Source organism: Pseudomonas yamanorum (assembly GCF_013386765.1).
GTDB classification, from domain to species: Bacteria; Pseudomonadota; Gammaproteobacteria; order Pseudomonadales; family Pseudomonadaceae; genus Aquipseudomonas; species Aquipseudomonas yamanorum_A.
The window spans coordinates 55077-112747 of record NZ_JACARE010000027.1 but is presented as its reverse complement, the minus strand read 5'-3'; the positions used below and the strand labels follow the sequence as shown (position 1 = coordinate 112747).

The 57671-nt window shown below is 57.6% G+C and carries 47 protein-coding genes (2 of these 47 cut by a window edge); 34 read left to right on the top strand and 13 right to left on the bottom strand.

The window, feature by feature from the left end:
• Together ppnN and HX875_RS21855 are read right to left on the bottom strand one after the other, a co-directional pair.
• Positions 1–475, bottom strand: partial view of a nucleotide 5'-monophosphate nucleosidase PpnN gene (ppnN, locus tag HX875_RS21860; RefSeq protein WP_017477293.1) — the 5' portion only. The gene continues 899 nt to the left of window position 1, outside the view; only the first 475 of its 1374 coding nucleotides appear in the window; the start codon lies at positions 473–475; the stop codon falls past the left edge of the window.
• Positions 476–622: 147 nt separating this feature from the next.
• Positions 623–1447: an aspartyl/asparaginyl beta-hydroxylase domain-containing protein gene (locus HX875_RS21855; RefSeq protein WP_177045606.1), complete on the bottom strand. Its 825-nt coding sequence runs from the start codon at positions 1445–1447 to the stop codon at positions 623–625.
• Between the two features lie 385 nt (positions 1448–1832).
• On the opposite strand from HX875_RS21855, the gene fabV reads away from it, so the two are divergent.
• Positions 1833–3026 carry an enoyl-ACP reductase FabV gene (gene fabV, locus HX875_RS21850; RefSeq protein ID WP_177045604.1) on the top strand — a complete coding sequence of 398 codons (1194 nt, stop codon included), beginning with the start codon at positions 1833–1835 and terminating at the stop codon, positions 3024–3026.
• 65 nt (positions 3027–3091) lie between these two features.
• Here fabV and HX875_RS21845 read toward each other — a convergent pair whose 3' ends face one another.
• On the bottom strand, positions 3092–4324 hold the full coding sequence (locus tag HX875_RS21845) for a CyaA/EF/ExoY family adenylyl cyclase toxin (protein ID WP_256348151.1): 1233 nt from the start codon (positions 4322–4324) through the stop codon (positions 3092–3094).
• 196 nt (positions 4325–4520) lie between these two features.
• Between HX875_RS21845 and HX875_RS21840 the strand changes: the two genes are divergently transcribed.
• Positions 4521–5144 carry an HAD family hydrolase gene (locus HX875_RS21840; RefSeq protein WP_177045602.1) on the top strand — a complete coding sequence of 208 codons (624 nt, stop codon included), beginning with the start codon at positions 4521–4523 and terminating at the stop codon, positions 5142–5144.
• Here the strand turns inward: HX875_RS21840 and HX875_RS21835 are convergent.
• Positions 5141–6046, bottom strand: coding sequence for a LysR family transcriptional regulator (locus tag HX875_RS21835; RefSeq protein WP_177045600.1), 906 nt, complete (start codon positions 6044–6046; stop codon positions 5141–5143). The two genes, HX875_RS21840 and HX875_RS21835, sit on opposite strands and share 4 nt — an antisense overlap.
• A gap of 103 nt (positions 6047–6149) precedes the next feature.
• Here HX875_RS21835 and HX875_RS21830 point away from each other — a divergent pair, with 103 nt between their 5' ends.
• Positions 6150–7319: an aspartate aminotransferase family protein gene (locus HX875_RS21830; RefSeq protein ID WP_177045598.1), complete on the top strand. Its 1170-nt coding sequence runs from the start codon at positions 6150–6152 to the stop codon at positions 7317–7319.
• Positions 7320–7484: 165 nt separating this feature from the next.
• Here the strand turns inward: HX875_RS21830 and punR are convergent, their stop codons facing one another.
• A complete protein-coding gene (punR, locus tag HX875_RS21825; protein ID WP_177045596.1) occupies positions 7485–8396 on the bottom strand; it encodes a DNA-binding transcriptional activator PunR in 912 nt (303 codons plus the stop codon).
• 122 nt (positions 8397–8518) lie between these two features.
• On the opposite strand from punR, the gene punC reads away from it, so the two are divergent.
• Positions 8519–9703 (top strand): purine nucleoside transporter PunC, encoded by a 1185-nt coding sequence (gene punC, locus HX875_RS21820; protein ID WP_177045594.1) that lies wholly within the window; start codon positions 8519–8521, stop codon positions 9701–9703.
• A gap of 142 nt (positions 9704–9845) precedes the next feature.
• On the opposite strand, the gene HX875_RS21815 is transcribed toward punC, so the two are convergent.
• Together HX875_RS21815 and HX875_RS21810 are read right to left on the bottom strand one after the other, a co-directional pair.
• Entirely contained in the window at positions 9846–10679 is an 834-nt protein-coding gene (locus HX875_RS21815) for a nucleoside-binding protein (protein WP_177045592.1), read from the bottom strand.
• Between the two features lie 144 nt (positions 10680–10823).
• Positions 10824–11774, bottom strand: a complete 951-nt coding sequence (locus tag HX875_RS21810; RefSeq protein ID WP_177045590.1) for a LysR family transcriptional regulator — start codon at positions 11772–11774, stop codon at positions 10824–10826.
• 172 nt (positions 11775–11946) lie between these two features.
• Here HX875_RS21810 and HX875_RS21805 point away from each other — a divergent pair, with 172 nt between their 5' ends.
• A complete protein-coding gene (locus HX875_RS21805) occupies positions 11947–13458 on the top strand; it encodes a nucleobase:cation symporter-2 family protein (protein ID WP_177045588.1) in 1512 nt (503 codons plus the stop codon).
• 114 nt (positions 13459–13572) lie between these two features.
• Here the strand turns inward: HX875_RS21805 and HX875_RS21800 are convergent, their stop codons facing one another.
• Positions 13573–14505, bottom strand: a complete 933-nt coding sequence (locus HX875_RS21800; RefSeq protein ID WP_177045586.1) for a proline iminopeptidase-family hydrolase — start codon at positions 14503–14505, stop codon at positions 13573–13575.
• A 94-nt stretch (positions 14506–14599) separates the two neighbouring features.
• Entirely contained in the window at positions 14600–15364 is a 765-nt protein-coding gene (locus HX875_RS21795) for a LuxR family transcriptional regulator (RefSeq protein ID WP_177045584.1), read from the bottom strand.
• Between the two features lie 182 nt (positions 15365–15546).
• Here HX875_RS21795 and HX875_RS21790 point away from each other — a divergent pair, with 182 nt between their 5' ends.
• The 6 genes from HX875_RS21790 to HX875_RS21765 are packed head-to-tail and all read left to right on the top strand — an operon-like array spanning position 15547 to position 21720.
• The gene (locus tag HX875_RS21790) at positions 15547–16434 is read left to right on the top strand and encodes a proline iminopeptidase-family hydrolase (protein ID WP_008437674.1); all 888 of its coding nucleotides are present in this window, start codon (positions 15547–15549) and stop codon (positions 16432–16434) included.
• A 3-nt stretch (positions 16435–16437) separates the two neighbouring features.
• Positions 16438–17385 carry an ABC transporter permease gene (locus tag HX875_RS21785; RefSeq protein WP_076017283.1) on the top strand — a complete coding sequence of 316 codons (948 nt, stop codon included), beginning with the start codon at positions 16438–16440 and terminating at the stop codon, positions 17383–17385.
• Positions 17382–18239, top strand: a complete 858-nt coding sequence (locus tag HX875_RS21780) for an ABC transporter permease (protein ID WP_003218837.1) — start codon at positions 17382–17384, stop codon at positions 18237–18239. The genes HX875_RS21785 and HX875_RS21780 overlap by 4 nt, the downstream gene beginning before the upstream one ends.
• Positions 18236–19192 (top strand): ABC transporter ATP-binding protein, encoded by a 957-nt coding sequence (locus HX875_RS21775; protein ID WP_177045582.1) that lies wholly within the window; start codon positions 18236–18238, stop codon positions 19190–19192. The genes HX875_RS21780 and HX875_RS21775 overlap by 4 nt, the downstream gene beginning before the upstream one ends.
• Positions 19189–20190, top strand: a complete 1002-nt coding sequence (locus tag HX875_RS21770; protein WP_177045580.1) for an ABC transporter ATP-binding protein — start codon at positions 19189–19191, stop codon at positions 20188–20190. The genes HX875_RS21775 and HX875_RS21770 overlap by 4 nt, the downstream gene beginning before the upstream one ends.
• A gap of 15 nt (positions 20191–20205) precedes the next feature.
• Entirely contained in the window at positions 20206–21720 is a 1515-nt protein-coding gene (locus HX875_RS21765) for an ABC transporter substrate-binding protein (RefSeq protein ID WP_177045578.1), read from the top strand.
• 127 nt (positions 21721–21847) lie between these two features.
• Here the strand turns inward: HX875_RS21765 and HX875_RS21760 are convergent, their stop codons facing one another.
• The 4 genes from HX875_RS21760 to HX875_RS21745 all read right to left on the bottom strand — a co-directional run bounded on the left by HX875_RS21760 (position 21848) and on the right by HX875_RS21745 (position 25537).
• Positions 21848–22588 (bottom strand): YciK family oxidoreductase, encoded by a 741-nt coding sequence (locus HX875_RS21760; RefSeq protein WP_177045576.1) that lies wholly within the window; start codon positions 22586–22588, stop codon positions 21848–21850.
• 179 nt (positions 22589–22767) lie between these two features.
• Complete coding sequence (gene mupP / locus HX875_RS21755; RefSeq protein ID WP_177045568.1) at positions 22768–23439, bottom strand: N-acetylmuramic acid 6-phosphate phosphatase MupP; 672 nt, start codon at positions 23437–23439, stop codon at positions 22768–22770.
• A 4-nt stretch (positions 23440–23443) separates the two neighbouring features.
• Positions 23444–24142, bottom strand: coding sequence for a bifunctional 2-polyprenyl-6-hydroxyphenol methylase/3-demethylubiquinol 3-O-methyltransferase UbiG (ubiG, locus tag HX875_RS21750; RefSeq protein WP_177045567.1), 699 nt, complete (start codon positions 24140–24142; stop codon positions 23444–23446).
• A gap of 63 nt (positions 24143–24205) precedes the next feature.
• A complete protein-coding gene (locus tag HX875_RS21745) occupies positions 24206–25537 on the bottom strand; it encodes a TRZ/ATZ family hydrolase (protein ID WP_177045566.1) in 1332 nt (443 codons plus the stop codon).
• A gap of 108 nt (positions 25538–25645) precedes the next feature.
• Here HX875_RS21745 and mtnA point away from each other — a divergent pair, with 108 nt between their 5' ends.
• From mtnA to HX875_RS21630, 23 genes are all read left to right on the top strand, one after another.
• On the top strand, positions 25646–26722 hold the full coding sequence (gene mtnA, locus HX875_RS21740) for an S-methyl-5-thioribose-1-phosphate isomerase (protein WP_177045565.1): 1077 nt from the start codon (positions 25646–25648) through the stop codon (positions 26720–26722).
• A 302-nt stretch (positions 26723–27024) separates the two neighbouring features.
• Positions 27025–29679 (top strand): DNA gyrase subunit A, encoded by a 2655-nt coding sequence (gene gyrA, locus HX875_RS21735; RefSeq protein ID WP_177045564.1) that lies wholly within the window; start codon positions 27025–27027, stop codon positions 29677–29679.
• 218 nt (positions 29680–29897) lie between these two features.
• The gene (serC, locus tag HX875_RS21730; RefSeq protein ID WP_177045562.1) at positions 29898–30983 is read left to right on the top strand and encodes a 3-phosphoserine/phosphohydroxythreonine transaminase; all 1086 of its coding nucleotides are present in this window, start codon (positions 29898–29900) and stop codon (positions 30981–30983) included.
• The gene (pheA, locus tag HX875_RS21725; RefSeq protein WP_003218812.1) at positions 30983–32077 is read left to right on the top strand and encodes a prephenate dehydratase; all 1095 of its coding nucleotides are present in this window, start codon (positions 30983–30985) and stop codon (positions 32075–32077) included. The genes serC and pheA overlap by 1 nt, the downstream gene beginning before the upstream one ends.
• Positions 32078–32086: 9 nt before the next feature.
• Complete coding sequence (gene hisC, locus HX875_RS21720) at positions 32087–33199, top strand: histidinol-phosphate transaminase (protein WP_177045560.1); 1113 nt, start codon at positions 32087–32089, stop codon at positions 33197–33199.
• Between the two features lie 28 nt (positions 33200–33227).
• Positions 33228–35438, top strand: coding sequence for a bifunctional prephenate dehydrogenase/3-phosphoshikimate 1-carboxyvinyltransferase (locus HX875_RS21715; RefSeq protein WP_256348154.1), 2211 nt, complete (start codon positions 33228–33230; stop codon positions 35436–35438).
• On the top strand, positions 35435–36124 hold the full coding sequence (gene cmk / locus HX875_RS21710; protein WP_016971485.1) for a (d)CMP kinase: 690 nt from the start codon (positions 35435–35437) through the stop codon (positions 36122–36124). The genes HX875_RS21715 and cmk overlap by 4 nt, the downstream gene beginning before the upstream one ends.
• Before the next feature lie 119 nt (positions 36125–36243).
• A complete protein-coding gene (gene rpsA / locus HX875_RS21705) occupies positions 36244–37938 on the top strand; it encodes a 30S ribosomal protein S1 (RefSeq protein WP_003218806.1) in 1695 nt (564 codons plus the stop codon).
• Positions 37939–38275: 337 nt separating this feature from the next.
• Entirely contained in the window at positions 38276–38572 is a 297-nt protein-coding gene (gene ihfB / locus HX875_RS21700) for an integration host factor subunit beta (RefSeq protein ID WP_003218804.1), read from the top strand.
• Between the two features lie 25 nt (positions 38573–38597).
• The gene (locus HX875_RS21695; protein WP_177045556.1) at positions 38598–38843 is read left to right on the top strand and encodes a LapA family protein; all 246 of its coding nucleotides are present in this window, start codon (positions 38598–38600) and stop codon (positions 38841–38843) included.
• A gap of 389 nt (positions 38844–39232) precedes the next feature.
• Complete coding sequence (locus HX875_RS21690; protein WP_177045554.1) at positions 39233–40615, top strand: Wzz/FepE/Etk N-terminal domain-containing protein; 1383 nt, start codon at positions 39233–39235, stop codon at positions 40613–40615.
• Between the two features lie 783 nt (positions 40616–41398).
• A complete protein-coding gene (wecB, locus tag HX875_RS21685) occupies positions 41399–42529 on the top strand; it encodes a non-hydrolyzing UDP-N-acetylglucosamine 2-epimerase (protein WP_177045553.1) in 1131 nt (376 codons plus the stop codon).
• A 9-nt stretch (positions 42530–42538) separates the two neighbouring features.
• Entirely contained in the window at positions 42539–43804 is a 1266-nt protein-coding gene (wecC, locus tag HX875_RS21680; protein WP_177045551.1) for a UDP-N-acetyl-D-mannosamine dehydrogenase, read from the top strand.
• Entirely contained in the window at positions 43801–45249 is a 1449-nt protein-coding gene (locus tag HX875_RS21675) for a mannose-1-phosphate guanylyltransferase/mannose-6-phosphate isomerase (protein ID WP_177045549.1), read from the top strand. Before wecC ends, HX875_RS21675 begins: the two co-directional genes overlap by 4 nt.
• A 26-nt stretch (positions 45250–45275) precedes the next feature.
• Positions 45276–46313: a GDP-mannose 4,6-dehydratase gene (gene gmd, locus HX875_RS21670; protein ID WP_177045547.1), complete on the top strand. Its 1038-nt coding sequence runs from the start codon at positions 45276–45278 to the stop codon at positions 46311–46313.
• Positions 46297–47211, top strand: a complete 915-nt coding sequence (locus HX875_RS21665) for a GDP-mannose 4,6-dehydratase (protein WP_177045545.1) — start codon at positions 46297–46299, stop codon at positions 47209–47211. The genes gmd and HX875_RS21665 overlap by 17 nt, the downstream gene beginning before the upstream one ends.
• A gap of 81 nt (positions 47212–47292) precedes the next feature.
• Positions 47293–48273, top strand: coding sequence for a glycosyltransferase (locus HX875_RS32860; protein ID WP_256348150.1), 981 nt, complete (start codon positions 47293–47295; stop codon positions 48271–48273).
• A gap of 47 nt (positions 48274–48320) precedes the next feature.
• Entirely contained in the window at positions 48321–49568 is a 1248-nt protein-coding gene (locus HX875_RS21655) for a lipopolysaccharide biosynthesis protein (RefSeq protein ID WP_177045544.1), read from the top strand.
• Positions 49565–50896 (top strand): O-antigen polymerase, encoded by a 1332-nt coding sequence (locus tag HX875_RS21650; RefSeq protein WP_177045542.1) that lies wholly within the window; start codon positions 49565–49567, stop codon positions 50894–50896. Before HX875_RS21655 ends, HX875_RS21650 begins: the two co-directional genes overlap by 4 nt.
• A gap of 10 nt (positions 50897–50906) precedes the next feature.
• Positions 50907–52835: an asparagine synthase (glutamine-hydrolyzing) gene (asnB, locus tag HX875_RS21645; RefSeq protein ID WP_177045540.1), complete on the top strand. Its 1929-nt coding sequence runs from the start codon at positions 50907–50909 to the stop codon at positions 52833–52835.
• 99 nt (positions 52836–52934) lie between these two features.
• Positions 52935–55079, top strand: a complete 2145-nt coding sequence (locus tag HX875_RS21640) for a bi-domain-containing oxidoreductase (RefSeq protein ID WP_177045533.1) — start codon at positions 52935–52937, stop codon at positions 55077–55079.
• A 281-nt stretch (positions 55080–55360) separates the two neighbouring features.
• Positions 55361–56905, top strand: a complete 1545-nt coding sequence (locus tag HX875_RS21635; RefSeq protein ID WP_256390326.1) for a heparinase II/III family protein — start codon at positions 55361–55363, stop codon at positions 56903–56905.
• Positions 56906–56907: 2 nt separating this feature from the next.
• On the top strand, positions 56908–57671 hold the 5' portion of the coding sequence (locus tag HX875_RS21630; protein ID WP_177045529.1) for a glycosyltransferase family 4 protein. It continues 454 nt past the right edge of the window; the window shows 764 of its 1218 coding nt (coding positions 1–764); it begins with the start codon at positions 56908–56910; the stop codon falls past the right edge of the window.

Here is a 57671-nt window from a genome sequence, read left to right as displayed (position 1 = left end):
GCCCGCCCCAGCACACCACGATCTTCGGCTCCACGCCCGGGCGCAGGGTGCGGGCGTTGCGCAACAGGTGGAACACGTAGTCGGTGATGCCTTGGGAGCTGCTCAGGTCGATGCGCTGGCTGTCCAGTTCGTTTTCGGTGTAGACGATGTCGCGCAGGGCGCTGAACAGCATTTCCCGGGTGCTGGCGATCATTTCGCCATCGACGAAGGCGTCAGCCGGGGCGTTCAACAGTTCGAGGCGCACGCCACGGTCCTGCTGGTGGATGCGTACTTCGAAGTCTTTATAGGCGTCGAGGATGGTCTTGGCGTTGTCGATATGCGCGCCGGTGTTGAGGATGGCCAGGGCGCATTGACGGAAGAGGGTGTAGATGCTGCCGGTACCGGCTTCGCTCAGTTGCTGGACTTCACGTTGCGACAGCGTTTCAAGGCTGCCTTTAGGGCTTACGGAGGCATTGATGACTTGTCTTTGGGGCATTCTGATTCCCTGAAAGCACAGCCACCGGACCATGGAAGGCCAGTGGCTTGAGGATAGTGCGCGCCGTTAACGGTCGCATTGGACTGGCATTTTCCCCGGCACTGGAGCCGAGCGCAAACACCGTCGCGCACCATCATGCCGCAGAAGTTACTGAATCAGCTTCCAGTTTTTGTAGAAAAACCGCCGCAAGGTAAAGACCGCTCCGGCAAAGCCGGCGATCAGGCCGTTGAGAAGGGACGGCACCCGGGTAGGCCGCACGATATCGATGAACAGGCAGTAGCGCTTGGCGTCGTTCTTGTTGAAGGAGGCGTGCATCAGCGTGTCATCGAAGATAAACAGCGGGTCATCGTGCCAGTAGTGCTTGTGCTTGCCGACCTGGATGTAAACGCCGTCGTGATGCGGCGCCGGTGCCATGTTGTAGAGCACGCGGAACATCATGCGCAGCGGGCCGAAGTGAAACGAGGTGGAGCGGTTTTCATTGAACACCGACACGCCGATGGTTTTCACATAGGGCAGTTTTTCCCGCAGTTGCGGAATATCCAGGGTGGTCTCGATCGGACGGCCGTACCACTGGAAGAACAACATGCCGCGCTTTTTCTCGGCCATGCGCTCATCCAGGTACTGGATGATTTCGTCTTTGTTGGCCATGGCGTCGTCGATCACCTTTTGCAGGTCTTCGCGCCAGGCCGCAGGCAAGTCGTTCATTTTATAAACGTGGCGATTGCGCTGACTCAACAGGTCAAACAGTGTGTTGAACGGCGCCAGCAGCCAGGTATTGCGACCATTGCCGATGAAATACTTCTTGATGGTCGTACCGTCGTACAGGCCATTGCGCAGGAAGTCGTACAGCCCGCAGAACACCACCAGCAGCAGAAACACCAGGGTGGTTTTCGGGAAGCAATAGATGAACAGCAATACACCAAGGACCCAGGCGGCGGACGCCAGGCGTTTGCGGATGACACTCTTACTCATGAAACTTGGCTCCATCGGGCGGTTTTCGATTGCTTCAAAACCGTCCGCGATCGACTGGCAGGCCAGGCAAAGGAGTCAGTCAACCCGTAGGGCATCATGCCCGAGCTGAAACATATCGAAATAATATAGTCATGATAGGGTGTTATCGCGCTGAGGTGGCGTTTTAAATGCTGGAAATTTGTGAAGTCACTGCACAGTTTTTTACCGTTGTCCCTTTAAAGCACCTCGGCTGATAGCCGCATCCGCCGTGTTGCGGATAGCATTTTGTGAACAGAAGATTTGCGACTATCGTGACGCTTCGGTTTTCCGGGCGTCATAGACCGGTACGATTGACGCTGTAATGGCCACCATTGGCCTTCGGCACCTTGGAAGAGGCAGAAATTTTATGATCATCAAACCGCGGGTTCGTGGCTTTATCTGTGTGACCGCTCACCCGGTTGGCTGTGAAGCGAACGTCAAAGAGCAGATCGACTACGTGACCCAACACGGTGCCATTGAAGGCGGCCCGAAAAAGGTGCTGGTCCTCGGGGCTTCCACCGGCTACGGCCTGGCCGCGCGCATCAGCGCTGCCTTTGGCTGCGGCGCCGACACCCTGGGCGTGTTTTTTGAGAAAGAAGGCGAAGAAGGCAAGCTCAGCTCTGCCGGCTGGTACAACAGCGCCGCCTTCGAGAAGTTTGCTCTGGAAAAAGGCCTGTACGCCAAGAGCATCAACGGCGACGCGTTCTCTGACGAGATCAAGCGCCTGACCATCGAAACCATCAAGAAAGACCTCGGCAAGATCGACCTGGTGGTCTACAGCCTGGCCGCGCCACGCCGTACCGACCCACAAGGCGTGGTGCACACCTCCACCCTGAAACCGATCGGCAAGGCCGTGACCCTGCGCGGTATCAACACCGACAAGGGCGTCGTGGTCGACACCACCCTTGAGCCGGCCACCCAGGAAGAAATCGACGGCACCGTGAAAGTCATGGGCGGCGAAGACTGGCAGCTGTGGATCGACGCCCTGCGTGACGCCGACGTGTTGGCCGAAGGCGCCAAGACCACCGCGTTCACCTACCTCGGCGAGAAGCTGACCCAGGACATCTACTGGAACGGTTCCATCGGCGAAGCCAAGAAGGACCTGGACAAGAAAGTCCTGACCCTGCGCGAAAACCTCGCTGCACTGAAGGGCGACGCCCGTGTGTCGGTGCTCAAGGCCGTGGTCACCCAGGCCAGTTCGGCGATCCCGATCATGCCGCTGTACCTGTCGCTGCTGTTTAAAGTGATGAAAGAACAGGGCACCCACGAAGGTTGCATCGAGCAGGTCTACGGCCTGTTCAAGGACAGCCTGTACGGCAAAGAGCCCAAGCTCGACGCCGACGGCCGCCTGCGTGCCGACCTCGCGGAACTTGAGCCGAAGGTTCAGGACGCGGTCGCGGCACTGTGGAATCAGGTCTCCGACGACAATGTCAACGAGATCAGCGATTTTGCCGGATACAAGGCGGAGTTCCTCCGCCTGTTCGGTTTCGAGATCGACGGCGTGGACTACGACGCTGACGTCAATCCAACCGTGAAGATCCAGGGCCTGGTTCAGGCCTGAGCGATGTGAGCAGGCCGCGACCTTGAAGAGGTGTTATCAAGGCCGCGGCGGGTTACTTCACAACTTCAGGCGGTGCGGGATGAAGAGAGGCGCGCCTGTGCCTCGCTGAACGCGGGCCGCCTGACGTTTACCACTTCTTTTTCCCACAGTGGGTTCAAGGGCATGTGGTAACCACTGTCTTTGGCTGTCCGGATCAGTTCTGCCATTTCCTTGCTGTCATTGATGATGGCGATTTCGTCGAACCGTCCGAGTTTGGCCGGCAGGAAAAAGGTTACCGGGTAGTTGGCAGCAACATCAGCCGCCGGGTTCCCTGAATCCGTACTGTGGTGAACCACCCGCTCTCCCTTCCCCACCAGCGCCTCATTGATCGCCGGGATCATGTTCGCTATTCGCGACGTGGCATTGCCGATGTTGCTGTCTTCCTTTTGATAAAAACGATCAGCGCTTTCATAGTCTTCGCGCAGTTCATTTGGCGCTTTGTATTGATTGGGATCTGCGCTGCGTTGTTTATAGCCATCAACCCGCTCCTTAAATACGCTGTGGGCGACATCCGGCACGGGTAGCTTGTCTTGCGGGCCGAGGTCACTCATGTGAGGGCCGATCAAGTGCAAATCATAGTCAGCCGTCAGGGCTTTGCCGCCTTCGGTTTTTGCCAGCACTTCGACAGGCTTGCCTTGGTGGGTGATTTGAAAGTCGTTATCTAAAGGTGATTGGCGCTTGCCTTCGAATGCGTAGATTTTATGGCTGGGTCCCTGTGCATTGAAGCGTATGACGCCGTCAGGAGTCTCGGGTTGGAGTTGATCGATTTTGCCGAGCTTCAGCAGGTCGTTAAGGCGGTTGCTCGACACCGTCAGCGGAACTGAAACCGCATAGCCATCCTGGATGCAACTGGTGGTTTGCTCGCTGGCCTTGGCGATTTTCTGCGGATTGGTTTCAGAAAACTTCTCCAGTTTACTGAGCCCCTGATCCACGCAGATCAGGCCGGCCTGCGGCCCCCAGTCGGCACTTTTGCCTTTGATATGAAAGTCTTTGGTGGGATGCCCTGCCTCGATCAGCCCGGTTGCCACTGGCTCGACGGCACGTACCCCAATGAGGGTGTTGTGCTCAGCGGCCAGGCGTTGGAAAGGTGCAAGATGGCCTGATGCAATTCCGGTCTGGCCCTTGACCCGTTCGATCGCCGACTCCAGGGACCGTTTCTCCAGAGGGCCGGATCCGGCCCCCTGTTCCATTTGACGATTTTCCAGCATTGCTCTGCTGGCGCTTGATGGGGAAATGACAGAAGTATTAATAGTGTTCATGGGTTACCTCCAACTTCTTCGCGATGTGTCGTAAGTTTTATGGAGTTCCCTTCCAGACAAATGTGTGACCGATTGCACCTTCGACACTAAGCAACCCGTCTAGTCCGTGCTGTCGGAAATATCTGAAGTGTTTCGATGCATATTTATGTAATCCATTTATCCTGCATCTGCAGGTGTTTTAAACGGAGATGTCCTTATGACGATTCGCGCAGTTGTTTTTGATTTCGGCGGTGTCCTGTTCGACTGGAACCCGCACCATCTCTACCGCCAACTGATTGCCGACGACCACGAGCGCCAGCAGTTCCTGGACACGGTCTGCACCCAGGCCTGGAACACCGAGCAGGATGCCGGCCGCAGCCTGGCCGAGGCGACCCGCACGCTGATCGCCGAACACCCCCAACACGAACGCTTGATCCAGGCGTACTACGACCGCTGGCACGAGATGCTGCGCGGCGCATTGCCTGAAGGCGTGGCCATTCTGGAAGCGTTGCATGAGGCGAAGATGCCACTGTTCGGCCTGACCAACTGGTCCGCCGAGACCTTTCCCTACGCCCGTGCCAACTATCCGTTCCTGCAGTATTTTCGCGACATCGTGGTGTCTGGCGAAATCAAGTTGATCAAGCCCGATGCTGCGATCTACCACGCCAGCCTGGCGCAGGTGCGTGCCCATCTGCCGGATATCCAGCCGGCTGAAGTGGTATTTATTGATGACGTGGCCGGTAATACCGAGGCGGCCATTGCCTTGGGCTGGCAGGGGATTCATCACGTGTCTGCCGGGCAGACACGCGAACGCTTAGGTGAGCTCGGAGTGAGCCTTTAGCGCGCCCACTTTTCCATGACGAAATCCACAAAGGCCCGCAGCTTGGGCAGGCGATAGCGGTCCTGGGCGTACAGTAAATGCATCGGCCGGCTGGGCAGTTGGTAGGACGTCAATAACGCCACCAGCTTCCCGGCCCGCAGGTCGGGCTCTACCAGTGCGTCCGGCAGCATCACGATGCCCATGCCTTCCAGTGCCGCCTGGCGCAAGGCCTGGGAACTGTTGATGGTCAACGAGCCGGAAACGGGAATTTCCACTTCGCCCTCTACACCGCGCATGCGCCACAGTTTGTCGGCGTTGCGCCAGTCGTCGGTCGCCGGGTAGGCGAATGCCAGGCAGTCGTGCTCCTGCAGATCATCGGGGAGTTGGGGCGTGCCACGGCGCGCCAGGTAACCCGGGGACGCGCAGAGGGTGATGGTGTAATCCAGCATTGGCCGGGCAATCAGGCTTGGAGCGTCCAGCTCCCCCAGGCGGATGGCCACGTCGAAGCCGCTGTCGACCATGTCCATCCGCTGATTACTCAGCACTACATACAGCTTGATCTGGGGATAGCGCTGGGAGAATTCACTGAGTGCCGGTGCCAGGCGTTCGGTGCCAAAGGCCGGTGGCGCAGTGATCCGCAGCAGGCCCTTGGGTACGTCGCTGTTGGCTTGTTCGGCCATCTGTTCGGAGTCGGACACCAGCCCGAGCACTTCCAGGCAACGCTGGTAATAAATCCCGCCAAACTCGGTCAGGCTTTGCTTGCGGGTGGTGCGCTTGAGCAGGCTGACGCCCAGGCGTTGTTCCAGGGCGCGCAGGTGATTGCCGACCATGGTGGTGGACATGCCGCACGCCTGCGCCGCCGCCGTCATGCTGCCGGCTTCCACCACTTTCACGTACACCGTCATCGCCTGGAACAGATCCATTATCAAGCCTTGATTTAAAGTGATTGCAGGAATGCGCAGTTTATCCAGCTCGGGTGGCTAACGATACTGGCGCCATCACTACGATGCACTGGAGCCTCACGCCATGACCGCCGCCTGCCTGATGACCACTTATCAACCGTCGCCCCTGAGCTTTACCCGTGGCCTTGGCACGCGCCTGTGGGACCAGCAGGGTCGTGAATACCTGGATGCCGTGGCGGGTGTGGCGGTGACGAATGTCGGCCACTCCCACCCACGGTTGGTGACGGCCATCAGTGAGCAGGCCGGTTTGCTGCTGCACACCTCCAACCTCTACAGCATCGACTGGCAGCAGCGGCTGGCCCAGCGCCTCACCCAACTTTCCGGGCTGGACCAGGCCTTCTTCAACAATTCCGGGGCCGAGGCAAACGAAACGGCGCTGAAGCTGGCGCGGTTGCATGGCTGGAAAAAGGGTATCGAACAGCCTCTGGTGGTGGTGATGGAGAATGCTTTCCACGGGCGCACCCTGGGCACTATGTCTGCCAGCGACGGGCCTTCCGTGCGGCTGGGGTTTCAAAAGCTGCCGGGGGACTTCATCAAGGTCGGCTTCGGTGACTTGAAGGGGTTGGAGGCGGTGACCGAGGAGTTCGGCGCGCGGATTGTCGCGGTGCTGCTGGAGCCGATCCAGGGCGAAAGCGGTGTGCAAGTCGCGCCGCCGGGTTACCTGAAAGCCTTGCGCGAGCACTGCACTCGCCAAGGTTGGTTATTGATGCTCGATGAGATCCAGACCGGGATCGGCCGCACCGGTCGCTGGTTTGCCTTCCAGCATGAAGGCATCGTGCCCGATGTGATGACCCTGGCCAAAGGCCTGGGCAACGGCGTGCCGATTGGTGCGTGCCTGGCCCGGGCCGCCGTGGCGCAATTGTTTACGCCTGGCAGCCATGGCAGCACCTTCGGCGGCAATCCGCTGGCCTGTCGGGTGGGGTGTACGGTGCTGGAGATCATCGAAGAACAAGGCCTGCTCGACAACGCGGCACAACAGGGCGAGCGGTTGCTGGCGCGCTTGCGGGTGGAGTTGAGCGAACATCCCCAGGTGCTGGCGATTCGCGGGCAGGGGCTGATGATCGGCATTGAGCTGGCGACGCCTCACCGCGACCTGGCCCAGCGCGCGGCGCACGAGCATGGGCTGCTGATCAACGTGACGCGGGGCAAGATCATCCGCCTGCTGCCGCCGTTGACCATTGACGGCAAGGAAGTGGAGATGATCGTGCGGGCGCTTTCCCGGCTGCTGGACTAGATCTACCCATCTTCCGTAGCAGCTGTCGAGCGCCAGCGAGGCTGCGTAGGACGCACCTCGGTCACGGGTCAAACTCGATGGCGGTGGGGCTGCCGACGCAGGGTCCCTGGCCAAACTCGATGGCGGTGGTGCTGCCGACGCAGCCTCGCTAAAGCTCGACAGCTGCTACGCGGGGCCGTTCAACCACTCCTGATTCAGGGTTTCGGTATCCCCCAGATAGTCGAGCAACCAGGCCATGGCCGGCGACAGTTTGTTCTGCGCCCACGCCACGCACGACGGGCTGGCTGGGAAGGGCCGGGACAGTTGCAGGGCGCTCAGCTCGCCGCGTTCGATCCACGGTTGCACCAGGTGCGCCGGCGCCATGCCGACGCACAGGCCATCTCGCAGGCAATCAATCGCCGAGGCCCAATGGGGCACCACTAAACGACGCTGGTTATCCAGGGTCCAGGTGTCGCGCTTGGGCAGGTTGCGCGAGGTATCGGTCATGCACAGGGAGGCGAAAGGTCGCAGTTGGTCATCGCTGAGCAAGCCTTTTTCCGTCGCCAGCGGGTGCCGGCTGCTGACCACACACAGCCAGTTCAACAAACCCATGTCGCGAAACGTGAACTGGCTGGCCACCGGCACCGCGCTGGTGGCACCGATCACAATGTCGGTGCGGTCGTCGGCCAGGGCATCCCACACCCCGTTGTACACCTCGTAATCCAGCAGCAATTCCACCTCCGGGAACTGGCGATAGAAATCCAGCACCAGTTGCCGGCAGCGCTGCTGTTTGACGATGGAGTCCACCGCGACTTTCAGTTGGCCACTCCAGCCATTGGCCACTTGCTGGCACAGCCGGCGGGTGCCGAGCATTTTTTTCATGACGCCGCGGGCTTCGTCGATAAACAATCTACCGGCGGGCGTCAGTTCCACATCCCGATGACGTCGGACAAACAGCGGCACCGCCAGCCATTCTTCGATTTGCCGCACGGTGTAGCTGATGGCCGACGGCACGCGGTGCAGTTCCTGGGCGGCGGCGCTGAAACTGCCGTGGCGGGCCACTGCATCCACTACATCCAGGGAATATTCAGACCACATGGGTGTTGCCTTCAAAAATATTGATAGGAAAGTCCAATTATTCTCGCTTCACAGGGAAGTATGCAGCTTCATAATAGGCGCCAGTCAGCAAATAGTTTGATGGCAGGTTATACAAGGCTTCAATGAAAAATTCTTTTGGATTCACCTGGTACCTGGCGGGGCTGAGCATGCTCGGCTATCTGGCCATGGATATGTACTTGCCGGCGTTTGGCGCCATGGGCGAGCAACTGCAGATTTCACCCGGCGCAGTGGGCGCGAGCCTGAGCATTTTCCTCGCCGGCTTTGCCGTCGGGCAGTTGCTGTGGGGGCCGCTGTCCGACCGGCTGGGGCGCAAACCGGTGCTGCTCACCGGGCTTTCGCTGTTTGTGCTCGGTTGCCTGGGCATGTTCTGGGTCGAGACCGCACCGCAGTTGTTGGCCTTGCGCTTTGTGCAGGCGATTGGCGTGTGTTCCGCCGCCGTCAGCTGGCAGGCGCTGGTGATCGACCGTTACCCGGCGGATAAGGCCCATCGGGTGTTCGCTGGCATCATGCCGCTGATGTCCCTGTCACCCGCCCTGGCACCACTGCTGGGGGCATTGATGTTGAATCATTGGGGCTGGCAGGCGATCTTCGGTGTGTTGCTGGTGGTTTCGTTGCTGTTGCTGTTGCCGACGTTGTTTCTCAAGCCTTTGCCGAAACGCCTGACAACCGACGGCGAACCTTCCCGACTCGGTTATGGGCAACTGCTCAAGTCGCGGGTGTTCACCGGCAACGTGATGATTTTTGCCGCGTGCTCGGCCAGTTTCTTCGCCTGGCTCACCGCCTCGCCGTTCATCCTCGGCGGCATGGGCTACAGCCCCAACGACATTGGCTTGAGCTATGTACTGCCAACGCTGTCATTCCTGATCGGCGGCTACAGTTGCCGCAGCGCGTTGCAGCGCTTCCAGGGCAAGACCTTGTTGCCGTGGTTACTGTTGGCGTACTGCGTCAGCATGGTGGCGCTGTACCTGGTGGCCACCTTGACCGTGCCCACGCTCGCCACCTTGCTGATCCCGTTCTGCCTGATGGCTTTGGTCAACGGCGCCAGCTACCCGATCGTGGTGGCGAATGCGCTGATGCCGTTTGCAGAAAATTCCGGCAAGGCAGCGGCATTGCAGAACACCTTGCAGTTGGGCCTGTGCTTTCTTGCAAGCCTGATCGTGTCGTCGATGATTGACCAGCCGCTGTTGATTACCGCGATTGTGATGCTGGCGACGGCGCCATTGGCGGTGTTGGGCTACTGGCTGGCGCGGCCGAAGGGTAGTGACTCGGAGCTTGCACCTGCTTGACCTGATAATGCCGTCAAACTGTGGGAGCTGGCTTGCCTGCGATGAGGGCGGCATATCCGACATCATTATTGGCTGACCCACCGCTATCGCAGGCAAGCCAGCTCCCACAGTTGATCGGGTTCCTTGAGCAAGCATGGGGGGATTAGAAAGTCACTTCCATGTTCACCGTCGGCGTTGAAGTGCGGCTGCCCCGGCCGCCGTCCACACCGAACTTGTTATGCCAGTACTCGTAGCCCACGCCCAGGTACAGGTTGGGCTTGACGCTTTTGCCCGGGCGCACCGCCACCATCAGCGCGGTGCGCATCAGGGTTTCCGGCGCGGTGTCGCGGCCGTGGAAGTCCTCGCCCTTTTCCCCGACATGATTGATAAACCCCTGAAACTTCGCCCCGTGGTTGCCGATCTCGAAAGGGCGCATCCAGGTCAGGTTGAGCATGTAGGTATCGTCGAAGGTGTGGTCGGGTTCTTTCGCGCCGGGGATGCCGGAATGGTTCCTTTCCTTGTAGTACATCAGGCTCAGGTCCAGCACGCCGATGGTGTTGAACTTCAAGGTCGGGCCAATCACCAGCGCGCGCTTTTTCGCCGACGCCAGGTTGTTGTTGCGGTTGGCGTCAAAGCCGAAGGTCAGTGCGTAATCCTTGATCACCCCGGTGCCCAGCGGCACATCGAAGACCCTTGAAGCGTACAACTGGTGCCGGTACACGGCGTACACCTCGCTGCCGCCGTGGTCGGTACCCTTGCGCGGGTCGCGGCTGTCGGACAGGAACACATCGAGGTTCAGGTAATTGCTGCCGTACTGGTAACCGCTGGCGTGGGTGAAACTGTAAATGCGCTTGCTGAATTCATCCGGGTTGTTCGGATTGGTGAACTGTTGGCCGTAGCGAAATCCTACGCTGTTGTTCATCCACTCCAGCGCGACAGCCTCCCCGCCGCCGAACAGTGTGAGTAATACGGTTGCGCCGTGCAGTGCCTTTTTCATTGTTTTAATTCCTTTGGCGTTTTGGCTCATGGCAACCGTGCAAGGGTCGCCGGGCGCAGTATCCGCACATCCGTTGTGGGTTCCAAAGAACAGAATCTCGCCTGGGCCGATGCCGAAACGGCAGCACTGAAGCTGGCCTGGAAGTCAGGAAATACGCGGTGCCCGGGGTGTTTCCTGATGTTCACGCAAGCTGATTTCTTCACTGAGCAGATGGGCCATGGCTTGCACCGCAATCGGCAAGTCCCGGTCTTTGCGGGCGTACAGACCGAGGTCGCTGAAGATCCCGCCCTGGTCGCTCAGCGGAATGTGCAGGAGTTCACCGCGGGCCAAATCCACTTCCACGCCGATGCGTGTCTGGAACGCGATGCCCAGTTGCTGGCGCGCCAGTTGCCGGGCCAGTTCCATGGAGTTGCTGTGCAGCAGCGGTTTGTTCGTCGCCGCCGAGCGCTTGTGCAGAGGCGCGATCAGGTGATGAACCGACAGCTCGCTCTTGGCCTGGATCACCCCATGTTCACAGCAGCGCGCGTAACTCACGCTGGCCTCGCCCGCCAGGGGATGCCCCGGCGCCATCAACGCGCCCAGGCGGAAATGGCCGACACACACCTGGATGGTTTCGCTGCTGCGCGGTAAGGCAAAGGCCAGCCCCAGATCAGCCTGGCCATTGACCACCGCGCCTGGAATTGACTGCGAACCCTGCACCGTGACGCCAATGGTGACCTTCGGGTAGCGCTCACGCATGCGCTTGAGGGCGGCGGGCAACAGCTCCACGGTGGCACCTTCCACCGTGGCAATTTCCACATGACCGGTCTGCACACCGTTCAAACCGTCCAGCTCACCGCGTACACGTTCCACATCCTGCAACAGGATGCTCACGTGACGGGTCAGGATCTCGCCGGCGGCGGTCAGGCGCAGCCCGCCGGGCAGCCGCTCAAACAGCGACGCGCCCACTTCATCCTCCAGCTTGAGGATCTGCCGGTTCACCGCCGAAGAGGCGACGTTCAGGCGGCGCGCGGCTTCGCGGATCGAGTGGCAGCGGCGAACCATGTCGAAGTAGTAAATCGCCGGGGCGTGAATGCGCAGCTTGCGGTTGAGCATTTTTTTCAAGTCCTTGTGCGCAGCGCTTCAAGCCACGGGGCAGGGCGGCTGAATGGATTTTTGTAACATCGTTTATGATGGTTTTGTGAAATTGATTGTATACAACTCTATGGACATCCAATCTTTCTATTGCATACAGTGAGTGCACAACAAAAACAGAGAACCCCTCACCATGACTATCCCGAAGGCGTCACCGCAGCGGCCAGAAGATGAGAATCTCGGCGTCGCAGCCAACATGGCTTACGGCCTGCAGCATGTGCTCACCATGTACGGCGGCATCGTGGCCGTACCGTTGATCGTCGGCCAGGCGGCCGGGTTGTCGCCGGCGGATATTGGCTTGCTGATTGCCGCCTCGCTGTTTGCCGGTGGCTTGGCCACGCTTTTGCAAACCCTTGGGCTGCCGTTCTTCGGCTGCCAGTTGCCGCTGGTGCAAGGGGTGTCCTTTGCCGGGGTGGCAACGATGGTGGCGATTGTCGGCAGCGATGGCGCGGGCGGCATCCCGGCGATTCTCGGCGCGGTGATGGCCGCGTCGTTGATCGGGTTGTTGATCACCCCGGTGTTCTCACGAATCACCAAATTCTTCCCGCCGCTGGTCACGGGCATTGTGATCACCACCATCGGCCTGACCCTGATGCCCGTCGCCGCCCGGTGGGCCATGGGCGGTAACAGCCGCGCCGCGGATTTCGGCAGCATGCCGAACATCGGCCTGGCGGCACTGACCCTGGTGCTGGTGTTACTGCTGAGCAAGATCGGCAGCGCGACCATCTCGCGGCTGTCGATCCTGCTGGCGATGGTGATCGGCACGATCATCGCGGTGTTCCTTGGTATGGCTGACTTCTCCAGCGTGACCCAGGGCCCGATGTTCGGCTTTCCCGCACCATTCCATTTCGGCATGCCCACCTTCCACCTGGCGGCGATCATTTCCATGTGCATCGTGGTGATGGTGACGCTGGTTGAAACCTCGGCGGACATCCTCGCGGTGGGCGAAATCATCGACACCAAGGTCGACTCCAAACGCCTCGGCAATGGCCTGCGTGCCGACATGCTGTCGAGCATGTTTGCGCCGATCTTCGGTTCGTTCACCCAAAGCGCGTTCGCCCAGAACGTCGGGCTGGTGGCGGTTACCGGGGTCAAGAGTCGCTACGTGGTCGCCACCGGCGGGATATTCCTGGTGATCCTCGGCCTGCTGCCGTTCATGGGGCGGGTGATTGCGGCGGTGCCGACTTCGGTGCTGGGCGGGGCCGGGATCGTGCTGTTCGGTACGGTGGCGGCCAGTGGGATTCGTACCTTGTCCAAGGTCGATTACCGCAACAACATGAACCTGATCATCGTCGCCACTTCCATCGGTTTTGGCATGATCCCGATTGCGGCTCCGAGTTTCTATGATCATTTCCCGAGCTGGTTTGCGACTATTTTCCATTCGGGGATCAGTTCGTCGGCGATCATGGCGATCCTGTTGAACCTGGCGTTCAACCACTTCACTACCGGCAACTCGGACCAGCAGTCGGTGTTTGTTGCCGGCACTGAACGCAGCTTGTGCTTCCAGGATGTGGCGGCGTTGCGGGATGGGGATTACTTCAGCGGCGGCAAACTGTTTGATGCCGAGGGCAAAGAGATTCCATTGCTGGCGGAAGTGCCGAAGAAAGCGGCGGTGCAGGGCAGGGCACAGACCAGCGAGGTTTGACGAAGCAGAAGAGCTTTGCGTAGCAGCTGTCGAGCCTTGGCGAGGCTGCGTCAGCGGTGTATCTGACACACCGCTGACGCAGCCTCGCCAAGGCTCGACAGCTGCTACGGCTGGTTAGCCAGTCTTGAGTGCTTTGTGGGGCAAGGAACAAGCTTCATCCAAAAACTGCACCACCGTCCCCATGCACGCCTGCCGCTCTTCAACATGCGGCATGTGGCTGGAGTCTTCGAACAGCGCCCAGCGCACGTCGGAAATCTCATCCAGGAACGGCTTGACCACCAGTGGCGTGGCCTCATCATGCCGGCCGGAAATCACCAGGGTCGGCACATTGACCTTCGACAGCCGGCCAATCACGTTCCAGTCTTTCAAACTGCCAATCACATGGAATTCCGTCGGGCCGCTCATGGCGTGATACACCGTCGGGTCCGAATCCACCTGGGCGAATGTGCGAGCTACTTCTTCCGGCCACGGATTGACCCGGCACACGTGCTGGTCATAGAAAATCCGCGAAGCGGTCAGGTATTCAGGGTCTTGGTAGCTGCCGGCCTGTTCGTGCTTGAGCAGGGTCTCGTGCACGCCTTCAGGCAACAGCTTGCGCAGGCGGTTGGCTTCGCTGACCCAGGTACGCATGCAGGTCGGCGAGTTGGCCGGGATAAACGCACGCAGGCCCTTGGGTTGCAGGATGGCGTGTTCGCTGCCCAGCATGCCGCCCCAGGATTGCCCCAGGATTGCGTAGTTGTTGCTGATTTGCAGGTGGTCCAGCAGGTTGTCCAGTTCTTCCAGGAACAAGCCGACGGTCCAGAACGAGGGGTCTTTGTCAGGCAGGTGCGTGGAGCGGCCGTTGCCCAGTTGGTCGTAGTGAATGACGGCGTGGCCACTGGCAGCAACGTCCTTGTAGGCTTCGACATAATCATGGGTACAACCCGGGCCGCCGTGGAGGATGACCAGCGGCGTAAGGCCGCTGTCCAGGTTGCCGGTGACCCGATACCAGGTTTGGTAGTCGCGAAAGGCCGCATAACCTTCGCGGATTGTTTCGATGAATTCCATTTCGTGCCCTGCCTTGAGAAAAAATGATCAGGCACACGATAGTCGGCACAGAAAGTTTAAGTAACTAGCAAAACAGCTAGGTTTTTCCTTCGGATCAGTCTTCCAGCAACCGGTAGTGGGTGGCTCGTACCACCGCCTGCACCCGGTTCTTGGCCCCCAGTTTGTGCATGGCCGAAGCCAGGTGCAGGGTGACTACGGCCAGGGACCGGCTCAATTGCGTGGCAATCTCGGCGGCGGTCAGCCCGTCGGCGGCCCATTTCAGGCATTCACGCTCACGCTTGGTCAGGCGGATATGCGGGTAGGAACGCAGCTCCTTGCTGAATAGCGGGTAGGCCGCTTCCTGCAAGGCGTGGGTAATCAGGCTGAAGTCTGACAACGTGCGGCGGGCGTCCTGCAACACCGTACTGGCCTTGCCGGTGCGCAGGCCGGTCAGCGAGGCGAAGCCGCCCCGGGGCAAATGGATCGGCACGCTGACGCCGCAGGTCATCTGCCGGTCGTGCAGGTAGCTGGAAACCGGGGCGTGGCAGGGGTCGATGATCTTTTGCAGTGCCGTATCGGCCTTGGCCTCGTAAGACCAGACAAATGGTGAAACCGTAGACAGCGCCAGGTGCTGCACCGGATCGATCTGATAGAAGCCAGCGCTGCACCACAAGCTGTACCAGTCGGGTGGCGTATTGCGCAGTTGCAGCACAGAAGGGGTGATCAGTGCACCATTATGGTCAATGGGCACGGGGGTGTAGTCGTAGACCAACGCATCGAAACCCAGGTCCTGGGCCAATACGAGGGTGTTGTCCATCTGTTCATCCAGGCTCCTGCCGGGGATGAGACGGTCATTAAACGCCGTTAGCCTGGCCAGCATCCGTTCTGCTCCCGAATTCGTTTGAATCTCGTCTTGCTGCAAGTAGAATGCCACGCCCCGGCGAAGGACTGCCAGACCAAACCTATAAGAATTACCAGGTTATGGACGCGCGGCATCCTCGGTAGTGTTGGCCTTTAAACGGCCACTATTCCCAGGGCCGACACACAACAAGGAATGTATGCATGTGGCGTGAAATTGCCCCCGACCAGCGGTACAACGTGCAAGTCGATGGTCACAACCTCGTGGCCTATAGCTTTGGCGAAGGCGATGAGGTGTTGCTGTGTCTCAATGGCGGCCCGGGCCTGCCTTGCGACTACTTGCGCGACGCTCATGGCTGGCTCAAGGACAACGGCCTGCGAGTGGTTGCATTCGACCAGCTTGGCACGGGCGCTTCAGCCAGACCGACTGATGTTTCGCTGTGGGAAATCAGCCGTTATGTCGAAGAAGTCGAAACCGTGCGCCAGGCCCTCGGCCTTGGTCGCGTGCATTTGCTAGGGCATTCCTGGGGCGGATGGCTGGGCATCGAATACGCCATTCACTACCCCGACGCGCTGAAAAGCCTGATCCTGGAAAACACCGTAGGCGATATTCCGCACCTGTCCCTGGAGCTGGAGCGCCTGCGCGGCGCCCTGGGCAGCGAAACCGTGGCGATGATGCAACGGCATGAAGCGATGGGCACCCTCGATCACCCGCAGTACCAGGCGGCCATCACCTTGCTCAACTACCGCCACGTCTGCCGCCTGGACGAGTGGCCGGCGCCGGTCCAGCGTTCCCTCGGCGACTGGAACATGGGCCCCTACGAAACCATGCAGGGCCCCAACGAATTCCTCTACATCGGCAACCTCAAGGATTGGAACCGCATCCCCGAGATGGCCGAATTCAAAATGCCGATACTGATCACCACCGGCCAGCACGATGAACTGACCCCGGCCTGCGCCATGCGCATGAAAAGCGCCGCTCGCCACGCTGAATTGCACGTGTTTCCCAACAGCAGCCATATGCCGTTCTACGAAGAGCCCCAGGCTTACTTCCCGGTGCTGCTGGACTTCCTTGCTCGTCACCGAGGCTGACGGATGAACCTGGCGCGTTACCGTTTTGTGCTGTCCCGGCCGCTGCAGTTGCTGCCGGTGCTGTTTGGCATCAGCCTGATCACCTTTGTGCTGGTGCGCTCGATTCCCGGCGACCCGGCGCGTGCCCTGCTGGGGTCGCGCAGCACGCCGGATGCGTTGCTGAAGATCCGCGCGCAGTACGGCCTCGATCAGCCCTTGTGGCTGCAATATTTCTACTTCCTGAAAAACCTGCTCAAGGGCGACTTGGGCCAGTCGCTGCTGTACAAGGTCGACGCGCTGAAACTGATCGTCACCCGCATCGAGCCGACCTTGTTCCTGGTGCTCGGCAGCGTGCTGCTGGCGCTGTTGATCGCGGTGCCGATGGCCACCGTGGCCGCACGTAACAAGGGCGGCTGGGCGGATAACCTGATCCGGCTGTTCACCACGGTCGGCCTGGGCATGCCGGCGTTCTGGCTGGGCTTGATGCTGATCCTGTTGCTCAGCGTGCAGTGGGGGCTGTTCCCGGTCTCCGGCTATGGGCGTACCTGGCTGGACAAGGCACACCACATGGTCCTGCCATGCTTGACCATCGCCCTGGCGCTGTCGGCGGTGTTGGTGCGTAACCTGCGGGCGAGCATGTTGATGGAGTTGCAGGCCGATCACGTCACCGCCGCCCGGGCGCGAGGTTTGTCGGAGGCGGCGGTGTTTCGTCGCCACGTATTGCCCAACTCCCTGGTGCCGGCGGTCAACCTGCTGGCGGTGAACATCGGCTGGTTGATCAGCGGTACGGTGGTGATCGAAAGCCTGTTCGCGATTCCCGGCATCGGCCAGTTGCTGGTGCGCGGGATCTTCACCCGCGACTACATGGTGGTGCAGGGCGTGGCGATGGTGCTGGCTTGTGCGACGGTGCTGGTCAACTTTGTCGCCGATGTGGTGACGGTCGCGCTGGACCCTCGAGTGAAAATGCAATGAGCAGCCGCCCCTTGATTGCCCCGTGGCGCTTGCGCCTGCGCTTCGGTTTTCGCAATGGCCGGCTGACGGCGGCCTGGGGCCTGTTGATTCTGCTGACATGGCTGGCACTGGCCGTTTTTGCACCGTGGATCGCACCCTTTGACCCGATTGCGCAAAACACCGACATCAGTTTGCTGGGTCCCAGCCAGGCCCATCCATTTGGCACGGATAACTACGGGCGAGACATCCTTTCGAGGGTGATATGGGGTGCACGTATCGACCTGCAACTGGCAGTGGTAGGGGTGATCTTTCCGTTCCTGATCGGCACCTTTGTCGGTGCGGTTTCCGGTTACATCGGCGGGCGTTTCGACAGCTTCTGCATGCGGGTGATCGACGTGATTCTCGCGTTCCCCTTCCTGGTATTGATGCTGGCGATCATGGCCATTCTCGGCCCGGGCTTGAAGAGCTTTTATATCGCCATGGCGCTGGTGGGCTGGGTGTCCTACGCGCGGCTGATTCGTTCGCAAATCCTGGTGCTCAAGGAAAGCGACTTCGCCCTGGCCGCCAAAAGCCTGGGTTTTGGCCATGGGCGCATTCTGTTCCGGCATCTGTTGCCCAACGCGATGTTCGGCTCGATTGTGTTCTCGATGTCTGACGCGGTGCTGGTGCTGCTCAACGGTGCGGCGGTCAGCTACCTCGGTTTGGGCGTGCAACCACCGACAGCCGAGTGGGGCACCATGGTTGCCGAAGGCCAAGCGTTCATCACCACCGCCTGGTGGATCTGCACCTTCCCGGGCCTGGCCATCGTGACATTGGCCATGGGCTTCAGCCTGCTGGCCGATGGTGTGGCGCAAGTGTTGGGGGACCGCTCATGAGCCTTCTGCAAGTGCGCGACCTGAGCGTGATCGCCAATAACACCGGGCGTGATGTGACGCTGGTGGACCGGGTGTCTTTCGACTTGGCCGAAGGTGAAATCCTAGGCCTGGTGGGTGAAAGCGGCTCGGGCAAGACCATGGCCTGTCGGGGGCTGATGCGCTTGCTGCCGTCCCCGAGCCTGCGGGTGCAAGGCGGCTCGGTACGTCTGGCCGGCCAGGAGTTGCTCACGCTGGATGATGCCGGGATGCGCGCGGTGCGCGGCGGGCAACTGGGGATGATTTTCCAGAACCCCAGCAGCCACCTCGACCCACTGATGCGCATCGGCGAGCAGATCGCCGAGGGCATCCGCCTGCACCAGGGGGCGTCGAAAAAGGACGCGCGCTTGCAGGCCATCGAAGTGCTGCGCCAGGTTGGCATTCCCGATCCTCAAGCGCGTATCGACAATTACCCTCACGAGTTTTCCGGCGGCATGCGCCAGCGGGCGATGATTGCCGTGGCCCTGGGTTGCAATCCCAAGGTGCTGATCGCCGACGAACCCACGACAGCCCTCGACGTCACCGTACAGGCGCAGATCCTGCGCCTGCTGCTGGACCTGCGGGACCAGCGTGGCCTGTCGATCATCATGATCACCCACGACCTGGGCGTGGTGGCGCAAACCTGTGATTCCATCGCCGTGATGTACGCCGGCCGCCTGTGTGAGCACGGCAGCAAATACGAGCTGCTGGCGCACCCGCAACACCCTTACACCGCCGGCCTGATCGAGTGCCAGCCTGCCACGAGCAGCGGCCACGCCTTGTTGCGCACCATCGCCGGGCAGCCGCCATTGCTCGACGCATTGCCCAAGGGCTGCCGGTTCAACCCGCGCTGCCCGCAAGTCGGCACCTTGTGCACCGAGCTGCTGCCGGAAGGCGCGCGGGTGGCCTGTCACTATCCCTTGGGAGTTCGCCCATGACGCTGTTACAGGTGAATGACCTTGAGGTGCGTTTTGCTGCCGCCGGCGGCGGCCTGTTGGGTCTGAATAAACAGTGGGTGAGGGCGGTCAACGGCGTGTCCTTGACCCTGGCCGCCGGTGAAACCCTCGGTTTGGTGGGCGAGTCCGGCAGCGGCAAAAGTACGTTGGGGCGGGCGATCCTGCACCTCAACCCGATCAGCGCCGGGCAGGTGGTGTTTGATGGCATCGATATGGCCCACGCCGGGCCGGTCGATATCGCGCGTTTGCGGCACGAGACGGCGATGATCTTCCAGGATCCCTACGCGGCCCTGAACCCGCGTCTGACGGTCGGCGAAACCATTGCCGAAGTGCTGCGGGTGCAACGCAAGGTGTCGTCAGAAAATATCCCGCGCCGGGTCGACGAATTACTCGACCTGGTAGGCCTGCGCCCCGAGCTTGCCAGCCGCAAGCCTGGCTCCCTCAGCGGCGGCCAGTGCCAGCGCGTCGGCATTGCCCGGGCGCTGGCGGTAGAACCGCGGCTGATCATTGCCGACGAATGTGTGGCGGCCCTGGATGTGTCGATCCAGGGCCAGATCATCAACCTGCTGCTGGAACTGCAACAGCGCATGAACCTGGCGATCCTGTTTATCGCCCACGACCTGGCCATCGTCCGCCGTCTGTGCGACCGGGTGGCGGTGATGTACCTGGGGAAAATCGTCGAGGAAGGCCCGGTGGAAGCGGTGTTCACCACGCCGCGTCATCCGTACACGGCGGCCCTGATCCAGGCGATTCCGGAGATTGATCCGTACCGCCTGCTGCCCAGCGAACCGTTGCCAGGCGAGCCACCGAGCCCGCTGAAACTGCCCAATGGCTGCGCCTTTCACCCGCGTTGCCGGCATGCGCGCGCAGTTTGTGCCGAGGTATTGCCGCCGACTCATTTTGTGCAAACGCATCGGTACAGTTGCGTGCTTGAAGAGCCTTTGACCCTATCTGCCACTCGTGAACAACCGCCGTTATAGACAAGGAGTTATGACATGCAATCCCGTCACTTGAAGTTGCTCGCCGCCGCCACGCTCACCGCCTGGTCGCTGACCGCCGGTATCGCCCACGCGGCGGGTGTGCTCACCATCGGCTGCCGCGAAGACAGCACCACGTTTGACCCGATCAAAAGCGCGCAGAACCGCGATACCTGGGTGTTCGCCAACGTCTACGACACCTTGGTGCGCGTGGATAACCTGGGTACCAAGATGGAACCGGGGCTGGCAGAAAGCTGGGACATTTCCAAAGACGGCCTGGCGTATACCTTCAAGCTGCGTGCCGCGAAGTTCTCGGACGGCTCGCCGATCACCGCTGACGACGCCGCGTTCAGCCTGTTGCGCATCCGCGACAACAAGGCCTCGCTGTGGAGCGACCCGTTCAGCCTGATCAACACGGCCAAGGCCAGCGACCCGCAAACCCTGGTAGTGACCTTGAAAACCCCGGCGGTCGCCTTCCTCTCGCAACTGGCTTCGCCGACGGTATCGATCCTGTCGGAAAAGGCCATGACCAAGATGGGCGAAGACGCCTACTCGGAGAACCCGGTGACCTCCGGCGCGTTTACCGTGGGCGAGTGGCGCAAGGGCGATCGGGTGATCCTGAAGAAGAACCCGAACTTCTGGCAGGCCGGCAAGGTGAGCCTGGATGGCGTGGAGTGGGTGTCGGTCACCGACGACAATACGCGCATGCGCATGGTGCAGAACAACGAGCTGGACACGGCGATCTTCGTCCCGTTCTCCCGGGTTGAAGAGCTGAAAAAAGACAAGAACGTGGTGGTCCACTCCGACCCGTCGACCCGTGAAGATCACCTGTTGATCAACCATGCCCACGGCCTGCTGGCCAAGCCGGAAGTGCGCCAGGCGCTGGACATGGCCATCGATAAACAGTCGTTGGTAAAAACCGCCACCTTCGGCCAGGGCACTGTGGCCTATTCCTACATTCCCAAAGGCTCGCTGTACCACTACGCCAACAACCTGCAACGCCCGTATGACCCGACTGAAGCCAAGAAACTGCTGGCTGCTGCCGGCGCTCAGGACTTGAAACTCAACTACGTGGTCAACGCCGGCAACGAAGCCGACGAGCAGATCGCGGTGATGATCAAGGATCAGTTGGCCAAGGTCGGCGTGACGGCCAACCTGCAAAAGGTCGACCCGACCCAAAGCTGGCAGATGCTGGTGGACGGCGAATACGATATTTCGGTGATGTACTGGACCAACGACATCCTCGACCCGGACCAGAAGACCACCTTCGTGCTGGGTCACGACACCAACCAGAACTACATGACCCGCTACAAGAACGACAAGGTCAAGGACCTGGTGGCGGCCGCACGGATCGAGGCCGACCCGGCCAATCGTGAGCAGATGTATGTCGACCTGCAGAAAATGGCGAAACAGGATGTGAACTGGATCGACCTGTACTACAGCCCGTACATCAACATCTCACGCAAGAACGTGAGCAACTTCCTGCAAAACCCGTTGGGGCGCTTCACGCTTGAGGAAGTGGTGAAGAACTGAGTTTTTAATCACACCACCAACCAATGTGGGAGCTGGCTTGCCTGCGATGCGGGCACCTCGGTGTTTAAGTCACACCGCGGTGATGCTATCGCAGGCAAGCCAGCTCCCACACAGACCGTGTCAGTTGTTATTGCGCGTCAAACGCCTGGCCATTGATGCCGGTACTGTCCGGCCCCATCAGGTACAGGTACACCGGCATGATTTCTTCCGGTGTCGGGTTATCGGTCGGGTTCTCCCCTGGGTACGCCTGGGCCCGCATTCTGGTGCGGGTAGCGCCCGGGTTGATGCTGTTGGCACGCACCGGTGCGACGTTATCCAGCTCATCGGCCAGGGTCTGCATCAGGCCTTCAGTGGCAAACTTCGACACCCCATACGCGCCCCAATAAGCGCGGCCCTTGCGGCCCACGCTGCTGGAGGTGAACACCACCGACGCATCCTGGGACAGCTTGAGCAGCGGCAACAGCGTGCTGGTCAGCATGAACATCGCGTTGACGTTCACGTGCATCACCCGCATGAAATTCTCACCCGACAACTGTTCGATCGGCGTGCGCGGGCCGATGATCGAGGCGTTGTGCAGCAGGCCGTCGAGGTGGCCGAATTCCTTTTCGATCATCGCTGCCAGCTCATCGTATTGATGGGGCAGGGCGGTCTCCAGGTTGAACGGGATCACCACGGGCTGTGGCTGGCCGGCGGCTTCGATTTCGTCATAGACCTGCGCCAGGTTGGCTTCGGTCTTGCCCAGCAACAGCACGGTGGCGCCATGGGCGGCATAGGTTTTTGCCGCCGCTGCGCCGATCCCGCGACCGGCGCCGGTGACCAGGATGACCCGGCCCTTGAGCAGTTCTGGACGTGCGGAGTAATCAAACATAAACAACCTCGACAAAGTTCACAGAAAATCCATGTGATTGAGTGCGGCTAAGGCTCTTGTGGCGAGGGAGCTTGCTCCCGCTGGGGTGCGCAGCAGCCCCGGCTTTTCGCGACGGCTGCGCAGTCGAACGGGAGCAAGCTCCCTCGCCACAAAGGCGCATCAACCTCAAGCATTCCCGATCAGCAGCTGCACAGCGCGCTATCCAGCACTTTGCGCAATTCCAGCGGGTGATCCACCACCACGTCGGCACCCCAGTTGCGCGGGTTGTCGTCCGGGTGGATATAGCCATAGGTGACCGCCGCAGTGCGGGTGCCGGCGTCGCGGCCCGACTCGATGTCCCGCAGGTCATCCCCCACGAACAACACGCTGGCCGGGTCCAGGTCGAGCATCTTGCACGCGAGGATCAGCGGCTCCGGGTCCGGCTTGCTGTTCTTCACGTGGTCCGGGCAGATCAGTAGCGCCGAGCGCTCCGCCAGGCCCAGTTGCTGCATGATCGGTTCGGCAAAGCGCAGCGGCTTGTTGGTGACCACGCCCCAGATCAGCCTGGATTTCTCGATATCCGCCAGCAGCTCTTCCATGCCCTCGAACAGCTTGCTGTGGATGGCGCAGCCCTTGAGGTAGCGCTCCAGGAATTCCTGGCGCAGCTCTTCAAAGCCTGGGGATTCGGGGTCCATGGAAAAGGTCACGGCGACCATCGCCCGGGCGCCGCCGGAGATTTCATCGCGGATGTGCTGGTCGTTCATCGGCGCCAGGCCGCGGTCAGCCCGCATGGCCTGGCAGATGGCGATAAAGTCCGGCGCGGTATCCAGCAGGGTACCGTCCATGTCGAAAAGAACCGCTTGCAACTTCACAGGCTTACTCCTCGCGCAGGGTCTGGATCATGTAGTTGACGTCAACGTCGCTGGCCAGCTTGTAGTGCTTGGTCAGCGGGTTGTAGGTCAAGCCGATGATGTCCTTGACGGTCAGCCCGGCCTGGCGGCTCCAGGCACCCAGCTCGGAAGGGCGGATGAATTTCTTGAAGTCATGGGTGCCGCGGGGCAGCAGCTTCATGATGTATTCGGCACCGATGATCGCGAACAGGTACGCCTTCGGGTTGCGGTTGATGGTGGAGAAGAACACCTGGCCGCCGGGCTTGACCATGCGGAAGCAGGCGCGGATCACCGAGGACGGGTCTGGCACGTGTTCGAGCATTTCCAGGCAAGTGACCACGTCGAACTGCTCGGGCATCTCTTCGGCCAGCTCTTCGGCGGTGATCTGCCGGTATTCGACGTTCACGCCCGACTCCAGCTGATGCAGTTGGGCCACGGCCAAGGGCGCTTCGCCCATGTCGATGCCCATCACGGTGGCGCCGCGCTGGGCCATGGATTCGCTGAGAATGCCGCCGCCGCAACCCACATCCAGCACCTTCTTGCCGGCCAGGTTGACGCGCTCGTCAATCCAGTTGACCCGCAGCGGGTTGATGTCGTGCAGGGGTTTGAACTCGCTTTCGCGGTCCCACCAGCGGTGGGCCAGGGCTTCGAATTTGGCGATTTCAGCGTGGTCGACGTTGCTCATGGGGAATCCTCTAAATCTGATAAAGCGTTTTGCCGGTCCTGGCATGCACTGCCAGGGCGGGCGTTATTCGGTGTGTCCGCTGATGCGTTGGCCCCAGGCGATGGCCGTGGCGCACAACTGTTGCTCATCCAGGCGGGTCAGTTGCCGGTCGTCGAGCAATTGCTTGCCGCCGACCCAAAGGTGTTTCACACAATCGCGTCCGGTGGCATATATAAGCTGTGAGACCGGGTCGTAGATCGGTTGTTGCGCCAGGCCCGACAAGTCGAAGGCCACGATATCGGCGGCCTTGCCCACTTCCAGCGAGCCGATTTCACTTTCCAGGCCCATGGCCCGGGCGCCGTTGAGGGTGGCCATGCGCAGGGCGCGGTGGGCATCCAGGGCGGTGGCCGAGCCGGCGACGGCCTTGGCCAGCAGCGCGGCGGTGCGGGTTTCGCCCAGCAGGTCGAGGTCATTGTTACTGGCGGCGCCGTCTGTGCCTACTGCCACATTGACGCCGGCTTGCCACAGGCGTTCCACCGGGCAGAAGCCACTGGCCAGTTTCAGGTTGGATTCCGGGCAGTGGATCACGCTGGTGTTACTTTCTACCAGCAAAGCCAGGTCGTCCTCGCTGATTTGGGTCATGTGAACGGCCTGGAAGCGCGGCCCCAGCAAACCCAGGCGACCCAGCCGTGCCAGCGGGCGTTCACCGCGTTGTTCAACGGACTGCTGCACTTCGAAGGCGGTTTCATGCACGTGCATGTGGATCGAGGCGTCCAGCTCCTCGGCGATCACCCGGATTTTTTCCAGGTTTTCATCGCAGACGGTGTACGGCGCGTGTGGGCCGAAGGTGATTTTGATTCGCGGGTGATGCTTGAGGTCGCCGAACAGCTCGACGCCCTGGCGAATCGCCTCGTCGGCGTCAGCAGCGCCGGGAATCGGGAAATCGAGGATCGGGATGGCGATTTGTGCGCGAATGCCCGCGTTGTGCACGCGTTCGCTGGCGACTTTCGGGAAGAAGTACATGTCCGAGAAGCACGTGATGCCGCCCTTGATCTGTTCGGCGATCGCGAGGTCGGTGCCGTCGCGCACGAAGGCTTCGTCGACCCACTTGGCCTCGGCGGGCCAGATGTGGTTTTCCAGCCAGGTCATCAGCGGCAGGTCATCGGCCAGGCCGCGAAACAGCGTCATCGCCGCGTGGCCGTGGGCGTTGATCAGGCCGGGGCTGAGCAGCATGCCCGGCAGTTCACGCACCTCGCTGGCCTTGAGCTTCAAGGCCGCCGCGCGTGGGCCGATAAACGCAATACGCCCGTCGCGAATGCCCAGGCCGTGCTCCTTGAGCACGACACCGGCAGGCTCGACAGGTACCAGCCAGGTGGGCAGCAGCAATAAGTCGAGCGGGGCGGCAGTCGGTGTCATCGAGGGCGGTTTCCCAGGCATCTATAAAGAACGGCGAAGTATACCCGAGCGTCCTGGCTGGCGGATCGCTATAATCGGCGGCTTTTGTTCATGAGTGCGGGGTGAAGGATGCGCGATCGACTGTTGGCAGCGGAGACGGTGAAGGCCATTGATTGGCGTGATGGCGCACTGTACCTGCTCGATCAGCGTATTTTGCCGTCCTCGCAAACCTGGGTCGCCTGCACCAGTGCGGCCGAGGTGGCCGAGGCCATTCGCTCGATGGTGGTGCGCGGAGCACCGGCCATTGGCATCAGTGCGGCGTATGGCCTGGTGCTGGCCGCGCGTGCGCGCATCAAAGAGGGCGATGACTGGCAGGCCGCCTGGGAAGAGGACTACGCGCTGCTAGCGGACACCCGCCCGACGGCGTCGAATCTTTTTTGGGCCATGAAGCGCATGCGCGATTGCCTCGATCGCCTCAAGAAACACGCCGACCCGTTGAAGGTGCTGGAGGCCGAGGCGGTGGCGATTCACCAAAGCGACCGTGAGGCCAACCTGACCATGGCGCAGCTGGGTGTGGAGCTGATCCGCAAGCACCAGGGCAATGTCCAGGCGATCCTCACCCATGGCAATGCCGGTGCGCTGGCCACGGGCGGCGTGGGTACGGCCCTCGGTGTGATCCGCGGGGCGTTCCTGGAAGGCATGGTGGAGCGGGTCTACGCCAACGAAACCCGGCCTTGGCTGCAAGGCTCGCGGTTGACGGCCTGGGAGTTGTCCAACGACGGCATTCCGGTCACCGTGAATGCCGATTCGGCCGGCGCGCATATTCTCAAGACCAAGGGTGTGACCTGGGTGATCGTCGGTGCCGACAGCATTGCCGCCAATGGTGACGTGGTCAGCAAGATTGGCACCTATCAGTTGGCAGTGTGCGCGATGCATCACGGCGTACGTTTCATGGTGGTGGCGCCCAGCTCCACCATCGACCTGATGGCGGCCAGTGGCGATGACGTGCCGCTTGAAGAGCGCGACGCCCGTGAGCTGCTGGAAGTCGGCGGCACCCGTGTGGCGGCCGATGTAGACGCCTTCAACCCGGTGTTTGACGTAACGCCGGCGGACCTGATCGACGTCATCGTCACTGAAAAAGGCATTGTCGAGCGGCCCGACACGGCGAAGATGGCGCAACTGATGTGTCGTAAACGCCTGCATTGAGGCAATTCGCCCGCAAAAATCCCCTTGGATCCGGCTCTAAGCCCCTCTCGTCGCCGTCAAGCCTGTCATCCGTCAACTTACTATGCTCCATGCGCATCAGGGGGATAGGTGCGTGGCGGCGATTGTGATAACATCCGGCGGTTTCCAGGGTCACCCCAAGGGGTAACCTTTAATGCGCAGATCCGTGTCATAACTCGTTGATTTGTCGTAAGTCGTTGCCAGGCATCATGCCAGCAGCGGCGAGCTTCGTTCGTCCCATAGGATGTGACGAGGTTTCACCCGAAAAAGGAATCAGGCTTCTCATGGGCGAACTGGCCAAAGAAATCCTCCCGGTCAATATCGAAGACGAGCTGAAACAGTCCTACCTCGACTACGCGATGAGCGTAATTGTCGGTCGGGCACTGCCTGATGCGCGCGATGGCTTGAAGCCCGTGCACAGGCGTGTGCTGTTCGCGATGAGCGAGCTGGGTAACGACTGGAACAAGCCGTACAAGAAATCTGCCCGTGTTGTCGGTGACGTGATCGGTAAGTATCACCCTCACGGCGACACTGCGGTGTACGACACCATCGTTCGGATGGCCCAGCCGTTTTCCCTGCGCTACCTGCTGGTAGACGGCCAGGGCAACTTCGGTTCGGTCGACGGCGACAACGCTGCGGCCATGCGATACACCGAAGTGCGCATGACCAAGCTGGCGCACGAGCTGCTGGCCGACCTGCACAAAGAAACCGTGGACTGGGTGCCGAACTACGACGGCACCGAAATGATCCCGGCGGTCATGCCGACCCGTATTCCCAACCTGCTGGTCAACGGCTCCAGCGGTATCGCCGTGGGCATGGCCACCAACATCCCGCCACACAACCTCGGTGAAGTCATCGACGGTTGCCTGGCCCTCATCGACAACCCCGAGCTGACCGTCGATGAGCTGATGCAATACATTCCGGGTCCGGACTTCCCGACCGCCGCGATCATCAACGGTCGCGCCGGCATCATCGAAGCCTACCGCACCGGTCGCGGGCGCATTTACATGCGCGCCCGCTCGATGATCGAAGACATCGACAAGGTCGGTGGCCGTCAGCAGATCGTTATCACCGAACTCCCGTACCAGCTGAACAAGGCCCGTCTGATCGAGAAGATCGCCGAGCTGGTTAAAGAGAAGAAGCTGGAAGGCATCACCGAACTGCGCGACGAGTCTGACAAAGACGGTATGCGCGTAGTGATCGAGTTGCGTCGTGGCGAAGTGCCTGAGGTGATCCTCAACAACCTCTACGCCCAGACCCAGCTGCAAAGCGTATTTGGTATCAACGTGGTAGCGCTGATCGACGGCCGCCCGCGCATCCTGAACCTCAAGGATCTGCTGGAAGCCTTCGTGCGTCACCGCCGCGAAGTCGTTACCCGTCGTACCGTATTCGAACTGCGCAAGGCCCGTGAACGCGGCCATATCCTGGAAGGCCAGGCGGTTGCGCTGTCGAACATCGACCCGGTTATCGCCCTGATCAAGGCCTCGCCGACGCCGTCGGAAGCCAAGGAAGCCCTGATCAAGATGCCGTGGGAATCCAGCGCCGTAGTGGCGATGGTTGAACGTGCCGGTGCCGATTCGTGCCGTCCGGAGACCCTGGACCCGCAATACGGCCTGCGCGACGGCAAGTACTTCCTGTCCCCGGAACAGGCCCAGGCCATCCTGGAACTGCGCCTGCACCGCCTGACCGGCCTGGAACACGAGAAACTGCTGGCCGAGTACCAGGAGATCCTCAACCAGATCGGCGAGCTGATCCGCATCCTCAACAGCGCCGTGCGCCTGATGGAAGTGATCCGCGAAGAACTGGAAGTGATCCGCGCCGAATACGGTGACGTGCGTCGCACCGAGATTCTCGATGCCCGTCTCGACCTGACCCTGGGTGACATGATCCCGGAAGAAGATCGCGTCGTGACCATCTCCCACGGTGGCTATGCCAAGACCCAGCCTTTGGCTGCGTACCAGGCCCAGCGTCGTGGCGGTAAAGGCAAATCGGCTACCGGCGTCAAGGATGAGGACTACATCGCTCACCTGCTGGTTGCCAACAGTCACACCACGCTGCTGCTGTTCTCCAGCAAGGGCAAGGTGTACTGGCTGAAAACCTACGAAATCCCGGAAGCGTCCCGCGCCGCCCGTGGTCGTCCGTTGGTCAACCTGCTGCCGCTGGACAGTGATGAATACATCACCACCATGCTGCCGGTGGACGAATACACCGAAGGTCACTTCATCTTCATGGCCACCGCCAAGGGCACCGTGAAGAAGACCCCGCTTGAGTCTTTCAGCCGTCAACGCAGCGTGGGCCTGATCGCCCTCGAACTGGATGAAGGCGACGTACTGATTTCGGCCGCCATTACCGATGGCGAGCGTGAAGTCATGCTGTTCTCCGACGGCGGCAAGGTGACGCGCTTCAAGGAATCCGACGTTCGCGCCATGGGCCGTACCGCCCGCGGTGTGCGCGGCATGCGTCTGCCGGAAGGGCAGAAGCTGATTTCGATGCTGATCCCGGAAGAAGGCAGCGAGATCCTCACTGCTTCGGCCCGCGGCTACGGCAAGCGTACTGCCATCAGCGAGTTCCCTGAGTACAAGCGTGGCGGCCAGGGTGTTATCGCCATGGTCAGCAACGATCGCAACGGCCGTCTGGTCGGCGCGGTCCAGGTGCTGGATGGCGAGGAAATCATGCTGATTTCCGACCAGGGCACCCTGGTACGTACCCGGGTTGATGAAGTGTCGAGCCTGGGGCGTAACACCCAGGGCGTGACCTTGATCAAGCTGGCCAGCGACGAGACGTTGGTAGGCCTGGAGCGTGTCCAGGAGCCATCGGAAGTCGAAGGCGAGGAGCTGGAAGGTGAAGAGCTTGAGGGCGAGGTAATCGCCGGTGGCGATGACAACGTCGACGAGCCAACACTCGACGCTGCCGCAGACGAAGAAGAACCGCAGGAATAAGCGGACACACAGGGGGCGGATGAAGATTCGCCCCCTTGTTGTTTGTCCCTTTTGAAATACGACGCCGCGCCGCTCTTGTAGGAGCCGGCTTGCCGGCGATGGCATCAACTCGGTTCAAGTGAAGCGCCGAGTCGTTTGCATCGCTGGCAAGCCGGCTCCTACAGGGTTCCGCGTTGCGGGATGTTGATTGCAGTCCCACCAGATCAGAGAGATTGGATGTGAGCAAGAGAGCCTATAACTTCTGTGCCGGTCCCGCGGCGCTTCCTGAAGCAGTCCTGCAGCGCGCGCAGGGTGAACTCCTCGACTGGCATGGAAAAGGCCTCTCCGTGATGGAAATGAGCCATCGCAGCGATGAGTTCGTGTCCATTGCCACCAAGGCCGAGCAGGATATGCGCGACTTGCTGGACATCCCGTCCGACTACAAAGTGTTGTTCCTGCAGGGTGGGGCGAGCCAGCAGTTCGCTCAGATTCCGCTGAACCTGCTGCCGGAAAGCGGCACTGCCGACTATATCGACACCGGTATCTGGGGGCAGAAAGCGATTGAAGAGGCCTCCCGTTACGGTCACGTCAATGTCGCGGGCACGGCCAAGCCTTACGATTACTTCGCCATTCCCGGTCAGAACGAGTGGAAACTCTCGAAGGACGCGGCCTACGTTCACTACGTGGCGAACGAAACCATCGGCGGCCTGGAGTTTGACTGGGTTCCCGAGGTGGGTGATGTTCCGCTGGTGTGCGACATGTCTTCGGACATTCTTTCGCGCCCGATCGATGTGTCCAAGTACGGCATGATCTACGCCGGCGCGCAGAAGAACATCGGCCCGAGCGGCATCCTGGTCAATATCATTCGCGAAGACCTGTTGGGTCGTGCCCGTTCGCTGTGCCCGACCATGCTCAACTACAAGGTCGCGGCCGATAACGGCTCGATGTACAACACCCCGCCGGCCTTCGCCTGGTACCTGTCGGGCCTGGTATTCGAGTGGCTGAAAGAGCAGGGCGGTGTGGCTGCCATGGGCAAGCTCAACGAAGAGAAGAAACGTACCCTGTACGACTTCATCGACGCCAGCGGCCTGTACAGCAACCCGATCAACCTGACTGATCGTTCGTGGATGAACGTACCGTTCCGCCTGGCGGACGACCGTCTGGACAAACCATTCCTGGCCGGCGCCGACGAGCGCGGCCTGTTGAACCTCAAGGGCCACCGTTCGGTAGGTGGCATGCGCGCCTCCATCTATAACGCTGTCGATATCCACGCCGTCAAGGCGCTGGTGGCTTACATGGCAGAGTTCGAAAAGGAACACGGCTAATGTCTGAGCAAGAACTCAAGGCCCTGCGCGTACGCATTGACAGCCTGGACGAGAAAGTCCTGGAGCTGATCAGTGAGCGCGCGCGGTGCGCCCAGGAAGTTGCACGGGTGAAAATGGCGTCCCTGGCTGAAGGCGAAGTGCCGGTGTTCTACCGTCCGGAGCGCGAAGCCCAGGTGCTCAAGCGGGTGATGGAGCGCAACAAGGGCCCGTTGGGCAACGAAGAGATGGCGCGGTTGTTCCGTGAAATCATGTCTTCGTGCCTGGCGCTGGAGCAGCCGCTGAAAGTGGCTTACCTCGGCCCGGAAGGCACCTTCACCCAAGCCGCCGCCATGAAGCACTTCGGCCACGCCGTGATCAGCAAGCCAATGGCCGCGATCGACGAAGTGTTCCGTGAAGTGGCCGCCGGGGCGGTGAACTTTGGCGTGGTGCCGGTGGAAAACTCCACCGAGGGTGCCGTCAACCACACCCTCGACAGCTTCCTTGAGCACGACATGGTGATCTGTGGCGAAGTCGAGCTGCGTATCCACCATCACCTGCTGGTGGGCGAAAACACCAAGACCGACAGCATCAGCCGCATCTACTCCCACGCCCAGTCCCTGGCCCAGTGCCGCAAGTGGCTGGACGCGCATTACCCGAACGTGGAGCGCGTGGCGGTATCCAGCAACGCCGAAGCGGCGAAGCGGGTCAAGGGCGAGTGGAATTCGGCGGCGATTGCCGGCGACATGGCTGCTGGCCTGTATGGCCTGACGCGCCTGGCCGAGAAAATCGAGGACCGCCCGGATAACTCCACGCGCTTCCTGATGATCGGCAGCCAGGAAGTGCCGCCGACCGGCGACGACAAGACCTCGATCATCGTCTCCATGAGCAACAAGCCCGGCGCGCTGCATGAGCTGCTGGTGCCGTTCCACGACAACGGGATTGACCTGACGCGAATCGAGACTCGTCCTTCGCGCAGCGGTAAATGGACTTATGTGTTCTTTATCGACTTCGTCGGCCATCACCGCGACCCACTGGTCAAGGGTGTGCTCGAGAAAATCAGTCAGGAAGCCGTGGCACTCAAGGTGCTGGGCTCTTACCCGAAAGCGGTTTTGTGAGGCTTTAACATGAGTGGCAACTTCCTCGCCCTGGCACAGCCGGGCGTGCAACAACTGTCGCCTTACGTTCCGGGCAAGCCTGTGGACGAGCTGGCGCGTGAGTTGAATCTGGACCCGTCGAAGATCGTAAAGCTGGCCAGTAACGAAAACCCGATGGGTCCAAGTCCCAAGGTATTGGCCGCGATCCGTGATGCGCTGGCCGAGCTGACCCGCTATCCCGATGGTAATGGCTTTGCGCTCAAGTCCCTGTTGGCGGAAAAATGCCGGGTTGAGCTGAACCAGGTGACCCTGGGCAACGGCTCCAACGACATCCTGGAGCTGGTCGGGCGTGCCTATCTGGCGCCGGGCCTGAACGCGGTGTTCAGTGAGCATGCGTTTGCGGTCTATCCGATCGTCACTCAGGCCGTTGGCGCCGAGGCGCGCGTGATTCCTGCGAAAGACTGGGGTCATGACCTGCCGGCCATGCTGGCGGCCATCGATGACCAGACCCGAGTCGTGTTTATCGCCAACCCGAATAACCCGACCGGCACCTGGTTCAGCGCCGAGGTGCTGGACAACTTCCTGCAAGACGTGCCGGAGCACGTGCTGGTGGTGCTGGACGAGGCTTACATCGAGTACGCCGAAGGCAGTGACCTGCCGGACGGTCTGGACTTCCTCGCGGCTTATCCGAACCTGCTGGTCTCGCGCACCTTCTCCAAGGCCTATGGCCTGGCGTCGCTGCGGGTCGGCTATGGCCTGTCCACCGCCGTGGTGGCCGATGTGCTGAACCGTGTTCGCCAGCCCTTCAACGTCAACAGCCTGGCGCTGGCGGCGGCTTGTGCTGCGGTGCAGGATGCCGAGTACCTGGAAGAAGGCCGTCGCCTCAACGAAAGCGGCATGCTGCAGTTGCAGGAGGGTTTCCGTGAGCTGGGCCTGGGCTGGATTCCGTCCAAGGGCAACTTCATCTGTGTCGATCTCGGCCAGGTAGCGGCGCCGGTGTTCCAGGGCCTGCTGCGCGAAGGCGTGATCGTGCGTCCGGTGGCCAACTACGGCATGCCGAACCACCTGCGTATCACCATCGGTTTGCCTGCTGAAAACAGTCGCTTCCTTGAGGCGCTGGCCAAGGTTCTGGCTCGTGGTTGATGTCACTGCATTGCAACCTGCTGTGCCTATGATCGGTCGCCTGGTGGTGGTCGGTCTGGGATTGATCGGCGGCTCCTTCGCCAAGGGCCTGCGGGAAAGTGGCCTGTGCGGCGAAGTGGTCGGTGTGGACCTGGACCCGCAATCGCGCAAGTTGGCGGTTGAATTGGGCGTGGTGGATCGCTGTGAGGCGGACCTTGCGGTTGCCTGCCGGGGCGCGGATGTCATTCAGTTGGCGGTGCCGATCCTGGCCATGGAGAAGTTGCTGGCGCTGTTGGCTGGCATGGACCTTGGACAAGCCATCCTGACCGACGTCGGCAGTGCCAAGGGCAATGTCGTTCGTGCCGCCCGGCTGGCCTTTGGTGGCATGCCTGCGCGCTTCGTGCCGGGGCACCCGATTGCCGGGTCCGAGCAGAGCGGCGTGGAAGCCTCCAATGCGCAGCTGTTCCGCCGCCATAAAGTGATTCTGACGCCACTGGATGAAACCGATCCTGCGGCATTGGCCGTGGTGGATCGGCTCTGGCGCGAGCTGGGGGCGGATGTCGAGCATATGCAGGTCGAGCGCCACGATGAAGTGTTGGCGGCGACCAGTCATCTGCCGCATTTGCTGGCGTTTGGCCTGGTGGATTCGCTGGCCAAGCGCAACGAGAACCTCGAGATTTTCCGTTACGCCGCCGGTGGCTTCCGCGACTTTACCCGGATCGCCGGCAGCGACCCGGTGATGTGGCATGACATCTTCCTCGCCAACCGCGATGCAGTGTTGCGCACTCTGGATACATTCCGCAGCGACCTTGACGCCTTGCGCGACGCGGTCGATGCCGGCGACGGGCATCAGTTGTTGGGCGTGTTCACTCGTGCGCGGGTGGCGCGGGAGCATTTCAGCAAGATTCTGGCGCGTCGGGCTTATATGGATGCTGCTGTAAACGCGGATGATCTGGTCTTCCTCGCCAGCCCCGGTGGCCACTTGAGCGGGCAGATTCGGGTGCCTGGGGATAAATCGATCTCCCATCGTTCGATCATGCTGGGCTCCCTGGCGGACGGTGTCACCGAGGTGGAAGGCTTCCTGGAAGGCGAAGACGCCCTGGCGACCTTGCAGGCGTTTCGTGACATGGGCGTGGTGATTGAAGGCCCGCACCATGGGCGCGTCACCATTCATGGGGTTGGCCTGCATGGCTTGAAGCCGGCACCAGGCCCGATCTATCTCGGTAATTCGGGCACTTCCATGCGGTTGTTGTCCGGTTTGCTCGCGGCCCAGAGCTTCGACAGTGTGTTGACGGGCGATGCGTCGCTGTCCAAGCGCCCAATGAATCGCGTGGCCAAGCCATTGCGCGAAATGGGCGCGGTGATCGAGACCGGGCCGGAAGGCCGGCCGCCGCTGACGATTCGTGGTGGCCAGGCACTGAAAGGGCTGACCTACGCATTGCCGATGGCCAGTGCCCAGGTTAAATCCTGCCTGTTGCTGGCCGGGTTGTATGCCGAGGGTAAAACCTCGATTACCGAGCCGGCGCCGACCCGCGACCATACCGAGCGGATGTTGCGCGGTTTTGGTTATCCGGTGGAGGTGGTGGGTGCTACGGCTTCGGTCGAATCCGGTCACTCGCTTGTTGCGACTCATATTGAAGTGCCGGGTGATATTTCCTCCTCGGCGTTTTTCCTGGTGGCGGCATCGATTGCCGAAGGCTCCGAGTTGTTGCTTGAGCATGTGGGCATCAATCCGACACGTACCGGGGTGATCGATATCCTGCGGCTGATGGGGGCGGATATCACCCTGGAAAACCAGCGCGAGGTCGGTGGTGAGCCGGTTGCTGACCTGCGTGTTCGTGCGGCGGCGTTGAAGGGTATCGAGATTCCCGAAGCCCTGGTTCCGTTGGCTATCGATGAGTTTCCGGTACTGTTCGTGGCTGCGGCATGTGCCGAAGGCCGGACGGTACTGCGCGGGGCAGAGGAGCTGCGGGTCAAGGAGTCTGACCGGATCCAGGTCATGGCCGACGGTCTGCTGGCCCTGGGTGTGAAGTGTGAACCAACACCTGATGGGATTATCATTGAGGGTGGCGTGATAGGTGGTGGTGAGGTCCATGCCCATGGTGATCACCGGATTGCCATGGCCTTCAGCGTGGCATCCCTGCGAGCGGCTGCGCCGATTCGTATCCATGACTGTGCCAACGTGGCTACGTCTTTTCCGAATTTTCTTACACTGTGTGCCCAAGTCGGCCTCCGTGTAGCCCAAGAGGCTCAATTGTGAATATCAAAGCACCGGTGATTACCATCGACGGGCCAAGTGGCTCGGGCAAAGGCACGATCGCCGGCATCCTGGCCAAGCGCCTGGGCTGGTGCCTGTTGGATTCCGGGGCGCTGTACCGCTTGCTGGCCTTTGCGGCCCGCAACCATGGCGTCGACCTGACCAACGAAGAATCGCTGAAGTTGTTGGCTGCGCATCTTGATGTGCAGTTCGTCGGGGCGACGGAAGGTCATCCCCAGCGCATCATCCTGGAAGGGGATGATGTGACCGATGATCTACGTAACGAGCAGGTCGGTTCCTGGGCTTCGCAGGTCGCCGCACTGCCGGCGGTGCGCGACGCTTTGCTGCAGCGCCAGCGGGCTTTCCAGGAACCGCCGGGCCTTGTGGCTGACGGCCGCGACATGGGCACGGTGGTGTTTCCCGACGCGCCACTGAAGATTTTCCTGACTGCCAGCGCCGAGGAGCGGGCCCGTCGCCGTTACTTGCAGTTGAAGGGCAAAGTCGATGGTGTTAGTCTGTCGAGTCTGCTAGATGAGATCCGTGCACGCGATGAGCGTGATACCCAGCGTGCGGTAGCCCCGCTCAAGCCGGCGGCTGACGCCATACAGCTGGATTCCACGGAGTTGTCCATCGAGCAGGTGCTGGAACGCATCTTGAGTGAAATCGCCATTCGCGATATCGCCGGGTGACCAAGAAGGCTGCAGGGGACCAGTCATAGTCCTGCGGTGCTTCTTCTAATTGAAACTAACCCACACCGTCTGGGGTGTGGAGATGGGCGTATTCTTCGCCCTTATCAACAGGAATTAAAATGAGCGAAAGCTTTGCGGAACTCTTTGAAGAAAGCCTAAAAACCCTGAACCTTCAGGCAGGCTCCATCATCACCGGTGTTATTGTTGATATCGATTACCAAGCTCGCTGGGTAACCGTTCACGCTGGTCTGAAGTCTGAAGCTCTGATCCCGCTGGAACAGTTCTACAACGATGCTGGCGACCTGACTATCAATGTCGGTGACGAAGTTCACGTTGCTCTGGACTCGGTTGAAGACGGTTTCGGTGAAACCAAGCTGTCCCGTGAAAAAGCCAAGCGCGCTGAATGCTGGATTGTTCTCGAAGCAGCCTTCGCAGCTGAAGAAGTGGTCAAGGGCGTTATCAACGGTAAGGTTAAAGGCGGCTTCACTGTCGACGTTAACGGCATCCGTGCGTTCCTGCCAGGTTCTTTGGTCGACGTTCGTCCTGTGCGCGACACCACGCACCTGGAAGGCAAAGAACTCGAATTCAAGGTCATCAAGCTCGACCAGAAGCGCAACAACGTTGTCGTTTCCCGTCGCAGCGTCCTGGAAGCAGAGAACTCCGCCGAGCGTGAAGCTCTGCTGGAATCCCTGCAGGAAGGCCAACAAGTCAAAGGTATCGTCAAGAACCTCACCGATTACGGCGCATTCGTCGATCTGGGTGGCGTCGATGGCCTGCTGCACATTACCGACATGGCTTGGAAGCGTATCAAGCATCCATCGGAAATCGTCAACGTTGGCGACGAGATCGATGTCAAGGTTCTGAAGTACGATCGTGAGCGCAACCGTGTCTCCCTGGGCTTGAAACAGCTGGGCGAAGATCCATGGGTCGCTATCAAGGCTCGTTACCCAGAAAGCACTCGCGTCACCGCGCGTGTTACCAACCTGACCGACTACGGCTGCTTCGCAGAGCTGGAAGAAGGCGTGGAAGGCCTGGTACACGTTTCCGAAATGGACTGGACCAACAAGAACATCCACCCTTCGAAAGTCGTACAAGTCGGCGACGAAGTGGAAGTTATGGTTCTGGACATCGACGAAGAGCGTCGTCGTATCTCCCTCGGCATCAAGCAGTGCAAATCTAACCCATGGGAAGATTTCTCTGGCCAGTTCAACAAGGGCGATAAAATCTCCGGCACCATCAAGTCGATCACCGATTTCGGTATCTTCATTGGTCTGGACGGCGGCATCGACGGCCTGGTTCACCTGTCCGACATCTCCTGGAACGAAGTTGGCGAAGAAGCTGTTCGTCGTTTCAAGAAGGGCGACGAGCTGGACACCGTTATCCTGTCGGTTGACCCAGAGCGCGAGCGCATCTCCCTGGGTATCAAGCAACTGGAAAGCGATCCGTTCTCCGAGTACGTTCAAGAGAACGACAAAGGCGCAATCGTTAAAGGCATCGTGAAAGAAGTTGACGCCAAAGGCGCCATCATCACTCTGGCCGACGATATCGAAGCGACTCTGAAAGCCTCCGAAATCAGCCGTGACCGCGTTGAAGACGCGCGCAACGTTCTGAAAGAAGGCGAAGAAGTAGAAGCCAAGATCATCAGCGTTGACCGCAAGAGCCGCGTAATCCAGCTCTCCATCAAGTCGAAAGACGATGCTGAAGAGAAAGAAGCCATCCAGAGCCTGCGCGACAAGCCAGCTACCTCTGAGCCTTCTGCTGGTCCTACCACTCTGGGCGACCTGCTGCGTGCACAAATGGAAAAACAGAACTAAGTTCTGTCAGACCATAGAAAAAGGGCGACTTCGGTCGCCCTTTTTTGTGCCTGGGATTTGGTGTTGCGTGAACTTCGTCTGGGTGTTCTGCAGCTGGCGCGCTGTGGTCTTGCTGGTAGCGCATTCGCGCTCATAGGCTCCCTCAGCCAGTTACCACGCTTGAGTGGCTTCTGTGCCTCTACGCGAGGCGAGGGGTGGTGGGCTCTAAAGCTGTGGCTCCGAGAGTTACGCCCCAACTCTTTGAATATAAGTCAATACTTGGGCTGTTCAAATTCCTCCGGTCATGCTAAAACCTTCGAAGCGCTTTTCCTAGCTGCTTGAAAAAGAAGGGAAAAATATGACGAAGTCGGAGTTGATCGAACGAATTGTCACCCATCAAGGGCTGCTCTCATCCAAGGATGTGGAGCTGGCCATCAAGACCATGCTTGAGCAGATGTCCCAGTGCCTGGCTACCGGGGATCGGATTGAGATTCGTGGGTTTGGTAGCTTTTCGCTGCATTACCGGGCGCCGCGTGTGGGGCGTAATCCGAAGACTGGCCAATCCGTTAGCCTCGATGGCAAGTTCGTGCCTCACTTCAAGCCAGGCAAGGAATTGCGGGACCGGGTGAACGAAGACGAAGAAGAAGGCGTCTGAGTGTTTTTTGGGGTAGGAGAAGGTTATGCGTGGGATTAAGCGCGTTGTTCTCGTGCTGGCGATGCTGATTGTCGTGCTGGCAGTGTTAGGGTTCGTGCTGGAAAACCAGCAGGGTGTGTCTCTTTCATTCCTGGGGTTGGTGACCGGGCAGATGCCCGTATCGGTGTTTGTGGTGGTGGCCTTGATAATTGGAATGCTGCTGGGGCCGCTGTTAAGTGTCATCGTTGGATGGAATCGACGTGAAAAGTCTATGACTGCAGGGCGCGGGTAGAGCTTCCATGGGTATTGCAGTGAACTCCTGAACCGTTCGTCGGACGATTCTCGTGCAGTACACATCAGTGCTTGGAGTGATCTGGCAGGTGGTAAATCCGGCGATACCACTGATTATTGTCTCGTTGCTACAAAATTTTCTTTCTTGTCCTTCTCGGACGACCTTTATCAGGGTTGCCCCTAGGTGTTAAGGAAGCGCCCTACGGATAAGTCAAGACTTGTAATATGTCAGCGAGATGGCAGAATGGAATCTGTTCTCGATAACAGGCATTTTTTGCGCTCAAAACTCGGCAGCGACGCTGGGTTTTTCGGTCATATAACTAGAATAAAAATACACAATTTTGTCTGCATAACGAGCCCGCAGTTTCTCTTTGAAGGCAGGTTTTTGTTGTGAGTAGTAGCTTCCGTGCTCCCCCGGTTCGATCATCCGAAGAAATTGATTTTGTGCGGCTTTTCGCGTCTGTCTGGCAACAAAAAAAACTTCTGCTTTTTGTCACCCTCGGCGCGGGATTGATTGCTGCATCCTACGCATTTTTAGCTGATCCTTTATATAAAGTCAGCAGTGTTTTGCGTCCTGCCGCTATTAATGATTTAGATGCGCTAAATCGTTCAGAGATTTATCAGCTACCTCCTTCCGAAGCGCTCCTCAAAGTAGGCGCGGCACTTGACTCCTATGATACCCGTCTGGGCTATTTCAGGAAAAATCAGAAGCTTTTCGAGAAGTTTGTTCGTCCTGGGCAGACGCTGGAGCAGAGTTTTCAAGAATTCAATCATGACTCTATCCGTTTGATTCTTCCTGATGCAGATAAGAAAAATTCGCTGAGTGCCTACATCAAGCTCGAGATGATGTATCCGAAAGGCGTCGACGGCGTCTCTATTCTTAATGGCTTTGTCGACTACGCTATCGCAAGTGAGCGCGAGCGCATCACGGCTGATTTGAATGTGATCGCTAAAAACCGTTTGAGGGAGCTTAACGGCAAGCTCGATTCGGCTCGCTCAAACTACGATATTGAAAAAGAAGCCAAAATAGCATCATTGCGAGAATCCGACTCCTTGAGGCGGGCGCAATTGCAAGATGAGTTGAAGGCGCTGCGGTCTCAGCTGAAGACCTTGCGTAGTGACCGTATCGCTCAACTGAATGAGGCAATAGGGATTGCCCGTTCCTTGGGTATTCAAAAGCCAGCTACGCCTTCCTCACTTGGCGAATCGGCTGTAACAGGTGCTGGCAGTGTGATGCGTACTGAGGTGAACAATCAGCAGATTCCGCTCTATTTTATGGGGGTGGATGCGCTCAAGGCTGAGCTTGCTGCATTGCAGTCGCGGAAGTCGGACGACTTTACCGAGTCGCGCATCGCTCAAATCGCCAAGGAGCTTCAGTTGCTGGCCTCCAACCGAGAGGTTGAAGTGCTGGATGCTCGAAAAAATGAAGATATCTTTCTTGCGGGTGTTCAGCCGCTGCGAACAGAGATTTTCCGCTTGAGCAGTCTGAATATTGATATGGCGAAGCTGAAGTTGGTGAGCATTGACCAGCAAGCCCTTGAGCCACTGGTTCCGTCGAGTCCTAATCGCCCATTGATCATTTTGCTTGGCCTGCTCTTCGGCGCTGTTGCCGCGATAGGTATTGCGCTGGTCAGGCAGGCGTTACGTGCTGCTCGGGTTAATACAGAGCACGATAGGCACGACCTGGCAGCTTCGCTTCTTCAGTCCTCGGGCTCCGGGGCCGCTCAGCTGGATCGGCAACAGGAGCTTGGCAATAAGTTACTCCAAAAATAATTCCACGCACGTGAAGCCTTTCGCCTCACGTGCTTCCCCCGGGCCGTATGTCTTGTTTTCGTGCGGAATCTATATTACACGCCAGCGCAAATCTGAACGGTCATCTGAAAGGCTCTCCTGGGCGGCTTTCGACTATCGGAAGTTACCTGAATTTCGCGACGGGTCTTCATGACGTTTCGATGTTTGATCTGTATTTACTTGTGCGTGCGGTCAAGCGTGCTGCGCAAGTTTATATTGTTAGCTTAATAGTTGAAGGTTGCGCCGGCCAACGAGGTTTGATGTCACTGATTTGCGTGTGACTTCTTGATTAGTGGCTTATGGCTAGTATCTGGTGAGAGTTGGATAAAGGTGCGGCCTGCTCAGGTTGGCTGCGCGAAGTGCGCCGGCGAGCACCAATGAGCTAGGTGGTACGGTCGAGCGTGGGCTCAATCGTCACGGGGAATATACAGATGGGGCGGGATCCTTATGGGACAACGACCCAATTTCAATGAATGGTTGCGACGCGCCGCTGCCGTGAAACGACGCATTGCAAATGTTGCGGTAAAACGTTGTCCGGTCCTGAACTGGGCAGGGGTGGTGGGGTCTCATACGCAGTATAGGGGACCAGCGAGGCGTTATGTCGGCACGCTTGGTGATGATATGCTGCAGAGCAGAAGTGGTTGCAGTTGGAGCGGCAAAAGGTCGCTTGCGCGTAATCGGTAGGTCAGGCAGGAGCAAGGCAGCGTTGCTGGTTTCCAGACTGATTCTCTGACTAAATAATGATATGGAATCGTTGGTAATCTAATGACTTTAAAGATCTTGAGTGTTTTCGGTACGCGACCGGAAGCTATAAAAATGGCTCCATTAGTTTTAGCGTTGAATGCAGATGAGCGTTTTGAGGCCAAAATCTGCGTCACGGGCCAACACCGTGAAATGCTGGATCAAGTGTTAGAGTTATTTAAACTTGAGCCTGACTTTGATCTGAATATCATGAAGTCGGGTCAAGACCTTACCGATGTGACAACTGGTATTCTTCAGGGAATGAAGGAAATCTTCCGGACCTATCGGCCGGATATTGTTTTGGTGCATGGTGATACCGCCACGACCTTTGCAACTACATTGGCGGCGTATTATCAGCAAATTCCTGTCGCTCATATCGAAGCAGGACTTCGTACCGGGAATTTATACTCTCCCTGGCCGGAAGAGGCCAATCGAAAGTTGACGGGAGCGCTCGCGTGTCTTCACTTCGCTCCTACCGAAAGATCGGAGCAGAATTTACTGCGTGAAGGGGTTGCACCTGACGCAATTCATGTGACGGGAAATACTGTAATTGACGCTCTGCTTGAGGTCGTCCAGAAGCTCGAGTCCAATGAACAGTTAAAGCAGAAATTTTCTCAGCAGTTCGCTTTTTTACCCACTCAGCGCCGCGTCATCCTCGTGACAGGGCATCGACGTGAAAGCTTCGGCGATGGATTCGAAAGAATTTGCAGTTCGTTGGCTACGATTGCCCATGAGTTTGATGATGTCGAGATTGTCTACCCTGTTCATTTAAATCCAAATGTCCGTGAACCGGTCAATCGTTTGTTGGCTGGCATAAAAAATATTCACCTCATAGAGCCCTTGGATTATCTGCCTTTCGTATATTTGATGAATCGGTCGTATTTGATTCTGACTGATTCCGGTGGCGTGCAGGAAGAGGCTCCTTCTTTGGGCAAGCCTGTCCTGGTAATGCGGGACACTACTGAGCGGCCTGAGGCGATTGAGGCCGGTACCGTCAGATTGGTCGGTACAGAGAAGGACAAGATAGTTCACCATTTGCGTGAGCTTTTACTTGATCAAAAGGCTTACGAGGAAATGAGCTTTGCTCATAATCCTTATGGTGATGGTAACGCCTGCGTGCGCATTGTTAATGCTCTAGCCACTTTCAAAAATTAAGGTTTGGTCATGGAATTTTCCACTATTTCTGTCATTGGTCTGGGCTACATTGGTTTGCCCACCGCAGCCGTTTTTGCCGCGCGAAAGTTAAAGGTCATTGGTGTCGACGTTAATCAAAAGGCCGTCGACACGATCAACGGTGGACAGATTCATATCGTTGAGCCTGATTTGGACATAGTCGTGCATGCGGCCGTGACCGAGGGGTATCTGCGCGCGAGCACTCGACCAGAGCCGGCGGATGCTTTCCTGATTGCCGTGCCCACTCCGTTCAAGAATGGTCATGCTCCAGATCTTTCTTACATTGAGTCCGCAAGCAAATCCATTGCGCCAGTACTGAAAAAGGGTGACCTGGTCATTCTTGAGTCCACCTCACCGGTGGGGGCGACCGAAAAGATGGCGTCGTGGCTGGCTGAAGCACGTCCTGACCTGACGTTTCCGCAGACCCATGGCGAGGCGTCGGACGTTCGCGTTGCGCACTGCCCTGAGCGTGTACTTCCAGGTCATGTTTTGCGTGAGTTGGTACAGAATGATCGAGTCATTGGCGGGATGACCCCCAAGTGCTCGGACGCGGCGACACGTCTCTACAAGTTGTTTGTAGAGGGCGAGTGTATTATCACCAATGCCCGAACCGCAGAAATGTGCAAGTTGACAGAGAACAGCTTTCGCGATGTCAACATCGCCTTCGCGAACGAATTGTCGATGATATGCGATAAGTTTGATGTCGACGTCTGGGAGCTTATCAAGCTTGCCAACCGGCACCCTCGCGTTAATATTCTCCAGCCAGGGCCTGGCGTGGGTGGACACTGCATCGCCGTTGACCCTTGGTTCATCGTCAGCCAGGCTGATGGTCAGGCGAAACTGATCAAAACGGCACGTGAGGTCAATGACTCGAAACCATCGTGGGTTATTGAAAAGGTTGATGCTGCTGTGGCCGATCATCTGTCGAGTCACCCCGAGAAGTCGGAAAAAGACATTGTTATTGCGTGCTTCGGCCTGGCATTCAAGCCCGATATTGACGACCTGCGTGAAAGTCCATCTCTGGAAATTACGAAAAATATCTCAAACCGTCACGCCGGGAAAGTTATTGTCGTAGAACCTAATATTGATTCTCTGCCTGCGACGTTGCCGAATGTTGAGTTATGCACAATAGAAGAAGCGTTTGAGCGAGCGGATGTCTTATTGTTGTTAGTGGATCACAAGCCATTCAAAAGTGTTCCTTCTTCACTTCTCCAGGGGCGTCAGATTGTTGATACTCGGGGAATCTGGCTTGTATGAAAATTCTTCCTGTTATTATGTCTGGGGGCTCTGGAACGAGGCTCTGGCCGCTTAGCAGAACTCTTTACCCCAAGCAGTTTCTGGCAATTTCGGGGCGAGAGACGTTGTTTCAGCAGGCTATTGCCCGACTGTTGAAGATCGGCGGTCAAGGCTCGGATTTGCTGGCCCCATGCATCGTTGCCAATGATGAGCATCGTTTCCTGTGTCTCGACCAGATACGGGAGATGAGCGTTTCTAAAGCTGTAGTCATTCTTGAGCCGGTAGGACGCAATACTGCTCCTGCGCTTACGTTGGCGGCGCTCTATGCGCGCGATGAAGTGGGTCAGGAAGTTGACCCTGTCCTGGTTGTTGTCCCGGCCGATCAGATGATTCTCGATATTCAAGCCTTTACTGATACGGTCAGTAAAGCTATCGACGTTGCAAAAGACGGCAGCATTGTGATCTTGGGGATCACGCCTGACCGTCCTGAAACGGGTTATGGTTATATCCACTCGGCAGATCCCTCTAACGTCAAGAGGGTGGACGCGTTTGTTGAAAAACCTGAGCGGTCAACTGCAGAAAAATACCTGGAAGATGGAAGCTATTTCTGGAATAGCGGCATTTTTGTGCTGCGTGCGTCAGTCTGGTTGAAAGCACTGAGCGCGTTCAGAAGGGACATCTTCGATGCCACTGAAGCCGCGTGGAAGGGCCGAGTTCAGGATAATGGGTTTATTCGACCACAACTCGAAGCGTTCTCCCTGATACCGCCAGAGTCAATTGACTACGCCGTGATTGAGCATTGTGCGAAAACGCCTTCAGCCGGTCTGACGCTAAAAATGCTGACGATGGACGCCGGTTGGTCTGATCTGGGTGCATGGGATGCTGTTTGGCGTTCGAGTGAAAAGGACGAAAAACAAAACGCTACTCATGGCGATGTAATCATAGACTCCAGCTCCAATACATTGGTTTACGCCTCTCACCGTTTGGTAACGGCCGTGGGGCTTGAAAATATTGTTATTGTCGAAACGCCTGATGCGGTATTGGTTGCGGATAAAGACCGTAGCCAGGGTGTCAAGGCCATTGTCGAAGCATTGAATGTCAAGGCCAGGCCAGAGTCAAAGCTTCATCGTCGTGTTCATCGCCCCTGGGGCTGGTACGACAGCATAGATTCCGGCTCGCGCTTTCAGGTGAAGCGAATACTGGTGAAGCCGAAAGCAACATTGAGTTTGCAGAAGCATTACCACCGCGCGGAACACTGGATTGTTGTGTCTGGCACCGCTGAGGTCACCTGTGAAGATCGCGTTTTTCAGCTGAACGAGAACCAGAGTACTTATATCCCTATTGGCCATGTTCATCGCCTTTCCAATCCCGGCACCATTCCTCTTGAGATCATTGAGGTGCAGTCAGGAACGTACTTGGGTGAGGATGATATTGTTCGATTTGACGATACCTATGGACGTGTTTAAGGCTTAAATTTTTAGGAGTTGTACAGATGCAGAAGCATGCGCTGGTTACTGGTGTTACAGGTCAGGATGGGGCTTACCTTGTCGAACTGCTGCTGTCCAAGGGGTATAAGGTTTATGGCGCCTATCGCCGGACAAGTTCTGTAAGTTTTTGGCGATTAGAGGAACTTGGCGTTTTTGGGCATGATGATCTTCACCTCGTCGAATTTGATTTGACTGACCTCTCCGGGACCATTCGTTTAATTCAGAATTGCGCCCCGGACGAGGTGTATAACCTGGCGGCTCAAAGCTTCGTAGGTGTTTCCTTCGATCAGCCTATTACAACCGCGCAGATTACGGGTGTCGGTGCGCTTAATTTGCTGGAAGCGATCCGAATAGTAAATCCGAAGATTCGCTTCTATCAAGCTTCGACATCTGAAATGTTTGGATTGGTACAGGCTGTTCCTCAATCTGAAAGCACACCCTTCTACCCGCGTAGTCCTTACGGCGTTGCGAAGTTGTTTGCGCATTGGACAACCATTAATTATCGCGAGTCATATGGCATTTTTGCCACCAGCGGCATTCTGTTCAACCATGAGTCTCCGCTGCGAGGAAAAGAGTTTGTTACTCGGAAAATTACCGATGCTGTAGCCAGTATCGAAATGGGCGAGCAGCAAGTCTTGGAACTTGGAAACATGGATGCCAAACGAGACTGGGGTTTTGCTAAAGAGTATGTAGATGGCATGCACCGGATGTTGCAAATCGACACGCCGGAAACATTTGTGCTGGCCACAAATCGCACGGAAACTGTTCGTGATTTTGTTGCCATGAGCTTCAAAGCTGTAGGCGTTGATATTGATTGGTCCGGAAGTGGCGAGAATGAATTCGGCGTTGATCGTCGGACCGGCGTCACCCGGGTAAAAGTCAATCCACGCTTCTATCGACCTGCGGAAGTAGAGTTGTTGATTGGCGATGCGTCCTTTGCAAAAGAGCGGTTAGGCTGGGAACCAGAAACGACGCTGGAGCAACTGTGCCAGTTGATGGTTGAAGCTGACTTGAGAAGGGTTCGCAATGGCACTTCAAAGTAACGATCGGACAGTACTGATTACAGGGCTCTCAGGTTTCACCGGGAAGCACTTGGCGGAAAGCCTCACCCAAGCTGGCTGGCGGGTCGCCGGCCTGGGAGGGGAGCGGCTGGCGTGTGAGTTTGACCATCTGGACGCGGACCTGAATGACACGGAGCGGCTCAGCGGTTGGATCAAGCAGGTTCAACCCACTCATATTATTCATTTGGCCGCGCTGGCGCATGTCACTGGCAGCGATGCCTTGTCATACTACCGGGTCAATGTGTTGGGTACGGAAAGCCTTCTTAATGCGATTAAGGAGGCAGCGGTGGCTGTTGAGAAAATCATCATTGCAAGCAGTGCAAATATTTACGGAAACGCCATTTCATCGCCCATTTCAGAGAGCAGTGAACCGCAGCCCGTTAACCATTACGCATTGAGCAAGCTGACGATGGAGGCCCTGGTCCGCAAGTGGTTTTCTCGTATGCCTATATTGGTGGTGCGGCCATTCAACTACACCGGACCAGGCCAGTCGGAGTCATTCGTTTTCTCCAAGATCGTGGGCGCGTTTGCTCGTGGGGAAAAGGAACTCAGGCTAGGCAACCTGGATGTTTCCCGGGACTTGTCTGATGTCGGTTTTGTGGTGGAGGCCTATTCGAGGCTGTTGACGTCTGATCAACGCGGTGAGTTTATAAATATTTGCTCAGGTCGCAGCATTTCTTTACTGAGCGTGATTGATGAAATGGCACAGATTGCAGGTTATCGGCCAACGATAATAGTTGATCCTGCCTTTGTCAGGGAAGATGAAGTTAAAGAGCTTTACGGTAGTCCGGCCAAGCTCTTTGATGCGGTGGGTGAAATTGATGTGCCTAGTTTGCACGATACATTGCTTTCAATGTATCAGCAGAAGGTGGTTGTTTAATACTGGTGGCTGGTAACGGGTTGGTGCACTGTGCGTATATGTTTTTTTGCTAATATGTCCGCTCACGCTAATTGGCGCGAGATGTTTGATAAAGTCGAATTTTATCGGGTCGATATTCGTATTCTCAAGGAGCTTGGACACGAAGTCGTTTTGTCGGGGACGCCGGGCACATTAGATTGGAAGGCGGATCTCTATTTTTGTTGGTGGTGGGGGCATTCACCGCTTCCGTTGCTCGCCGGAAAACTACGTCGTCGTCCAGTAATTGTAACTGGGGCCTTTGACTATTCCACCTGCCGGAAGGAAATTCCGGGTCTGTGTTACCTGGACCGCCCGTTATGGCAGAAGGCAGTACTGCGCACCTCGCTGTTGTTGGCTGATCGAAACCTGTTTATCTCAAGATCTGAGTGTGAGGAAGTCACAACCAACCTGCCGGTCAGAAACCCAGTGTACGCAACGCTGGCGATCGATACAGACTACTATTCTCCTAGCGAGCTTCCGGCGGTTGGATCGGATTACTTTTTTACGGTGACCTGGACAAGTCGTACAAATGCCATTCGTAAAGGGCTCATTCCGACGATTGAGGCGTTTGCAAAGGTTTCGGCTAACGCACGTCATCTTCGACTGGTTGTTGCTGGTAAGCATGGTGACTACCTGCAGGAACTAAAAGACCTGGCGCAGCGCCTGGGTGTAGGAGACAAGGTGGAGTTTGTCGGGATGATCTCCGATGAAGAGAAGCTGCACCATTACCGCAATTGCCTGGCCTATGTTCAACCAACGCTTTATGAAGGTTTCGGGCATGCGATCGGCGAGGCCCTGGCGTGTGGCGCGCGAGTGATAACTTCGCCTCGGGGCGCGGTGCCTGAGGTCGCGGGTGACTTCGCTTACTGGGTTCAACCAGATAGCCAGGAAGAAATTGCTGCGGCCATGGAGGCGGTTGTTGCCACGCCGACTTGCGCTGAAGATGCCAAAGCCAGGCATCAGTGGATTTCTTCCAATTATTCCATCGCAGCTCGTCGTGTGGCGCTTAAAAATGTCCTGGATTCCTTGTCGCTGGTGAAATAAAGGAGAGCTTCGTTGATAGTGTTTATAAAGATTCATGGTGGTAGCGTGTGTTGAATCGTCTGATCAGCATGTTTGAAAGTTCGAAGCTGTTACAGCTGATCGTTATTACTGCCTGTATTCAAGGTGGGGTAATAATAAGTCAGTTTTTGATCACGTCTTGGGTTGATCCGTCGGTCGTGGGTGTGGTGCGCTCGCTGGAAACAATTATTGCTCTTGTCGTACTGGCAGGAAGTTTGGGCATGCAAAGCATCGCGATTCGCGATACGGCGGCGAGTCATGGTACTTCTCGTCAAAGTGAAGTGCTTCGGCAAGTGTTTTTGTTGGTCGGGATCGCTTCAGGTGTCGTGATTGCTGGCATATACGTCGCGCATGAGTTTGTGTTGACCTCGGCGATTAGTTCTTATGTTTTTACAACCTGTGGCTTGGTGTTGTTGACTAATTTACTTCGTGTAACGACTGGCTTTGCTCAGGGGGCGAAGGCGATACGCGAGATCTACTTCGTTCTGATGCTGGTTACCGGGGCGGGCGTTATTCTGCATGTTGTGTTGACGAAGTTGTATGGTATCCAAGGCTGGATGGCTGCTCGTTATCTTGGTGAGTTCTTTTGTCTCGCTGCCGTTTGGTGGAAGCTGCGAGCGCATATCTTTCTGGCGCTTGATTTTCGCCAGGTGAACCGGCGCGAATTAATTACAACGGCCAAGTCCGGTGTCATTGTCAATGCCAGCCTGTTTGTTCGTCTGTTGGTGGATAGTCTGCCTGTCCTGATGTTGACTGCTTATCATGTGAAAACCGACGAGATCGGTTTTTTTGGTATTGCTATATTGAGCCTTATTCTTGGCTTGCTGCCATTGGCAATCATTGCACAAAGGGCCCTTCCTGAGTTGGTCGAGGTCATCCATGATAAAAGCGAGCTGCGCCAAAGGTATCATGCATTCTCCAAAAGCATGTTAAAGATCTCATCCGCAGTTGCTTTGCTGTTGATCTTTTTCTCTTGTATATGGTTGGTGTGTGTGGGCGGTGTTTATAAGCAGACGGCCATGTATACCATTGTGTTGGCGTTGACTTTGCCCTTGAAGGCTATGGCTCTCGCTTGCGGTACAATACTGGTCGCATTGCGTGTTTTTAGTTTAAGCCTTAAAACCAATATTTTAGAGGGCTTGCTTGTTCTTTTAATTCTATACGTCGGTATCCCTGTTTTGGATGCTTGGGCTGGCGTTTTGGGGTATGTGGTTGGTGCTGTTTTGTCCGCCGTGCTGCTTCTGATTGCGGTGAGAGTCCGCCTCGCTGATTTATGACCCAAGAGGTTGATACCTTGGAAGAAAAATATTTAGGGCCTGAGCACTTGCGGGTCCCGCTTGAAAAAAAAGCGTTTGATTGTTTTGGCGTTGGTTTTTTCTTTCTGGTGATCTGGCTTGCAGGCGTTATTGTCCCGTTATATCCCTTTATCATGGGATTTGATGGGTTTAGTCAGTTTTGGGAGTTTGACTTTTTCGATAAGCAGAGTTCTATTGATTATGCCATTTTGCTGTATGTTGGGGCTTTAATTTTTGTTTTGATGGGGTGTTGGTTAGGACGGAAAACGCATTTTAATTTTCCCGTCGGGATACGCTACATAGTAAGTCCACGGATTTTTTCGCAACGGGCCTTAGGTTTTTCGTTAGTGGCGCTGCTGGCGTTTACAACTATTCTTGTAATCCTAGGCGGGGTCTCGGGGTTGCTTCAAGGTGCCAGTGACAGGATAAGGGCGTTTGCAGGTTTGAACGGCTTGTTCCTCTTGGAGAACTTGTTGCTATCTGTCTCGCTGGCCTGGTATATACGGCTGACCCGTGCCGGGAAGAAGTCACTTTCCGAGCGGTTTTGTTTCTGGTTATATTTTTTGGGCGGTTTGTTTATTTGCGCTCTCCAAGGGCAGAAATCGACAATTTTTATTATCGTATTGTCGTTGATTATAGTTCGGCATTACCGCGTCAAGCGTGTCAGTCTTGTAAAAGGGGCTGTGCTTGGGGCTGTAATGTTTGTTTCTCTAATGGCCTATCACCTGGTCAAGCAAGAGTTTCTCGCAACAGGGAGGTTCTTTTTTATTAATGAGGATCAGGGCGTTTTCCTGTCGTTCATTCATTTTTTGGCGACTCAGTTTACGGGCAATCTAATGCAGTTGCAGACTATGACTGTGCTTATAGATGCTATGCCCGAGAGGCTTGAGTGGCAAAATGGTACGACGCTGCTGATGGTTGTATTGATTTTAATACCCTCGGGTCTGTTTCCGGGTAAGCCACTCACCGCCGCCGGGGTATTTACAGGTGCCTTTTGGCCAGATAAGTGGCTTATGGAAGGTACGACATTGCCGCCAGGTATTTTTGGTGAGCTTTATATGAACTTTGGCACTCTGGGTGTACTGTTTGGCGGCTTCTTTCTAGGGGTTATAGGAGGGCGGCTTTATGGCGCAGTTGTCTGTAATCCTAAAAGCGACCGCGCGTTAGGTCTTTATGCATTGGCAGTCGCCTCTCTGCTTCATCTTTTTCGAGGAGAATTGGCGTCGGTCGCTCTTCTCATAGCGTCTATATGGCTTCCTTTTTTATTCTTGAGCTCAAAGCGCGAAGAGCCAGTTAATAACCCAATCTAGAGAAACTGATATGTGCGGAATTTTGGGCTACATTCATAACGGAACGCGGGAATCTATTGATTTCTCTTCGGCGCTTTCGTTTATTAGACGTCGTGGGCCTGATGATCAAGGCGTTTGGGCCGATACCGACGTTGGTGTATGGCTGGGCCAGGTGCGCCTTTCCATTCTCGATACGACTTCAGCCGGTCACCAACCAATGGTCTCTGCCGATGGGCGAGTGGTCATGGTGTTTAACGGTGAAATCTATAACTTTCGAGAATTAAGGGCTCATCTCGAAGCGGCGGGGGATCACTTTTCCAGCCAGTCCGACTCCGAAGTATTGCTCGCACTGTTCTGTCGTTATGGCATTGAGTGTTTAAACCGCTTGAACGGGATTTTTGCGGTCGTATTCTGGGAGCGCGACACTGAAACACTTTGGGTGGCTAGAGATCAGATGGGTGTCAAACCCCTCTATATCCATTCCAATGATGGTTGTTTTGCATTTTCAAGTGAGATGAAAGGCTTGATCCGAGGCGGCTTCAGTAAAACTGAAATTGACCCGCAAGCCGTACTCGCGCACCTTGGTTTTCTCTGGTCACCAGGTGATCGGACGATTGTGCGGGATATCAAAAAAGTTTTACCTGGCCAAGCGTTATGCGTTCGTAATGGGCATATTGAGAAGAGCTGGTTTTACTACGAACTGCCAATTTCCGAGAAACCCCTGACAAAAACGGTTGCGGATGTCGCTGTTGATGTTGCCGATGCGGTCAGGACTGCCGTCCAGCGTCAGTTGGTGTCCGACGTACCGTTGGGTTCATTCTTGTCAGGCGGCTTGGACTCCAGCGCCATCGTCGCGTTTGCAGCGCAGGAAATGCGGGACAAGGGGCGGTTGCAGTGCTTCAGTATCCGTGTAGACAACGGCTCCACTGCAAACGAGGGGTTCGCCGATGACCTTCCGTACGCACAGCGCGTTGCCAAGCATCTGGATGTCGACCTGCATGTCGTAGGCGTCGGCGATGAGATGATGGATCGTCTGCCGGAAATGGTTTACCTGCTCGATGAACCTACGCCGGATCCGGCCGCGTTGAATGCGTTGTTCATCTCGGAACTGGCGAGCCAGAACGGTATCAAGGTCCTGCTGTCGGGTGCCGGGGGAGATGATATTTTTACAGGCTATCGTCGTCATTTCGCTCTGGCACAAGAGCGTTGGTGGGGCGGCATGCCTCGACCGCTGCGTTCGGTACTGGCCCGTAGCTCAAGCTTGCTTCCGGCGTCGTCTCCGCTGTCTCGTCGCCTCGGGAAGGCTTTTCGCTACGCGGACTTGCCTGCTGATGATCGCTTGATCAGTTATTTCCTCTGGCTTGAACCTGATCAGGCGTATGGGCTGTTGGCGCCAGACTTGCGACGCCAGTTGGCGGCCGATGATCTGTTTGCGCCTATGCGAGAAACACTTTCGCGGCTGCCTTCGGATGCAACACCTCTTGATAAAATGCTCACCCTGGAGTGCAAGCATTTTCTCACCGATCACAACCTCAACTACACCGATAAAATGGGTATGGCGACGGGCGTTGAAGTGCGTGTTCCGCTGCTGGATCTTGACCTGGTACGCCTGGCGGGTTCACTGCCATCGCATATCAAGCAAAAAGGCCGGGAAGGGAAATGGATTTTCAAGAAGGCCATGGAACCCTATCTGCCTCACGACGTCATCTATCGGCCCAAGACGGGCTTCGGTGTACCGCTTCGCAACTGGTTGCAAGGACGCCTGAAGCCTTTGGTCGATGAGGTGCTTTCTCCTGCATCCCTGCTGAAAAGGGGGATTTTCGACCCCAAAGCAGTGGCGCATCTGATCGAAGCAGATCGTTCAGGCCGAATAGACGCTGCTTATACGTTGTTTGGCATCGTTTGCATGGAGCTGTGGTGCAAACAGTATCTGGACGGCGATTTTGCCCTGGACGGTTGAGTCGGCGGGCACGTCCCGGTCTTATCCGATGGTAGGATAGATAGCTCTATACAAGTTTCTCAGTGATGAGTGAATTTTTAACTTTATTGGTGTGAATGCATGAAGCAGGTTGTTCAGAACATGGCTAGCGGTGAGACGTCATTGGTTAATGCACCCGCTCCCGCCGTTCGCAGTGGCACGCTAAAGATCAATACAACCAATACGCTGATTTCTGCCGGCACGGAACGCATGCTTGTAGGATTTGGCCGGGCCAACTGGTTGGAAAAAGCTCGCCAGCAACCTGACAAGGTTCGCATGGTTCTGCAAAAGGTGCAGACCGATGGTTTGGCGACAACGGTAGAAGCCGTTCGCTCGAAGCTTGCACAGCCGTTGCCGCTTGGATACTGCAACGTGGGTGTTGTAGGCGCCGTGGGCAGTGACGTATCCGGGTTTAAGCCCGGCGACCGCGTGGTTTCCAATGGCCCTCATGCCGATATCGTTATCGTTCCCAAGAATCTGTGCGCCTTGATCCCGGATTCGGTCAGCGACGAAGCCGCCTCGTTTACCGTGCTGGCCAGCATCGGCTTGCAGGGGATTCGGCTGGCTCAGCCGACGCTGGGCGAGACCTTTGTCGTCACCGGCGTAGGTCTGATCGGACTGATGACGGTTCAGCTCCTGCGAGCCCAGGGCTGCCGAGTACTTGCCATTGACTTTGATGAGCAAAAACTGGCGTTGGCTCGCAGTTATGGCGCCGAAACCTGCAATCCCGGCAAAGGGGAAGATGTTGTATCGGCGGGGATGACGTTCAGCCGCGGAAGAGGCGTGGATGGCGTCATCATTACCGCGTCGACCAAGTCGTCCGATCCGGTCACCCAGGCGGCACACATGTGCCGCAAGCGTGGGCGCATTGTCCTGGTGGGGGTCACCGGGCTTGAGTTGAGTCGAGCTGACTTCTACGAGAAGGAACTGACATTCCAGGTTTCATGTTCTTACGGGCCCGGGCGCTATGATCCGAGTTACGAAGATCAAGGCAACGACTTCCCGATAGGTTTTGTTCGTTGGACTGAGCAGCGCAACTTCGAAGCCGTCCTGGATATGCTCGCCAGCGGCCAATTGGAGGTCAACTCGTTGATCTCCCATCGGGTTGCATTTGAAGATGCCGCGGATGCTTATCAGACGCTTACGACGGATAACTCGGCGCTGGGTATCATTCTTCAGTACACCTCGGAAGATACCGAGCGAAACATCAAGGAAGTCGTGCTGGCACCTGGTGCGGTAGCCAGTTTCGACCCGGTCAAACCCGTGGTTGGCTTCATCGGTGCAGGAAACTATGCATCAAGAATGCTGATACCGGCGTTTAAGGCCGCGGGCGCTCAGTTCCATACGATTGTGACTGCCGGCGGTATCAACGGTGTAATACACGGCAGCAAGGCTGGATTTGCACAAGCCTCGACTGATATCAGTGCGATGCTTGGCGAGAGCACGATCAATACCGTTGCAATTGTCACCCGTCACGACAGCCACGCCCGTTTTGTCGCTCAAGCGCTGGAGGCGGGTAAACATGTGTTCGTCGAAAAGCCATTGGCAATTGAATCCCAGGATTTGGCAACGGTTGAAGAGGCCTATCGAAAGGCTGTCGAACAAGGGCTCAAGCCACATTTGATGGTTGGGTTCAATCGACGCTTTTCGCCACAGGTCCAAAAGATGAAGGCGTTGCTCTCGGCTGTAAAAGAGCCCAAGTCTTTCATCATGACGATGAATGCCGGAGCGATTCCCGCGAATCACTGGACCCAGGACCCGTCAGTCGGCGGTGGGCGTATTATTGGCGAAGCGTGTCATTTCATCGACCTGATGCGTTTTCTGGCGGGCAGCAAAATTGTTTCGATTCAGGCCCGCAGAATGGGAGATACGCCTGCTGTTGCCATTACGGAAGATAAAGCGGCGATTACCCTGGGGTTTGAGGATGGCTCTTTCGGCACAATCCACTACCTGGCCAATGGCGCTTCAAGCTTTCCAAAAGAGCGAGTTGAAGTCTTTGCTGCCGGGCGCGTCCTGCAACTGGATAACTTCCGCAAGTTGAAAGGTTTCGGCTGGCCGGGCTTCAGCAAGCTGAATCTCTGGAAACAGAACAAGGGGCAAAGCGAGTGCGCTGCGGCTTTCCTTGCAGCGGTGCAAAACGGGGCTGTCACGCCGATCACTTCCGATGAAATTTTCGAAGTGGCGCGCGTGAGCATTGAAGTTGCCCGGATTCTGCGCGAGCAATGAGCCTTCTCCTTGTTAAAGCCAAAACTGCGATAGCTCTCGGTTTTGGCAATCTGGCGCGTGCATTGACGTATCGGCTTGGGGTCAAGACTGGTTTGAACCCTGTCAGACGCCTTCGGGCTGAAATTCCCCATGGCCCGTTTTTTGCGGAAAGTGCGAGACAGGCCGGCTCGTTGCCATGTGCGTCCCAATGGGATTCCCAGGTCCGATATTTCGGGTTCTGGGAATGTCCGGTATCGGACGCACCTCCTGACTGGCATTTGAATCCGCTGAATGGAGTTCGAGTGCCTGATCCCGGCCGGGAATGGTGGCGGATTCCGGATTTTGATGCCGCTGTCGGTGATATCAAGAATATCTGGGAAGCTTCGCGATTTGACTGGACGTTGGTCTTTGCCCAGAAGTCCTGTGTTGGCGGATCTTCAGGGACGGCGCAGTTAAACGGTTGGTTGGCGGATTGGTGTGTCAATAATCCTCCCTATTGCGGTCCGAACTGGAAGTGCGGTCAGGAGGCGTCCATTCGTGTCCTGCACCTGGCGATGAGTTCGGTCATTCTTGAACAGTTTGCCCACCCGTTGCCGGGGCTTGTGGATCTGGTTCGACTGCATCTCAAACGTATTGAGCCGACGCTGAGCTATGCGATGGCTCAGGACAATAACCACGGGACTTCCGAGGCTGCCGCACTTTTTGTCGGCGGCAGTTGGTTGACGTTAAGCGGTTGCCCCGAGGGCGAACGCTGGCAGCGATTGGGGCGCAAATGGCTCGAAAACCGGGCCGCTCGGTTGATTGAGCAAGATGGCAGTTTCAGCCAGTACTCCGTCAATTATCATCGGGTGATGCTCGACACGTTTTCCATGGTTGAAGTCTGGAGAAACAAACTGGGGCTCCCGGCGTTCTCCGCTACCTTCCAACTCAGGGCTCGCACAGCCGCGCATTGGTTATTTTCGTTAGTCGACGAGCACACTGGAGATGCTCCGAACATTGGCGCAAATGATGGTGCCCGGCTGCTGCCACTGACGGATACGGACTATCGCGACTTCAGGCCTGCGGTCCAGTTGGCCATGGCGTTGTTTGCCGGAAAGAGAGCCTATGAGTCGGCAGGTGAATGGGATTTGCCACTGCGCTGGCTGCTCCTGCCTGGCCCATCGGCGATAGCGGAGCGTCCAGGTAGTCAACTGTTTGATCAGGGTGGTTATGCATTGTTACGGCGTGAACAAACCTATGCTGTATTGCGCTACCCGCGCTTCCGATTTCGCCCCAGCCAGGCAGATGCCCTGCATGTGGATCTATGGCGTGCAGGCATTAACTTGCTCCGGGATGCAGGGACCTTCAGCTACAACACCTCTGCCCATTGGCTGAGTTATTTTCCGGGTACCGCCAGCCACAACACCGTTCAATTTGATGGGCAAGACCAGATGCCCAGGCTCAGCCGGTTTCTGTTCGGGGAATGGTTGCGTACGCGCCAGGTCGAAAGTCTGGTTGAGCAGGCTGGAACCAGCTCCTGCGGCGCCACGTACATCGACGGCAACGGCGTCCGTCATAAGCGGCATGTCAGCCTGACCGATACCGGCATGAAGGTCAGGGATGAATTCACCGGATTCAAGGATCGTGCAGTTCTACGCTGGCGTTTGCAGCCTGGGGACTGGCGGTTTGAGGGCGAGGTTCTGACCAACGGCTCGCATCGAATATCCGTTGCGGGCAGCATGCCTATCGTTCGGCGGGAACTCGTCCAGGGTTTGGAGTCTCGTTACTACTTACAAAAAACTGAGGTGCCGGTGCTTGAGGTTGAGGTGACTTCGGCGGGCGTTTTGACTACGGAGTATCACTGGTAGACATGAAAGTCCTTTATTTTCATCAGCATTTTTCAACTCCGAAAGGAGCAACTGGTATCCGGTCCTATGAGATGGCCCGCCGCCTGGTTGCCAGGGGTCACCAGGTGACGATGGTCTGTGGCAGCTATGGTGGTGGCCAAACGGGGCTGGAAAGCTCTTTCGTTGGTGGAAAACGCAAAGGTACCGTCGACGGTATTGAGATCATCGAATTTGACTTGGCGTACTCCAACAGCGATGGCCTGTTCGTTCGAGCGCTCAGCTTTTTGAAGTTTGCAGTGCGCAGTATCGGTATTGCACTAACCGAGCGTTACGACCTGGTTTTTGCGACCACGACGCCTTTGACAGCCGGTATACCCGGGATATTCGCCCGGTGGTTTCGCAATAAGCCGTTTATATTCGAGGTGCGGGACCTCTGGCCCGAGCTGCCGAAAGCGATGGGTGTCATTCGTAATCCGGTAATCCTTGCCGCCATGTCTTTTCTTGAGTGGGCAAGCTATCGCTCGGCTCACCGGGTCATTGGGTTGTCGCCGGGTATTGTGGATGGCATTGCGCACCGCGGTGTGGCGCGTGATCGGATCGAAATGATCCCAAACGGTTGTGACCTGGATATTTTCAACACGCCTGCTGAGCCATGGTTGCCGGCTGGAGTGGATAAAAGTCATCTGGTAGCGGTCTTTGCGGGTACGCATGGGGTGGCCAACAAGCTGGACGCGGTGCTCGATGCGGCTCGAGAGCTGAAACTGCGAAAGCGCGATGATATCCGGCT

Coding starts and splice junctions, on each gene's coding strand:
- HX875_RS21855 (WP_177045606.1), bottom strand. CDS start 1,447: ATGAGTAAGAGTGTCATCCGCAAACGCCTGGCGTCCGCCGCCTGGGTC.
- fabV (WP_177045604.1), top strand. CDS start 1,833: ATGATCATCAAACCGCGGGTTCGTGGCTTTATCTGTGTGACCGCTCAC.
- HX875_RS21845 (WP_256348151.1), bottom strand. CDS start 4,324: ATGAACACTATTAATACTTCTGTCATTTCCCCATCAAGCGCCAGCAGA.
- HX875_RS21840 (WP_177045602.1), top strand. CDS start 4,521: ATGACGATTCGCGCAGTTGTTTTTGATTTCGGCGGTGTCCTGTTCGAC.
- HX875_RS21835 (WP_177045600.1), bottom strand. CDS start 6,046: ATGGATCTGTTCCAGGCGATGACGGTGTACGTGAAAGTGGTGGAAGCC.
- HX875_RS21830 (WP_177045598.1), top strand. CDS start 6,150: ATGACCGCCGCCTGCCTGATGACCACTTATCAACCGTCGCCCCTGAGC.
- punR (WP_177045596.1), bottom strand. CDS start 8,396: ATGTGGTCTGAATATTCCCTGGATGTAGTGGATGCAGTGGCCCGCCAC.
- punC (WP_177045594.1), top strand. CDS start 8,519: ATGAAAAATTCTTTTGGATTCACCTGGTACCTGGCGGGGCTGAGCATG.
- HX875_RS21815 (WP_177045592.1), bottom strand. CDS start 10,679: ATGAAAAAGGCACTGCACGGCGCAACCGTATTACTCACACTGTTCGGC.
- HX875_RS21810 (WP_177045590.1), bottom strand. CDS start 11,774: ATGCTCAACCGCAAGCTGCGCATTCACGCCCCGGCGATTTACTACTTC.
- HX875_RS21805 (WP_177045588.1), top strand. CDS start 11,947: ATGACTATCCCGAAGGCGTCACCGCAGCGGCCAGAAGATGAGAATCTC.
- HX875_RS21800 (WP_177045586.1), bottom strand. CDS start 14,505: ATGGAATTCATCGAAACAATCCGCGAAGGTTATGCGGCCTTTCGCGAC.
- HX875_RS21795 (WP_177045584.1), bottom strand. CDS start 15,364: ATGCTGGCCAGGCTAACGGCGTTTAATGACCGTCTCATCCCCGGCAGG.
- HX875_RS21790 (WP_008437674.1), top strand. CDS start 15,547: ATGTGGCGTGAAATTGCCCCCGACCAGCGGTACAACGTGCAAGTCGAT.
- HX875_RS21785 (WP_076017283.1), top strand. CDS start 16,438: ATGAACCTGGCGCGTTACCGTTTTGTGCTGTCCCGGCCGCTGCAGTTG.
- HX875_RS21780 (WP_003218837.1), top strand. CDS start 17,382: ATGAGCAGCCGCCCCTTGATTGCCCCGTGGCGCTTGCGCCTGCGCTTC.
- HX875_RS21775 (WP_177045582.1), top strand. CDS start 18,236: ATGAGCCTTCTGCAAGTGCGCGACCTGAGCGTGATCGCCAATAACACC.
- HX875_RS21770 (WP_177045580.1), top strand. CDS start 19,189: ATGACGCTGTTACAGGTGAATGACCTTGAGGTGCGTTTTGCTGCCGCC.
- HX875_RS21765 (WP_177045578.1), top strand. CDS start 20,206: ATGCAATCCCGTCACTTGAAGTTGCTCGCCGCCGCCACGCTCACCGCC.
- HX875_RS21760 (WP_177045576.1), bottom strand. CDS start 22,588: ATGTTTGATTACTCCGCACGTCCAGAACTGCTCAAGGGCCGGGTCATC.
- ubiG (WP_177045567.1), bottom strand. CDS start 24,142: ATGAGCAACGTCGACCACGCTGAAATCGCCAAATTCGAAGCCCTGGCC.
- HX875_RS21745 (WP_177045566.1), bottom strand. CDS start 25,537: ATGACACCGACTGCCGCCCCGCTCGACTTATTGCTGCTGCCCACCTGG.
- mtnA (WP_177045565.1), top strand. CDS start 25,646: ATGCGCGATCGACTGTTGGCAGCGGAGACGGTGAAGGCCATTGATTGG.
- gyrA (WP_177045564.1), top strand. CDS start 27,025: ATGGGCGAACTGGCCAAAGAAATCCTCCCGGTCAATATCGAAGACGAG.
- pheA (WP_003218812.1), top strand. CDS start 30,983: ATGTCTGAGCAAGAACTCAAGGCCCTGCGCGTACGCATTGACAGCCTG.
- hisC (WP_177045560.1), top strand. CDS start 32,087: ATGAGTGGCAACTTCCTCGCCCTGGCACAGCCGGGCGTGCAACAACTG.
- HX875_RS21715 (WP_256348154.1), top strand. CDS start 33,228: ATGATCGGTCGCCTGGTGGTGGTCGGTCTGGGATTGATCGGCGGCTCC.
- rpsA (WP_003218806.1), top strand. CDS start 36,244: ATGAGCGAAAGCTTTGCGGAACTCTTTGAAGAAAGCCTAAAAACCCTG.
- ihfB (WP_003218804.1), top strand. CDS start 38,276: ATGACGAAGTCGGAGTTGATCGAACGAATTGTCACCCATCAAGGGCTG.
- HX875_RS21695 (WP_177045556.1), top strand. CDS start 38,598: ATGCGTGGGATTAAGCGCGTTGTTCTCGTGCTGGCGATGCTGATTGTC.
- wecB (WP_177045553.1), top strand. CDS start 41,399: ATGACTTTAAAGATCTTGAGTGTTTTCGGTACGCGACCGGAAGCTATA.
- wecC (WP_177045551.1), top strand. CDS start 42,539: ATGGAATTTTCCACTATTTCTGTCATTGGTCTGGGCTACATTGGTTTG.
- HX875_RS21675 (WP_177045549.1), top strand. CDS start 43,801: ATGAAAATTCTTCCTGTTATTATGTCTGGGGGCTCTGGAACGAGGCTC.
- gmd (WP_177045547.1), top strand. CDS start 45,276: ATGCAGAAGCATGCGCTGGTTACTGGTGTTACAGGTCAGGATGGGGCT.
- HX875_RS21665 (WP_177045545.1), top strand. CDS start 46,297: ATGGCACTTCAAAGTAACGATCGGACAGTACTGATTACAGGGCTCTCA.
- HX875_RS32860 (WP_256348150.1), top strand. CDS start 47,293: ATGTTTGATAAAGTCGAATTTTATCGGGTCGATATTCGTATTCTCAAG.
- HX875_RS21650 (WP_177045542.1), top strand. CDS start 49,565: ATGACCCAAGAGGTTGATACCTTGGAAGAAAAATATTTAGGGCCTGAG.
- asnB (WP_177045540.1), top strand. CDS start 50,907: ATGTGCGGAATTTTGGGCTACATTCATAACGGAACGCGGGAATCTATT.
- HX875_RS21640 (WP_177045533.1), top strand. CDS start 52,935: ATGAAGCAGGTTGTTCAGAACATGGCTAGCGGTGAGACGTCATTGGTT.